The sequence below is a fragment of the Streptomyces hesseae genome (assembly GCF_031845785.1).
Lineage (GTDB): Bacteria > Actinomycetota > Actinomycetes > Streptomycetales > Streptomycetaceae > Streptomyces > Streptomyces hesseae.
The window spans coordinates 1-57,671 of the sequence record NZ_JAVRFI010000017.1 but is presented as its reverse complement, the minus strand read 5'-3'; the positions used below and the strand labels follow the sequence as shown (position 1 = coordinate 57,671).

Sequence of the window (57,671 nt, the reverse complement as noted above, 5' to 3'; positions counted from 1 at the left end):
GCCAGACCCTGCGCATGGTGGTGCACACGAGCGTCGCCGGCAGCACTGCCCGCATACAGCTGAGCAACACCTTCAGCCAGGAACCGGTGACGATCGGGCACGCCTCCCTCGCCCGCCAGTCGAGCGGCTCGTCCGCCACGGCCAAGCCGGTGGCACTCACCTTCGGGGGCAACCGGCAAGTGGTCCTGGCGCCCGGACAGAGCATCTACAGCGACGCGGCGTCCTTCCCGGTGAAGGCCGACGAGAACCTCCTCGTCAGCATCCACCTGCCGAACCCCGTGAAGTCGGCGCCGTACCACCCCGACTCCTGGACCACCTCCTATCTGTCCGCCCCGGGGGACGCGACGGACCGCACCGACGAGGCGGGCGGCGAGAACTTCCGCAAGGAGTACACGCACTGGGCGTTCCTCAGCGGTCTCGACGTGACGGCCGACAGCGGCGTCGGAACGGTCGTCGCGATCGGCGACTCCCAGACGGACGTGGCGGCGACGACACCGTCCTCGAACCGCCGCTGGACAGACGCCTACGCCCGCGCCCTGCGCGCCCAGAACCGCCCGATGGGCGTGGCGAACGCGGGCATTTCGGCGAACCGGATCCTCACGCGCGGCGCCCGTGCCGCATACGGCGAGAGCGCCGTGGAGCGCTTCGACCGTGACGTCCTCTCCGTGCCGAACGTCAAGTCCGTCGTCTTCTACGAGGGCATCAACGACATAGTCAACGGCGCGAAGGCCACCGACCTCATCTCCGGCATCCGCAAACTCGCCGACCGCTCCCACGCGGCCGGCCTCCCCTTCACAGCGGCCACGATCCCGGCCTTCAAGGGAAACTGGAGCTTCAACGCGGAAAAGGAAGCGGAGCGCCAACAGGTCAACGACTACCTCCGCACCACGCACGACATCGACTCGTACGTCGACTTCGACACGGCCACCCGGGACCCACTCGACCCGGCCCGCCTCTTCACGGCCTACCGCACCGACGCTGACAAGCTCCACTTCACCGACAACGGCACCCAGGTCCTCGCCGACACCCTCTCGGGCCCGGTCCCGCCGACCCCGTTCACCCCGAACTTCTCGCAGATGGCGGCGGCGGACTTCACGGGCGACGGCACAGCCGACTTCATCGCCCGCGACAGAAACGCCAACCTCTACATGTGGAAAGGCCTGGGCGACGGCACTTTCACCCGCCCCGATCTGGACCACCCCATGACCGACGACTGGCACTTCACGGAGACGAAAGCGGCTGATTTCACAGGCGACGGAAAATCCGACCTGGTCGCCAAGGGCACCGACGGCAACCTCTACCTGTGGCCCGGCCGAGGAAACGGCACCTTCGAACCCCGCCGGGTGCTCCGCACCGACTGGAACTACATCCAAACGACGGCAGGCGACTTCAACGGCGACGGCACAGCCGACCTCATCGCCCGCGACGCCAAGGGCAACCTCTACCGCTGGACGGGCCAACAAGGCGGCACCCTCAGCGAGCCGGCCCACCTGTCGGGCGACTGGAACTACACCCAGACCACGGCAGGCGACTTCACCGGCGACGGCAAACCGGACCTGGTGGCGAAGGACGCCACCGGCAACCTCCACCTCTGGCAGGGCGACGGCGACGGCACCTTCACCCGCCCGGACATGAACAAGCCCCTGACGGGCGGCTGGCACTACTCGGAAACGACTGCCGGCGCCTTCTACGGGGGTGGTACGGCCCACCTCCTGGCCCGGGACGACGAGTCGGGCGTGCTGCGGGAGTGGGTGAACAGGGGGAACGCGGACTTCAGCAGGCCGATGAGGCTGACGGACGGGTGGTAGAACGACGAGGCCCAGCGCAAAGGCGCCGGGCTGGGCTGTTGCCCGGCCCGGCGCCCGAACGATGTCCCGGTGTACGTCAACACAGCCTGAGCCGGTGGCGCACAGATTGATCACCCGGCGCAGAGCCAGATCATGAGAAGAGTCATCGCTACCACTGCCAGGACTACCTGTACGCGCATTCCCCACGACATGTGGAAATCGCCACTTGTCGCATTCTCCGGGGCAAGGGACCACTGCCGAATGACGGGTCGGCGCCCCACACCGGAAATAATAGCCGCCAGCATCATGCAGCAGTACATGGGCAGTGCGACCCTCGCCTCCGTCCAATGAATGACGGTGGAGGCCGCGAAGAGCATCGCCATCAGTACCGGTCCGGAGCATACGCGCAGCTTCTTTCGCACATCCGGCATGAGCGGCACGAAGAAGGCGACGAAAGCTACAGTGACGACTGCGGATACAAGCCACCACGCAGAATATGACACAGAAGGCGGCTGCATTTGAGACTCCTTAATCCTGCGGGGCCCGCACAGCGGGCCCCGCAGGAATCTATCATTTGGTGAAATTTACCAGTCGAAGAGTCTCCGGACGCCCTTCTTGACACCATCGACGGCACTGTTCGTCACCTTGACAATGGTGTGAACCGCCCGGCCCGCCGGCGACGTGATGTGCCCAGTGATGTTCTGTGTGATGGCGCTACCGGCTTCTTGAAGCGCATGGTCCAGGCGGCCCGAGGCATAGAACTTGAGCCCTCCGCTGGCAGCGTTCAGCACCAGGCCCACTCCTCTCAGAATGCCGGCGGCCTCAATCGCCGGAGGGAACCGGGAGGCTATGAAAGCCAGCCCGTTCGCGGCCATACCTGCCCACTTGAGGTACTTGGCCCACTGCTTCGCAGTCTCGTGCTGGTTGCCGGATCCCCCCTGGTCCATATTGGCCATGGTGCTCAGAACGTTGACGTCGTTCTTGGCATTGTCAGCCGGATCGACACCGTTCTTGGCGTTCTCACGGGCTTCCTGAGCGGCCTGAGCCGCGGCTGCGATCTGCTCCGCTTGGTATTTCTGGATCGCGATGCCCTTGGCCTCGACCGCGGCCTCGGCGGCTGCCGCCGCGTCCTTGCCCGCGCTGGCGGCCGACTGGCTGGCGCTGGCGGCCGATGCCTGTGCGCTGTTCGCCGACGCCATCGCCTGCTCGGCCGACGCGGCAGCCTGGTTGGCGGAGTAGTTGGCCTGGCGGCTGGCACGCTGGGCGGTTGCCGCCGCGTCCTTGGCCTTACTGGCGGATTCAGCAGCAGCGGCGGCCGAACGGTCCGCCTCGCGAGCCTTGTTCTGCGCCTCGGCCGCGAATCCCTTCGCGTCATTGGCCGATGCCCTGGCCTTGTCGGCCCACTCGCCCGCTTCCTTGGCCCGGTCCCGCGCATTGGCAGCGACGGAGTAGGCCAGCGAGGCGTTCTCATTGGCGGTGGCCGCCGCGCGAGCGGCGTCGGCGATCATCGAGCGGACGTGTGCCACATGAACTGCGGTGTCCTGATCCAGCTGAGCAGCCTTGTACTGGACCTTGGTCACGAAGTCGTGCTGCATGTAGGCGGGCCCGGCCATCGCGATCTGAGCAGCCGCCTTCACATTGGCGCCGCCGTTGTTCATGATGGTGAGCGTCGCGACCTTGTCGTCCTGCTCTTGGGCCTTCTGGTAACCGCCGATCAGGAACTCGTTCAGAGCCTTGACACTACCGTCACGCAGAGCCGCGGTACCGGATTCCTTGACGGCGCTGCCAGCACCGTTCATCAGCTTGAGCACCTGGACCTTGTAGTCCTCGGCCTGAACGTCGTACGAGCCTTCGGTGAGGAATTTCTCCACCTGACCCGGGTCATTGCTCTGCAGCGTCTTCTGGGCCGCCTCCGCGAGAGTGGGGCCACCGAGCTTGGCCAGGTAGACGACCTTCTCGCGCCTGTCCTGCTGCTGCGCCCGCTGGTATTCCGTCTTGACCCAGCTGAAGACATCGCTGTCGGTCCCGGACAGCGCGCTCTCGGCTGCCGCACGGGTCCAGGCTTCGGTGCTGGACAACAGATTGACAGCGGCCTTGCGCCCGAGGTCGGTCACCGTCTTGGTGTCCGTGCCGGGTGCGGTGGCCTTGCTCAGCAGCTGCTTCGTCGAGTCGTCGGTGTCGTCCGCCTGCCTCTGCAGACCCGTCACCCAGCCACGCGCGTTCTCTTCGGCCTTCTTGAGGGACTTGGCGTCCTCGATACCGGCCTTCATGTCCGCGTCGATGGTGGCCTTCTCGGCCTCGCGGGCAAGCTGTTCGGTCTTCTGAGCCTGCGCCACGGCGTCGGACGCCGTCTTCGCCGCCTCGATCGCGGCGTTGGCATGCAGGGTCGCTTTGTTCGCCCAGTCCTGGGCCTTTCCCGCCTGCGCCGCGGCCTCGTCGGCGGCCTTGGCCGCCTTGTCGGCGTGGTCTGCGGCACTGTTGGCGTATCGGTGCGCCTCACGGGCTGCGGACGCGGCCTGGCCGGCGAGCGATTGGGCCCGGTTGGCCGCGGCGGTGGCCGTAGCCGCCGCGCCCCGCGCGACATCCGCTGCTTCACGTGCGCGCTGCGCCTGGGCACTGGCCTCGCCGGCGGAGCTGCTGGCATCCGCAGCGGCGTCGGCAGCGGCCGCGGCGTTCTGCGCGGCACGCGCGGCGGCGGCGCCGGAGGCGCCGGCTTCCGCACTCGCGTCTGCCGCGTACTCAGCGGCAGACGCGGCGGTACGGGCGCCGGCAGCCGCGTCACGGGCGGCCTGCGCCGCCGCGCGCGCAGCGGCCGCCTGGCTCGCGTCGCCCGCAGCCGCCGAGGCAGCCGAATAGGCACGGGCGGCGGCCTGGCCTGCGGCGGCGGCCGCGGCAGCGGCGGCCTGCGCCGCGTTCGCCGCCGTACGCGCGGCCGAGATGGCCGTGTTCGCCGCCTCGACCGCGGTAGAGGCAGCAGCGGCAGCGCCACGGGCGGCGGCAGCCGCCTTGTTCGCCGCCTCGCCCGTCTTACGCAGGTCATCCTTGGTTGCCGCGGCCTCCCGGGCGGCCTCCAGCGCGGATTCCTTGGCCTTGGTCGCTGCTTCGTCGGCGCGCTTTCCGGCATCCTTCGCCGCGTCGGTCTCCGCCTTGGCCCGCTTGCCGGCGTCTTCCGCCACCTTGGCGAGCTGAGCGACAGTAAGGCTCTCCTGGTCACGCGCCCGAGCCAGGTGCTGGCCCGTCTCCAGGAAGTCCTGACGGTCCTGGGCCGATCCGCGCAGCGCACGGTCGCCGAGCTTCTTCACCTCGGGCCCGGCGCCGTTCATGATCTTCAGGACCTGGACGCGGTCGTCCTGCTCCTGAGCTGCGGCCTGCCCCTTGTCGAGGAACTCGTCCAGCGCCTTGGCGGAACCGTCCTTCAGCGCCGCGTCGCCCGCCGCCCGGACGGAATCGCCGGCATTGTTCATCACCATCAGCACCGCGACCTTTCGGTCGCTGTCCAACGGTGTCTTGTAGCCCGACTGCAGGAACTCGTGAATGTCGGCGTCAGAGCCGCTCAGGGCCTTCGAAGCGGCCGCGCGGACGTTGTCCCCCGACGTGCTGAGCAGTTTGAGGACCGCGAAGCGCTCGTCCTCGGCCTTGGCGTGGTCGAGGCCGGACTTCAGGAATGCGCTGATGTCCTCGTCCGAGCCGGTCAGCGCCCTGGCGGCGGCATCCTTGGTGGCCGATCCGCCAAGGTTCCACGCCTCGACGACCTGGGCCCGGGCACCGGTCGGCAATGGCGGGTCGCCGGCTTGGGCGGGCAGGGCCGCCGCCACCGTGGTGCCGAAGACTGCCGCGGCCACGGTCATGGCCGAGACAGCGATGAGCTTCGCGCGCAGTCCCCCGGCGCGCGAAGAGCTCACTATTGGTCTCTTTTTTCTCATATCCCCTCAAAAAATCGCAGGCCTTGAAGGCCCGTCGTGCGGTGGCGTCGACCACGGCACAGCGCATGATCGTATAGCGAATCCGGCAACGGGGTATGTTTCAGGTGCATGACCTGTAGCTACGGATGACGGCCATCACGCCCACCCCGACCGCATCCGGAAGGATGGGGATCCAGGCGCCGAACCACACCTGCCGGACAGACGGCACGAGAGGGACTCAGGCGCATGAGAGCCCGTCAACCCCGCTTTCAGGACAAGCGCCACGGGTGATATCAATAGATCACCAGTCCGAGTTCAGGGGGACGGCCGGCGCGCACTCACGTGCCGCACAGGACTGCCGGGGGTCTGACCAACTCACCGGTTCCTTGCCGGACAGGTCCGTTCGTCTGCGCACTTCCACCCGCAGGCCAACCTGACATTCTGCTCACACGAGGCAAGGAACCATACCGTGCGTCTGTTTTCCCGCGCGCTGACCGCAGGTGCCGTTGCGGCCACAATCACCCTGACTGGCACTGCCGTCGCTGTTGCCGACGACCTGCCGCCCACCGGTGTCGAGGACTTCGAGTACCCGCAGGCCGACAAGATCTTCCAGGATCGCGGCATCAAGCTGAAGCGGGGAGACGGGCACATCACCCTCGCCACCTGCGACAGCCGGCCCGGGCTCATCGAGATCATGACCGAGCAGAACCCGACGAAGCCCGCCGACAAGGTCGGCGGCGGCCGGTACTGCTTCCGTGTCACCGGCAAGTCCGGCTACCTGAGCGTGGAGCTGCCCCGCGTCATCGGAGGCATCGGCAACGACTACAACGTGAACGTCAACATGGTCACCAGCAACGAGGAGAAGTCCTTCAAGCTGGACAACAACCTGTGGACGTCGATCGGCAAGACGGCGGATCCGCAGAGCCGCGACTTCACCCTGCTCGAGATCACAGCCAAGAAGTAGTCGCCGACATCACCCGATGGCAGGGGCACGCGTAGGCCCTTGTCGAGCCCATCTCCATTCGAGGAATTCCATGTCTGGCAAGACCCCGCGCGTCGCGTGGATAGCAGGTGTTCTCGCGAGCTCGGTCGCCGCGAGCATTCTCACCGGCACCCAGGCTCACGCCGTCGTCGGCGACGAGGCCAAGGACGGCCAGTACGCCTTCACCGCGAAGCTCGACATCGGCGACGGCAAGCGCAGCTGCACCGGCGCGCTGGTGGAGAGCCAGTGGGTGCTCACCGCCGCCAGCTGCTTCGCGGACGATCCCTCGCAGGGCTTCCGCATCACCGGTGGCGCACCCAAGATGCCGACCAAGGTGACCGTCGGCCGCACCGACCTCACCCGTGAGACCGGCACCACCGTAGACGCCGTCGAGCTCGTCCCCCGCGGCGACCGCGACCTCGTCATGGTCAAGCTGAAGAGCTCGGTCGCCGACGTCATGCCGGTCTCCGTGGCGAACTACGCCCCGAAGCAGGGTGACGAGTTCCGCGTCGCCGGTTACGGCCGCACCAAGGACGAGTGGGCGCCCGAGCGCCTGCACCACGGCGCCTTCGGCGTGAGCGGCGTCTCGGCCACGGGTGTTCAGCTCAACGGCACCTCCGCCGATGGCGCCCTGTGCAAGGGCGACACCGGCAGCCCCGCGTTCCGCGAGGTCAACGGCAAGCCCGAACTGGCCGCGATCAACACCAACTTCTGGCAGGGCGGCTGCTTCGGCACCGACGAGGCCGAGAAGCGCAAGGGTGTCGCGGGCTCCCGCGTCGACGACGTCGCCGACTGGGTCCAGCAGACCTACGCCCGTACGCTGCTGTCCCGCTCCAACTGGAAGAACGCCGTCCACCTGGCGTCCGGCCACTTCACCGACGGCGGCGCGACGAACAGCAAGCGTCGTATGGACCTGTTCGTCGTGTGGGCCGACGGCTCCGCCTCCCTCTTCCAGGGCTCGGACAGCAGCACCCCTGAGGTCCCCTTCGTCGCCGAGTACAAGCTGGCCGGTGCGGGCAGCTACTGGAAGGGCGCCAAGGCCATCACCGGCACCCGCGTCGCCGAGAGCGGCAGCGACGGCCTCACCGTCCGCTGGGAGAACGGCAAGCTGTCGACGTACACCCACGTCGACGCCCAGGGCTTCCACGACGAGAAGACCCTCGCCGCCGTCGGCTCCTGGTACAAGCACGCCAAGATGATCACGGCCGGCCGCTTCACGGGCAACGCGCTGCGTGACGACCTGCTCGTCCTGTGGGACGACGGCTCGACTTCGATGTACTCGGACACCGGCGTCAATGGTGTCGAGAAGCAGACCCAGCTCACCAAGGCCGACGCCGGCTGGGGCAACGCGCAGCAGATCGCCGCGGGCGAGTTCGCCGGCAAGAAGACCGCTGACCTGATGGTCCAGTGGAACGACGGCCAGAACCAGGTCCTCCCGGGTGTCGACACCGCCGGCTACCACGGCCGGACCGAGGTCCGCTCCGAGAAGTCCGCCTGGAAGAACATCGCGCAGATGACGGTGGGCAACTTCACCTCCGCCAACGGCGGTCCGAGCGACCTCCTCATCCGCTGGAACGACGGCAACCTCAGCTACTACCCGGGTGTGACCGGTACCGGTACCCCGAACAAGGAAGTCCAGCTCGTCGGCTGAGCCACCAGCACGCGTGCAGGGCCGCCCCTTCGACCCATGGGGCGGCCCTCCCATTTCGTAGAGTTCCGCAGAATCCCAGGAGCAATCCCTTCATGTTTGACAAGCGTTCGCGCGTCGCATGGGCCACCGGCCTCATCGCGTCCGCCGTCGGCGCCGTCGCACTGAGCGCCGTGCCCGCCTCCGCCGTGGTCGGTGACGAGGCCAAGGACGGCCAGTACGCCTTCACCGCCAGGCTCGACATCGGCGACGGCAAGCGCAGCTGCACCGGTGCGCTCGTCGACGAGCAGTGGGTGCTCACCGCCGCCAGCTGCTTCGCCGACGACCCCTCGCAGGGGTTCCGCATCACCGGCGGCGCGCCGAAGATGAAGACCGTCGTGACCGTCGGCCGCACCGACCTCAGCCGTGACGGTGGCGTCACCGTCGAGGGTGTCGAGCTGACGCCGCGCGGCGACCGTGACGTGGTCATGGTCCGGCTGGCCAAACCCGTCACCGGCATCGCCCCGGTGAACGTCGCCACGTACGAGCCCAAGGCGGGCGACGAGCTGCGCGTCACCGGCTACGGCCGGACCAAGGACGAGTGGGCCCCCGACCTGCTGCACACCGCCGCCTTCGGGGTCGGTGCCGTTTCCGGTACCACCGTCGACCTGACCGCCAAGTCCGCCGGTGCCGCCCTCTGCAAGGGTGACACCGGCGGTCCCGCCTTCCGCGAGAAGGACGGCAAGCCCGAGCTCGCCGCCGTCAACAGCGTCTCCTGGCAGGGTGGTTGCTTCGGCACTCCCGACAGCGAGACCCGGACCGGCGCCGTCTCCTCCCGTGTCGACGACGTCAACACCTGGATCCAGCAGCTCCGTCTGACCGGCAAGTCCGACCAGGTCACCAATGTCATCACCACCGCCGACTTCAACGGCGACGGCCGCACCGACGTGGCCGCCGTCATGAAGGACGGCTCGCTCCAGGCCTTCTACGCCGGCCCGGACGGCACCCTCGGTTACGGCCGCGCCCTGTGGAACGACAACACCTGGGACGGCAAGAAGAAGATCATCGGCGGTGACTTCAACGGCGACGGCCTGGCCGACATCCTCGCCGTGGGCGCCGACGGCAGCATGTACCTCTACGCCGGCACCGCGAGCGGCAAGCTCGCCCCGGCCAAGAAGGCCTGGTACGACACCTCTTGGGGCAAGATCCCGGTCGTGGCCCGTTACAAGGGCGACGGCTGGAAGCGCGACGGTCTGATCGCCCAGTGGGACGACGGCACTCTGATGGCCTACTCGACCGCCGCCGACGGCACGCTCACCGACGGCTCCCGCCGCGAGATGTGGCGCGACAAGACCTGGTCCAAGAAGTACATCGCCACCGGTGACTTCAACGGCGACGGTCGCGACGACATCGCCGCGGTCGCCTCCAATGGCGCGCTGCACCTCTACACGGGCAACGGCAAGGGCTCGTTCGACAACGGCCGCGAGATGTGGCGCGACCAGACCTGGGACACCATGCAGTACGTCCTCGGCGGCGACTTCGACGGTGACGGCAAGGGCGACCTCTTCACCCGCTGGGGCCGCGGCAACCTGCGCTGGTACGCCGGTGACGGCAAGGGTGCCCTCGCCGACGGCCGCGTTTTCTGGCTCGGCGCCTGACGCCCAACGCGGCAAATAAAAAGGGGCGGCCCCCACTTCACTACGAAGTGGGGGCCGCCCCTCTGCGCGTCACTTCACCCGCGCGCTGTGCAGCTTCCCGTCCGGGCCGATCCAGCCCAGCAGCGGCTTGTCGCCGGAGCCCGAGCCCATCGCCAGCGCCGCCGTGCCCACGACCGCGCCCGGCACCGTCGACCAGCGCGGGGCCCTATTACCGCCCGGGGCGCCGCCCCCGATCGTGGCGAGGCTCGTCGAGCCGTCGTTGTTACGGGCCGCGATCAGGGTGCCGTCGCCCGAGGGAGCGGCCAGCAGGCTCACGGCGCCGAAGCCGCGGCCGGCCAGGTCGACCTTCTCGTCCTGCCATGCGCCGCCGCCCGCAGGGAGGCGGTAGGCCACGAGGTTGGTGGTCTTCGCCTCGCGGAAGACAAGCTGCACCGAGCCGTCGCGCTTGGCGAGCGCGGCCGGGGGGTCGACGGAGGCGGGCAGGCCGGAGCGGTCGAGGGAGAAGGGGCCGCCGGGGGTCTGCTGTTCCCAGTGGTAGAGGGTGTCGTGGCCCGCGCCGAAGAGGTGGATGCGGCCCTTGGCGTCGGTGACCGCGGACAGGCCCTCCTGGACCTCCGCCTCGGGCAGGTCGGTCCACGGGGACCAGGAGCCGTCGGGCTGCTGCTGCCGGGTGGCGACGCCCTTGGCCCAGTTGCGGGCGAAGAGCTGGAGGGAGCCGTCGGCGTTGCGGGCGACGACGGGGCCTCCGACGCGGCGGCCGCGGGTCGGATCCTGCTCGGGGTTGCCGAGGGAGGTCCAGGCACCGAACGAGCCGCCCTTGGCGTCCTGTTCGGCCGTGACGATCTCCCGGCGGTTCTCCTCGGGCTTCACGCCGAGGCCGGCGATGCGCTCGGCGAAGAGCTGCCAGCGGCCGTCCTTGGTGAGGCTCGCCGTGAGCGTGGGCAGCAGCTGGCCGCCGCCGAGGAGCTTCGGGCCGTCCCAGGTGCCGCTGCCCGGGGCGGTCTCCTGCCACATGGCGGCCTGCTGGTCGAGGACGCCGAAGGCGGTGAGACGGCCGTCGGGGCCGGGCAGCATCCAGGTGGCGTTGCCGGGGTAGCGGGGGGTGGTGCGCTGCATCCAGCCCGTGCCGTACGAGCGGTCCTGGCCGACGTCGTAGTCGCCGCAGCCCGCGGCGAAGCCGCACGAACCGGGCTCGCCGCCGTAGACGTTGAGGACGTCGGCCTTGCGGCGCACCACGGAGACGGGCAGATTCCGCTGCCAGCGCTCGTTGTAGTAGCCGCGGTAGGCGGCGACGACGTAGTGCTGTCCGTTGCCGGGGCCCTTGTAGCGCTGGAGCGCGGCGTAGGTGAACTGGGCGACGGCCGTGTGGTCGGGGTGGTCGGAGTAGCCGCGCTGGTCGTGGTGGATCCGGTGTCCGTCGTCGTGGACCTGCATGTCGGGGTCCAGGTCCATGGTGCGCACGAGCGTGGGCTTGAAACGGTCCAGGACACCGGTGAGGGCGTCGGTGACCTGGGCCTTGGTGAGCGGGTGGGACTCGGTCACGGTGGAGCCGCCGGCGAGCCGGTTGACGCTCTTGGCCTTGGGGTTCGCCCACAGGGTGGGTACGCGGATGTCGGGCTGGCCCGGCCGGTCCTGGGTGTGCTGGGCGACGCCGAGGAAGACCAGGGTCACGGCGGGGTTGTCGGCCAGGCTGTCGGTCTCGGCCTTCAGGCCGCCCGGCAGGTCCAGGGTGCCGCGCTTCCACTCGGCGTGGGCGTTGCCCGTGGCCATGAACGCGTACGCCTGGCGCAGGCCCTGCTGGCGGGCGCCCGCGTAGCCGGCGTAGTCCTTGCGCGGCTGGTCCTTCGAGCCGGGCACCTTGTTGATGCCGTTGGCCTCGCCGCTGGTGAAGTAGACGCTGACGACGCGGTGCCGGCCGCCTATCGACTGGTTGACGTCCGGGTTCATGAAGTACAGGTCGTCGTCCGGGTGGGCGACGATCTGGAGCGTGGTGACCGCGCCGTTCGCCCGGTCGGTCGCGAGGTCCCCCTGGGCGGTGGGGGACGAGTGCGGCGTACCGGACGAGCAGCCGGCCACGGTCAGGGCGAGGAGCCCGGTCAGGACCGTCCTACGGCGGAGATCGCGACGGAATTCGCGGCGTAGGTCGCGGCGGAATTCACGGAATTCCATGGCCGTCACTCTCCACCGTGGACAAGGCGGCGGTTGCGCTCGGAGCCCTTCTCGAACTGCGAGGCGACGGGGAAGTAGCTCCCGAGGAACACCGCGAGCGCGTCCGCCTGCTCGTCCTCGGGGACGTCGCCGTCGTGGTAGTCGTTGATGCAGAACACGTCGTGGGAGCGGGTCGCCAGGATCCGGTGGAGCCGGATGTGGTGTTCGCGCAGGCCGACGTTCACAAACGCGGAGCTGATGGCTCCGGGCATGCTGCGGCCGGTGAAGAGCCCGTACCAGTGGTGCAGCGAGGAGGCGATCGCGAGGTCGGTGCGGGCGCGGAACTGCGCGGACGCGGTGAGCCCGACCTCCTCGGCGAAGCGCTCCTCCATCTCCGCGAGGACGCTGCGGCGCAGCGGGTGCGGGGTGTGGAGGAAGGTGTTGGCGATGGTCTTGCCGAACTCCTTCTCGATCAGGGCGCGGTTGTTCTTGGCCGCGGCGAAGACGAGGTCGGTGTCGAGCGAGGGGTCGCCGGCCGGGATCGCGGTGGGCGACATGAAGCACTTGGCCGCGCCGGTCCCGTGGAAGAAGGACTCGGGCTTCATCGGGCGGCCGAGGAAGACGTCGTCGTTGAAGTAGAGGATGTGCTCGGCGATGCCCTCGATGCGGTGGATGCGGCTCTCGATGGCGTGCGAGTTGAAGGAGGGCAGCTTGCCGGTGTCGCCGAAGGCCTCCTTGTGGCTGACGACGCGCACCCGGGGGTGGTCGGTGTCGAGCCAGTCGGGGGTCTGGTCGTCGGTGAGCAGGTAGATGGTGCGCACCCACGGGGCGTGGAGGTCGAGGGAGCGCAGGGAGTAGCGGAGCTCGTCGCGGCTGCGGAAGCGGGCGGAGGCGCCGGCGGACTCGGCGGCGAGGATGCCGTGCTCGGCCTGGGTCTTCTCCTTGCGGGCCAGCCACGCGGGGTCGGTGCCGTCGACCCAGGTGTAGACGACGTCGATGGGGAAGTCGACGCCGTCGACGAAGGTCTTGGCGAAGGCGTCGAGGGTGCGGTAGTCGCGCTCCCCGATGCGGGTGACGGCGGGCTTGGCCAGCTCGGTACGGGGCAGGGTGGCGCCGTAGCGGGTGTTGCCGGGGACGGTGACGGTGGTCTCGTCGTCCTCGGTGTCCTGCCAGAAGACGACGTCGCAGCCGTAGACGCCGCTGACGCGCAGCTGGCCGCCGCCGGTGAGGACGGGGCGGAAGACGCGGATGCGGGTGCAGTTGGCCGGGATGACGTCGGGGGTGAGGAAGGAGGCGAGGACGGTGCGGAGCACCGAGCCGCGGTCGTTGAGCAGGCCGGCGTAGACGGGCTCGTCGCGGTAGCGCTCGGCGAAGTCGGCGACGAAGGCGTCGCGGTCGGCCCCGTCGACGACGATGGTGTGCCGCAGCATGGCGGTGGGGGTGAGCGCGTAGGACAGGCCGAGCGTGTCGAGGACGTCGACGGCGAGGTCGAGGTTGTCCTGCATCACCTCGAAGGGAGTGGTGTTCTCCTGGACGAGGCAGATCTGGCCGCCGGCCCGCTTGACGTCGGGGCGCGCAGCTTCGATGCGCACTTCCTGGGCCTTGTGGGCCACGTCGGAGAACGGCCGGTCGACGCCCTTGGGGACGGCCGCGCCGGCGATGCCGCCCTCGGCGTCGGCGGCGGCCTGGAGGGCGCGGCGGCGGGCCTTGGCGGCGTCGCGGTCGCCGCTGTCGCGGTCCTTGGCGAGCTCCTCCAGGAGGCTGTTCCACTCCTGGGTGACCTGGCCACCGGTGTGGCGGCCGGAGTTCTTGAGGGCTTCGGCGCCCATCTCGCGGCGGAGGTCGTCGTCGTCCATCAGCCGGGCGAGGGCGTCGGCGAGCTCGCCCTCCTCGCCGAGCGGGACGAGCAGGCCGTCGCGGCCGTCGGTGAGGATCTCGCCGGGGCCGTTGGGGCAGTCGTAGGCGACGACGGGCACGCCGGCGGCCTGGGCCTCGACGAGCACGAGGCCGAACGCCTCGACGCGGGAGGTGAGCATGGCGATGGACGCCTTGGCCCACTCCTCGGCCATGTTGGCGGTGGAGCCCACGAGCTGGACCTGGTCGGCGACGCCGAGGTGGGCGGCGAGGCTCTTCAGCGCGCGCATGCGCGGGCCGCCGCCGAGGACGCGCAGGGTCCAGCGGGGGCGGTCGGCGGCGACGGTGGCGAAGGAGCGGATGGCGTGCTCGACCTGCTTCTCGCCGGCCAGACGGGCGCCGAGGACGACGGTGCGGGTCTCCAGGGTGGAGCGGGGGCGGAAGCCGTCGGGCAGGGAGTTGCCGATGGTGGCCAGGCGGGGGGCGCAGCCGCCGAGGGTCTCGGCGAACCAGTCACGGGTGCGGCTGGTGAGGGAGACCAGGGCGTCGATGTGCGAGGTGTACATGCGCAGCGGCTCGCCGGTGACGCCGCGGAGCTCGGAGACGCGGTGGTCGAGGTGGACCGTGAGCACCCGGCGGGGGGCGAGCTGGGCCATGTACGCCATCAGGGACGGGGTGGTGGAGACCAGCACGTCCGTGTCGATGGAGTGGAGCGCCTCGGCGAGCTCGAGGTCGGCGAGGCGGTTGAAGGCGGCTTCCCACTCGGTGCGGACCAGCTCGCTGGGGGTGGCGGCCAGGCGCCGGTAGGCGGCGGCCATGTCGGAGCCGGAGGTCGCGTCGCTCCGCACGGGGCGCTGCTGATCGCCGCGGGCGTCGACGAGGTGGCGGACGCGCACGGCACCGCTGTCGAAGAACGCCTCGTCCTCCGTGCGGAAGACGCTGAGGATCTCCACGTCGTGCTGCCTGGCCAGCAGCTCGGCGAGGGTCATGGTGGCGCGTTCGGTCCCGCCCATCGTGTCGGCGGAGGTCAGCAGAAAGGTGATTTTCACGTGCGGCCTTCGTGGTGTGCGGCGGTCCGGTGGCGGTTTCCCGGTGTCCCTAGCGGGGTCCGGTTGCGCCGGCGGCGGGGGTGCGCGGGGTGCAGACGAGCTGGAGCGCGCCGCGGCGGGTGTACTGGGGCTTGACCTGGACGAAGGTGCTGTCCGCGGCCCGTACGGTGAATTTGGGCGGTGTGACGACCTGGCGCGGGGAGCGCAGGTCGTGCTCGTGGCGGCCGATCTCCAGCGGCTTGGTGCCGCGGGCGCCGCGGGGCAGGCGCAGGGTGAGCGTCTGCTTGCGGGAGGTGTCGATCAGCTTGGCCAGGGGGACGGTCAGCCGCCAGGCGGTGGCGTCGCCGGGCAGCGGCTCGGCGGGCCGGCGGTCAAGGGCGTGCTTGCGGTCCAGCTCGGCGACCTCGACGACGGGGCGCTCCCCGTCGGCGATGGCCGTGCCGGAGCCGTAGATCGCGAAGAGGACGCCGACGCCGCTGAAGGAGCGCTCGACGCGCAGTACCTCGGCGCGGGCCCGGGCCGGGGCGACGGTCAGGCGCAGCTGGCCGGCGGGGGTGATGCCGAGCCGGTGGCGGCGGCCCGTGACGGCGCAGGTGGCCAGGGCGCGGGTGGGTCCGGTGTAGAGGGGGGCGCCGTCGCCGAGGAGGCGCAGGCGCAGGGCTGCCCGGCCCTCGTGCCGGGCGGGCTCCAGCTCCAGGGAGAGGTGCCAGCGGCCGGGGGTGACGGGGACGCCGCCGAGGGTGTCGCCGAGGAGGGTGGTGGCGGTCACGGAGATCTCGCCGTTCTCCTCGCGTCCCAGGACGGCCTCGGCGCGCAGGCGGGTGGTGCCGCTGACGAGGACGACGTGGGCCGTGGTGCCGGTGTCGCCCTCGGGGAGGGTGCCGGCGGGCAGCGTCGCGTGCAGGTTCAGGGTGTGGCCGTCGAGCACGGCGGCGTACTGGACGCGGGCCGCGGAGCCCTGGGAGGCGGGCATCAGGACGGAGTCGACGTAGGTGTCGCGTCCGGTCGCGATCCCCGTGTTCACCCTGCGGCGGACGGTCTGGCCGACCTTCCAGGCAGGGCTGCGGGTCAGCGCGATCCGGGCCGACTTCTTGATCACGCGCAGGGCGTGGCGGGGCGCGGTCACGGGCGCACCCCGCGGCCGCTGGGGGTCATGATCTGAGCGTGCACCCATTCAGGGTAAACGGCGGCGGGGGCCGGACCGGAGGGCGGAATCGGATAATTCCCCTACCACCCCGGTTCTACGGGCACGTTACCGGGTGGTGAAATACCCCACAGGGCGATGAGGCAACCAAGTGTGGCCGGTGGGCGTGGATCCCTTGAGGGGCACGGCCGGGAGCGGTGCGCGCGGGCAGCTTCCGGGCGCCCCCCGGCGGCTCCGGAGGGGCATCGGGGCGGTGGCCTGCGATTGCCTCTCCATTGAACGCTCTGGTAATTACTTGAGTCTCTGTCTTTTTCCGGGCCGGTCGTCACGGGACGTACTGGTTGTTTTACGCGTTGTGCCGCATCGGCGAGATGCGGCGCCGAGGGGTTGAAGCGATCTTGACTATCGACCATTCGACCTCGGTCCCGTCCGCCGCGGGCACGGGCGGCTCCGTCCCGGCCCAGCGCACGACCGACGCCGCGCCCGCCCCCTCCGCCGCTGCCGCGCCCGCTACCGCTCCTGCGAAGCGCGGTGCCAACCCCGAGAAGTCCGGCCTGGTCAAGGCCTACCGCCGGCTGCTGCCGGAGAGCGCCCGCCGCGCGATCGCCCAGCGGGTCTCCGTCGAGACCCGCGGCGCCCTGATGCAGCACATGGCCGACTCCCTCGACCTGGAGCAGCGCCGCCAGAAGCTGCGCGGCAAGCGGCTCCAGCGCCGCTTCGCCGACACGTCCGGCGCGTCCGACGCCTCCGGCACGACCGCCGCGCAGCCGCGCGTGGTCCTCGTCGACGGCAAGGCCCACATCGCGCTCGTCGACCCCGGCCTGACCCCGCACGGCTCCCGCGCCGCCGCCCTGGACCTGGTCTGCACCGCGCTGGAGCAGGCAGGGATCGACTACTTCTGCGTCCGGGCCGCGACCACCGACTCCGCCCCGGTCGTCGCGGTCGCCGCCGCCGACCGCCGCCGGGTCCAGCAGCAGCTGGCCGGGCTGTGCGCCCGAATACCGGGCTATGTGGCTCCGGTGAACCGGGAGAACGTGCCCGGTCAGGCGCTGCCCGGCTTCGTCCCGGGCAGCTGGCGCCAGGTGGAGAAGAGCCCGGCCACCCGTGTGACCTGGTTCCGCACCACCGCCGACGGCACGCTCGTCCTGGGGCAGGAGCACGGCTGCGACATCCAGTTCTGGACGCTCGAGGACGGCCCGCACGGGCCGCTGCTCGTCGCGCCGCGCCGCAACGGCGTGGTCGAGGAGGTCCCGGCGGACGGGGCCGACGCGTCCGTCGACGCCCCCGTCGAGCTGTTCACCGGCCCGCTGGGGCACGCGCCGCGCCCGGAGCGGACCACGGTCCGTACCCGGCCGCAGTTCACGATCCGGCTGCCGCAGGACATCACCTTCCCCATCGACGTCGTCTACACCTGGGTGGACGGCAGCGACCCCGTCTGGGCCGCGCGCCGCGCCAAGGCCCAGGGCGCCGACACCGGCGTCGAGGAGCTCCACGAGGAGGCGGCGAACGACGCGCGCTACCTCAGCCGCGACGAGCTGAAGTACTCGCTGCGCTCGCTGCACCAGTACGCGCCCTGGGTGCGCAACGTCTACCTGGTCACCGACGACCAGACGCCGTCCTGGCTGGACACCTCGCACCCCGGCATCCACGTGGTGAGCCACAAGGAGATCTTCTCCGACCCGAACGTCCTGCCGACGTTCAACTCGCACGCCATCGAGAGCCAGCTGCACCACATCGAGGGCCTGTCGGAGCACTTCCTCTACTTCAACGACGACGTCTTCCTCGGCGCTCCGCTGACCCCCCAGACGTTCTTCCTCTCCAACGGCCTGACGAAGTTCTTCCCCTCCCCCGCGCTGGTCCCCCTCGGCGAGCACCGCCCCGAGGACCCGCCGGTGGCGGCTGCCGCGAAGAACAACCGGGCGCTGGTGGAGGAGGGCTTCGACACCACCTTCACCCAGAAGATGCGGCATGTGCCGCACGCGCTGAGCCGCGCCGTCCTCAACGAGCTGGAGGAGCGCTACGCCGAGGCCCACGCGGCCACCGCCGCCGCGCGCTTCCGCAGCCCCGAGGACCTCTCGCTGGCCTCCTCGCTCCACCACTACTACGCGTACCACCAGGCCCGGGCGATACCGTCCGACCTCCGCTATATCTATGTGGACCTGGCGCACCAGAACACCTCGCGCCGCCTCAACCGCCTGCTGGCGCACCGCGACCTGGACGTGTTCTGCATCAACGACACGGTGTCCACGGCGGACGACCTGGCGCGTACGGACGCGCTGATAGCACCGTTCCTGGAGGGCTACTTCCCGGTGCCGAGCCCGTACGAGCTCTAGTCACGAGCTCTAGTCGAAGGGCACGTTGACGCAGGCGAGCCGTGCCCCGGCCGTTCCGGCCTTGCCGGGCGCGGTCTCGGTGGCGTGCTCGTGGATGACGACGGAACGGGCCTCACCGGCGCGGAAGCGCCACTTCACGGTGTCGGCGGAGCGGCCGTTCCCGCGCTTGTCCGTGGTGAAGTCCAGCCACACCTCGTTCTGCGCGTTGGCGTACTTCGGGTCCACGGACGGGGACTTGGGGTCCTTGACGTTCTGGTAGTGCGCCCCGGAGTCGTCGGGCGCGTTGCCGCACGGCTTCTGGTGGACGTGGGCCCCGTACGTCCGGCTCCCCTGGAGCCCCCGCACCCTCAGCCCCACCCGCGTCCCGTCCTTCCCCTTCCGCTCCACCACGGCGACCCGGCTCTTCTCGGGCACCGCCTTCTTGTCGAACGTCACCGCCCGGTGGGTACCGGTGCCGGCGGCCTCGAACTGCCCGTGCACGCCGGGGCCGTGGCGGGGCGTCGTGCTCGTCGAGCTCGTCGAGCTCGTCGTGCTCAGGGGTGCGACGACGGCCAGGGACGCGGCGACGGCTGACACTAGGAAGGGCATATTCCGCCCCTTTCAGGCGCGGTTCCGGGCAGGATCCTCGTCCACGCTAGCCGTGCGCCACGCGGGGCGCGCGGTCCCGATGGACCAATGGGGTTAACCCGGCGGCATCACGTCGGCCCGGCCGCCCCGGTTCGGCGATATTCACCGCTATGGCCGGGAACCGACACCATCAGCGCCGCTTCGAGAAGGGCACGTGGGAGCTCCGCGAAGGAGCCCGCTCACGCATCGGCGAACTCCGGGCGCGCGTCCGGATCGCGAAGGACAGGGCGCTCGCGGACCTCGACCCCGAGGTACGGGCCGCCGCCCCGGCACTGGCCGACGAGGCGTTCGCGGAGCTCCAGGCGGCGGAGAAGACCCTCTGCCACGGCGACCACCCCGGCCGCCGGCCGAACAAGCACCTCGCCGTCGCGAACGTCCACATCGACGCGGCGTACGGCCTGATGCTGCGCATGGCCCCGCTGCCCGACGTCCAGGCGCTGATGCCCGGCCTGGTGGCCCTCGTACGGGAGCAGCTGCCGGTCACCGACGAACGGCGGAAGCGGGCCGAGGAGATCGCACGGGAGACCTGCGACGCCCCGCTGACCCCCGCCCAGCGCGCGGCCCTCGTCGGCGCGGTCGTCACCGCCCAGCAGGCCCTGCAACGCGAGAAGCTCCGCGCCCTCGGCTTCGTCCGCATCGTGGTGATCGTCGCTCTGGGGCTGGCGGCGATGGCGCTCGCGGTCGCCCTGCTCGGCGCCTGGGCGCCGGACGTGGTGCCGCTGTGCTTCCGGCCGGAGGGGATCGGCATCGTCTGCCCGACGGGCATGGAGCCGCCGTCCGACGTGAAGGACCTCGACGAGGCGTTCGGCAAGGCCGCGTCGCAGTGGGACTACCCCGTGGTCGAGATGACCGGGACCGTGGCCGCGTCGGTGGCCGCCGCGCTGTCCCTGCGCCACATCAGGGGCACGTCCGCCTCCTACAGCGTGCCGGTGGCGCTGGCGCTGCTGAAGCTGCCGATGGGGGCGCTGACCGCCCTCCTGGGCCTGCTGCTGATGCGCGGCGACTTCCTCCCCGGCCTCAGCGCCCTGGACTCCTCCGCGCAGATCATCGCCTGGGCCCTGATCTTCGGCTACGCCCAGCAGGTGTTCACCAAGTTCGTCGACGACCAGGGCCTGGCCGTGATGAACGCCATCGGCGGCCCGCACGCCCACCCGTACGCGGGGGCGGGGTACGAGCCGCACGAGGCGGTGTAGGCCCTCGGGACATCACCGGTATCGCCTTCCCGGTAGCGAAGGCGCTGCCCGTCGTCGGCATCACGCCTCGGACCGGCGTTCATTCGATGAGATGACCATGCGCATCCCATTCAGAACAGACTCGTTGGGTCTGCTGAGCAAGACTCATTGGTTTTACTGGGCGCCCGCCCGACGGCAATCAGGCGGGCGCCCACGGGAGCGAGACCTACCGGAGGTCTCACCCGCGAGCCGCTTACTGCCCGGAGCGCTCAAAGCCACGGCAGTAGGCGGAGACTGGGAGGGCGCTATGGATATTGCCGGACACGGGCGGGATCAGGATGACGCGCAGACGCCCCCGGGCGACGCATCACCCACATGGGTGCTGCTGGCCTTTTGGCTCGCCTTCGGGATCGTGGCCGTCGGGGTCATCGTGTTCCTCATCCTCGTGACCACAAGGACGGTTCGCGCGGGCGAAGGAGTGGTGATCACCTTCAAGCTCATGGGAGGGCTTTGCGTCATCGGCGCGACCGCGTCGACGCTGCTCAAAACAGGGGGTAGCCGAGAGGTCCGTGAGTGGCTGAAGAGCAAGCTCTAGACACCTCCAGGCCGCGATAGACGGTTCTCCCGAGAGCCCCTCACCATGGCGGCGAGGGGCTCTCGACAGTGCGTATACACGAGAAACGACGGGAATCGAAGCGTGTCACGCGCGGCACCACCGTGATTCACATCTCCACTCTTACGGGTGACGACGGCGGAAACGACGGGCTCCCGGCACCGATCGGTGCCGGGAGCCCGTTCTGCCGGGTTGACGCCCTGATCACGGCGGCGTCAACCCGTACGCGTCAGCCGCAGTTGCCCGCCGGGCGGGTGCGGGTGACCAGGTCGGCGTAGCCGGTGGAGGAGTCGGTCCACACCACCTGCGTGCCGGAGACCGCCGCGGGCGGGCCCTGCTCGCCGCGGTTGCAGGACATCCGGGCGCGGCGCGAGCCGTCGACGGAGAACTGCCACAGCTTGGGCAGGGTCTCGTTGTGGAGCTGCGTGTCGGGCGTCCTCGACCAGACCGTCACCGCGTCCTCGGAGGCAGTCAGCGTTCCCGGGTACAGGGCGTCCGCTCCCTGTTCCTTGCTGATGTCCAGCACGCCCGTACCGTCGAGGTTCGCGCGCCGGACGGCCCGCTGGCCCTGGTCGTCGACCTCGTCCACCGTCCAGAAGACGTACTTGCTCGTGATGGCGGTCTGGCCGACGTTCCGGGGCGTGCCGAGCTGCGGCATCACGGTCGTCTTGCCGGAGGCGGTGTCCAGGACCTTGATGGCGTACTCGTACTTCCCGCGGCCCTTGTAGACGCGCGTACCGTAGGCGATCTTCCCGTCCTTCAGGGAGAGCTGGCCGATCGCGTTGCGGCGGCCGAGGGCGTCGTCGACCCAGGTCGGCTCCTTGTCGCCCTTGCGCAGGTACGCCATTTGCACGGCGCCGCGCCGGAAGACCTGGACGAAGACGACGACGTCGCCGTCCACCTTCGCCTGCCCGTGGAACCCGTACCGGCTGTGCGCCAGCGTCTTGACGGGGCCGCCCGCCAGCGGTCGTGACAGCAGGTCGTAGTTGCCGGCCGCCTGCGCCACCCACACCACGGTTTTGCCGTCGGTGACCGGGTCGGTGTGGAATCGGCCGTCGTTGGGGCTGATCAGCTTCTTCTCACCGGTGCCGTCCACTCGCCCGGCCCAGACCGAGTAGGGCTCGCTGCCGCTCTCGTTCGACTTGGACGCGACCCACCAGCCGCCGCCCGCGCCGGGACGCGAGTCCCGGAGACCGGTGTTGAGCCGGCCCAGCAGCTGGTCGGTGTCCACGCCGATGGCCAGTTCCCAGTCGGGGACGATGCCATGGGCGTTGAACGCGCGCGTGACGGCGTTCAGGTCCTTCGCGGAGACCTTGAGGTCCTTGGCGGCCGCGATCACGGCGTTGCGGCCCTCGGTGAAGCCGTCCAGCGGGGTCATGTACTCCGTGAGCGCCCGGTAGACGATCTTGTCGGCGAGGGTGCGGTTCAGGTCCTTGCGGATGTCCCACAACGCGCCGGAGAAGATGGTGGAGTTGAGGTGGACGCCGCCGTTGTCGGTGGCGAAGTCGACGCCGAGGAAGGACTTGGCGGTCGTCCTGCCGTCGTTCATGTCCCGGGTGGCGCACTCGCGCGGGGACTTGGTCCGGCACAGCCCCTCGCCGAGCAGCCCCGCTTCGGGGCTGTCCATGGCGGTCCCGTGCGCGTCGGTGTCGATGGCGTTGCCGAAGTAGTCTGCGATCGCCTCGTTGAGCGCGCCGGACTGGCCCGCGTAGACGAGGTTGGCGCTGTTCTCGACGACGCCGTGCGTCATCTCGTGCCCGACGACGTCCAGACTCGCGGAGAACGGGCGGTGCTCCTGGTCACCGCTGCCGTACACCATCTTGGCGCCGTCCCAGAAGGCGTTGGCGTACGGGGTTCCGTAGTAGGTGACGCCGACCATGGAGTCGATGGCCATGCCCCGGCCGTCGAGGCTGTCCCGGCCGTGGACGGACTTGTAGTAGTCGTAGACCTTCCCGGCCGCCCAGTGCGCGTCGACGGCGCCGGACTCGGTGGCCTCCTTGTCGAAGGCGGGGTTCGGCGACCTGAACTCCAGGACGTCGGCGGGCCACTGCTTCGACACCTCGTCCACGCTCTTCTTGCGGACGTCCCAGGTCGAGATCGAGGCCTTGCTGCCGTCGCGCATGCGGGCGCCGTCGCGCATGACGTACTGGTTGTTGGAGGTGTCGTGGGTCAGGTCGAGCTCGACGGTCTGCCCATCGAACTTGACGCCGGAGCCCTTGACGGCGGAGCCGTCGGCGGCGGCCCGCTGCCCGGCCGGTGCCGCGGCCATGGATCCGGACGCGGCCATGGATCCGGACGCGGACCCGCCGCCTCCGGCGGTGCCGAATGTCTTGATACCGCTGTACTGAAGGACGGGATAACCGGCCTTGGCGTCGATGTACACCTCCCGCAGCACGGGCTGCCGGGTGGCGGGGTCGGTGCCGCGGACGGTCACGTGGTGGGTGAGCACCCCGGGCCCCTTGGGCAGCACGACCAGGCCACGCGCCGTGCCGGTCAGCGGCGGCGCGTCCCCCTCGTCGCCGGGGTCGGCGGCGAAGCCCTCGCCGTCGAGCTGGGCGAGCGTCGCGTCGACGGCCCGTTCGACAGCGAGTTCCTCACTCACCTCGGGCGTGATACCGGTGGTCAGCGCTGTGAAGTACTTTCCCGACGCGCCGGTCACCACACGCTTACCGCTCTGACGCTGCATGCGGACGACGTACTGCCCACCGAGGACGTCGACGCCGTGGTGCTTCTGCTGAAGCCGTACGGTCTCGGAAGCCCCGTTCGTGACGGCCTGGACAGGGGCGAGGTCGCGGTCGGGACGGTCGATGCGGTAGCGGCTCTTCTTCTCCGCGAGATGCCGCTTCGCCGCGTCGGCGGCGCTGCCGGCCGCCCCGGCGTCCTCCCGGATGCCGCCGACCAGGGACGGGGTGGAGGTCCCTTTCCCCGGCACCACCTCGGCGGGCCCCGGGGTGGGCGGCGGCACGGCGACGGCCTGGGCGGGCACCGCCGACACGACAAGGGCGGCCACGCCGATCAGCGCAGCCGCCCCTGCTATGCCGCTTCTCGCGGCCGGTCTTCCACCTGGTCTTCTACCTGAACGCGCTCTGGACGTGCGCACGATTCCCCCTCGTACGTACCGGAACGTTCACCGGAACCGGAACGGCTTCGGTCGGCGCATATGCAACCGGTGGGGGGTGGGCCGCACAATGGGGCGGTCGCGGGGTGGGGTGGCTTTTCGGCCCGAATGGGGCCGGGGACCGCGCCGCCGAAGCCGGTGACAACGCAGAGGCCCGCGCCCTTCTCGAACAGGCCGCGCACCTGCGGCGGGAAGCCGGACACGCGGAGCCCGGCCAGTGACCGACGACGGGTTCATGGGCCCGCTTCGTCTTCATCCGCCGCACCGCGGACCCGCAAATCGTGATCGAGGAACTCTTCTGGCAGTGACCATCCCGTCGCAGCCTGCTTTCGCAGGTCAGAGGGGGTAAGGGGCGGACGAGTCGGCCTGTACGCCGGGTTCTGTGCGCGCGGTCCCTTGCGGGAGCCGCGGCGGCGGCCATCCATCTAGGCCTGCCGTTGCCGACAGGCTCGTGCGGTCTACCCGCGGACTCGGGCAGGCTGCCCTCGATCGTCCGCGCAGGGCTGTCGCCGTGAAGCGACCGCCCCTCTTGACCTTGCTCCGGGTGGGGTTTACCTAGCCGCCTGGGTCACCCCAGGCGCTGGTGGTCTCTTACACCACCGTTTCACCCTTACCGGGAATCCGAAGATCCCCGGCGGTCTGTTTTCTGTGGCACTGTCCCGCGGGTCACCCCGGGTGGGCGTTACCCACCACCCTGCCGTGTGGAGCCCGGACGTTCCTCGGGAGACCCCCTGAAGGGTCCCACGCGGCCGCCCGGCCGGCTCGTCCGCCGTGCTCCCATGCTACCGGCCCGCCACCAGGCCCGTTGACGCCGGGGCGATCACCCGGCCGCGTTAGGGTGCGACACGGATACGCAAACGGATACGCATACGTATGCGCAAGAGGCTCGCCGAAGGAGATCGACCGTGCTCGTGCTGTTGCCGCCGTCCGAGGGGAAGGCCACGGGCGGTACCGGGCCCGCGCTGGACGCCGGGGCGCTGGCGCTTTCCGGCCTCGCGGCCGCCCGGGAGGCCGTGCTCACCGAGCTGGTGGATCTCTGCGCGGGCGACGAGGACAAGGCCGCCGACGTCCTCGGCCTCTCCCCCGGCCTCCGTGGCGAGATCGCCAAGAACGCCGCCCTGCGGACGTCCGGCACCCGCCCCGCCGGGGAGATCTACACCGGCGTCCTCTACGACGCCCTCGGCCTCGCCACCCTCAGCGGCCCCGCCCGCCGCGCGGCCGAACGCTCCCTGCTCGTCTTCTCCGGCCTCTGGGGCGCGGTCCGGATCACCGACCCCATCCCCTCCTACCGCTGCTCCATGGGCGTCAAGCTCCCCGGCCTCGGCGCCCTCGGCGCGTACTGGCGCGGCCCCATGGCCGACGTCCTGCCGGAGGCGGCGGGCGACGGCCTCGTCCTGGACCTGCGGTCCGCCGCCTACGCCACCGCCTGGAAGCCCAAGGGCGAGCTCGCCGAGCGGACGGCGACCGTGCGCGTGCTCCACTCCAAGATCGTGGGTGGCGTGGAGAAGCGGTCGGTCGTCAGCCACTTCAACAAGGCCACGAAGGGCCGTCTCGTCCGCGACCTGCTGACCGCCGGCTTCGACCCGGCCGACCCCGCCGAACTCGCCGGCACCCTGCGGGAGCTGGGCTACGTCGTCGAGGGCGACGACGCCCTCGTCAAGCGCGGCAAGCCGCAGGCGCTCGACGTGATCGTGACCGAGCTCTGACCCTCGCGTTGCACATGCTGCAACGTCCGTTGTGGTGAGCGATCCGTCTCGGCAGGATGACGGGCGTGACCGATCTCCTTGATCTCTCGCCCGTCATCCCCGTCGTCGTCCTCCACGACATCGCCGACGCGATACCGCTCGCGCGGGCGTTGGTGGCGGGAGGACTCCCGGTGATCGAGGTCACCCTACGGACCCACACCGCGCTCGACGCGATACGCGCGATTACCGCTGAGGTACCGGAGGCCATCGTCGGTGCCGGAACGGTCCTGCGCCCCGCGCAGGCCGAGGCCGCCGTCGAGGCGGGAGCCCGCTTCCTGGTCAGCCCCGGCTGGACGGACCGGCTCCTCGACGGCCTCCGGGCGACCGGCATGCCGTTCCTGCCGGGCGTCGCCACGGCGTCGGAGGTGCTGGCGCTACTGGAACGCGGGGTGCGCGAGATGAAGTTCTTCCCGGCGGAGGCGGCGGGTGGGGTGGAGTACCTGAGGTCGCTGTCGGCGCCGTTGCCGACCGCCCGCTTCTGCCCCACGGGCGGGATCGGGCCCGAGTCCGCCCGTGAATACCTGGCCCTGCCCAACGTCGGGTGTGTGGGTGGCACGTGGATGGTGCCCGCCGACGCCGTGCGTACGCATGACTGGGAGCGGGTGCGGGAGCTCGCCGCGCAGGCGGCGGCGCTACGGGGCGCCACCGCCGGTTAGTTGCCGCTTAACGGTCGCCGGGATCAGGACTGCGGCGTGTCCGCGTCCTTCACGGAGTCGATCGCGTCGCCGATGTTGTCCCGGTACAGGCCGAGCTTCGGGTTGAGCACACGGGTGCCGGCTTCGAGGGGGAAGTTGAGCGTGTCGGCGTTGGGCATGTGGTCGCCGTCGGCCAGGACGTTCATCTCGTCGATCCCGGGCACGGTGCCGGTGGTCGCGCCGGTGGGGTTGAGGTCGACGACCGCGTACGCGCTCTGCCCGGCGTGCAGGGCGTAGGCGGGCGGGCCGCCGAGGCCGCCGGGGACGATGGGCCGCACGTTGTGGCTCTGGTCGGCGGAGTGCGAGTTGCCCAGGTGGACCAGCGGGAAGTAGCTCAGACCGCAGGAATTCGCGCCCAGGTTGCGCACCTCGATCAACCGCTGGCTGGGCGCCGCGTTCCAGCCGGATACCTCCACCTTCAGCTGCTCCATGGAGCACGGGTGGGAGTAGGCGTAGCTGTCGCTGTTGTCGGGGTTGGTCGCTGCGGAGGCGGTCGCGGCCGGGAGAACGGTCAGCGCGACGGCGCCGAGGAGGAGGGCGGAAGCGGTCTTCATGGACACGGTGGTCGGCCTTTCACTGTGGTCGGTTGAACAACTCGGTTGAACAACTCGACAGTGCGTCGCGTCCCGTCCCAGGCGCCACGGTCCGGCCGCGGTTAGGGACGCTGGAACGGTTCCATAGTCCCTGACCTGCGGTTATGCCCTCTCCTGGAACGCCGTTCCGGAACGTGCCCTAGACGGCGCCCCGCTTCAGCCCGTCCACGAAGGCCGCCCACGCGGCGGGCCGGAAGACCAGGGCGGGGCCCTGGATTCGCTTACTGTCCCTTACGGGGACGAAGTCGGGGATACCGGGGGCTATTTCTATGCAGTCGCCGGCATTGCCCCCGCTGTGGCTGCTCTTGCGCCATACAGTCATCGTGCGCGTATCCCTCCATCGCATCTCTGATCAGAGCAGCGGAGTCACGAGCGGACAGAGCGTCCGCTCTGAGCACATCATAGGTCTGCGCGTGCCGAGCGATAACGGCTGGATCGCGGTTGAAATGGCCGTTGTCCAACGACTCGGAGTAAACCCAGACCTCTCCGTTCGGCAGCGTGATCAGCGACATCGAGGTGTCCGGCCGGATGATCCTGCCGTCATGGGCAGGCGCCACCTGAATGCACACGTTGGGCCGCTGCCCCATGGCCAGCAGATGCGCGCACTGGTTACGCATCACGGCGTCATCGCTCATCATCGTGCGGATTGAACTCTCATCGAGCACCGCGATGAGAAGAGGACCATCAGGGTCAAGGAAACGCTGCTGACGGCTCATCCGAGCCCGCAAACGCTCCTCGACTTCCTTTTCGTCCCCAGGGACCGAGCGCGAAAACAGCGCTCGGGCGTATTCCTCCGTCTGCAACAGGCCAGGAATTACCTGCCCCTGGTACGTGCGGATGGCAACCGCCTGCGCGTCCATCTCCGCCCGCCGCTTGAACCAGTCCGGATGACTGACCTCCGGGTACCAGTCGATCTTCCGCCACAGCTTGGCGAACATCTCCCCCGTGCCCAGCTCCCGATCGCACGCCAGCACAAACCGCCGTTGCGGAACCCGCGTCCCCGTCTCCACCCTCGCCACCAGCGACCGATCGCACGGGATCTTCACCGCCAGATCCCCCTGCGTCAGCCCCGCGACCTCCCGGTGGTGCCGGAGCACCTCCCCGAACACCGCCGCCGTCGTGGCTCCCGCTCCACCACTCCCGTCGCGCCGCATCGCCGCACCGTCCTCCCCCTGTTCCAGGTTGCCCATGGCACGTGCAAAACGTTGAGAGCGTAGGCAGCGATCCGCAACTCTGTCCTTACAACAAGTAGTTGGTCACCCACACGAGCGTGTTTCAACGGCCGAAATCAAGGAAACCGATGGTTCCTCTCAGCTACTCCACCTCCCCACGCCCCTCCGACGCGGACCTGCGCCGGCTCTCCGCGCAGACCGCGAGTGAGCTACAGACCGTCTGTCGCGATCACGGCTGGGCCCTGCACATCACCGCCGGCGAACCCGCGAGCGGCAGCGCGTATGTACAGTTCCCGCCGATTCGTGTGGATGTGGCACAGCAGATCATCGCCGGGTTGCGGCGGCTGCTCACCAACCGTTGTGCCGAATGCCTGGCGATCAAGAAGCGACGCGCCCAGGCGATCAGGGACAAGGACATGACCACGGCGGCCGCCGCTGCCGCGGCCATGGGGAGACACCAACGGGCGGTTCACTGACAACATATGGCCTACACATGACCGGCGGCGCGCTAACCTGCTGCCGCCATGAACGATTTCGTTGACGAAGCACGCTCGCGAGTCGCACATCTGCTCCGGATGGCCAATACGACCGATGGCCGGATGAGGGCCCAGATCATCGAGTACGCCGATACGACGCCCGAGCCCCCGGTGATAAGCAGGGGGGCCGGGATCGTCACGACCGGCTGTTCCCGGTGTCTGCGGACGGCCTGGCGGCAGCACGACTCCGAGGGGCCGCTGTGGGTGTGCGGCACGTGCGGGCACGTGGAGCCGATCACCATGCGGTGCCCGGAGTGCGATGTCGACATGACGCCGCCACGTATGGGCGCGCCCGACCGCTGGGAGTGCCCCACTTGCGACCGGGTGGGATCGACTCTCGCCTCGTCATAGTCGTAAAAAGGCCGCGCCCCGCGAAACCGATCGTGAGAGGAGGGGTGGCTGTAGGACGCCACCCCTCCTGCCGCGGATGCGACTACCGCAGGTGCGACGTGTCGTTCAGCAGTCGCAGCGACGCGTTGCCGTCGCCGTAGTACGCCACCGCCGACAGCGACGCCGCCGAGAGTTCCATGCGGAACAGGGACTCCGGCGGGGCGCCCAGGGCGAGCCGTACCAGGGTCTTGATCGGCGTCACGTGCGTGACCAGCAGCACCGTGCGGCCCGCGTAGCGGGTGATGAGCTTGTCGCGGGAGAGGGAGACGCGGCGGGCGACCGTCGCGAAGCTCTCGCCCCCGCCCGTCGGGGCGACCTTGGTCGAGGCGAGCCAGGCGTCGAGGTCCTCGGGGAAACGCTCGCGGACCTCGGCGAAGGTCAGGCCCTCCCAGCTGCCGAAGTCGGCCTCGCGGAGGCCCTCCTCGACGCGGACGTCCAGGCCGAGCCGGTCGGCGATGGCACCCGCCGTTTCCCGGCACCGGCGCATGGGCGAGCTGACGATCGCCTGGATGGTGCCGCGCGCGGCGAGCGCGGCGGCGGCCGCTTCCGCCTGGCGGCGGCCTGCGGCGGACAGCTCCGGGTCGGTGCCGCTGCTGCCGGAGAAACGCTTCTCCGGGGTGAGGGCGGTCTCGCCGTGGCGGAGGAGGACAAACGTCGTGGGCGCGCCGAGGTCGGCGGGGGCGGCCCAGCCGATGGGGGCGGCCTTGGGCTCGGCGAGCGGTTCGGCGGCGGGGATCTCCAGCGCGGCCGCGACACCGGACGCGCCCCGGTCGCCCCGGTCCGCCGACGAGAGGCCCGGCTCCCACTGGCGGCCCGCCTTGCCCGCGTCCATGGCCTCATTCGCCAGCCGGTCCGCGTGCTTGTTCTTCTCGCGCGGGATCCACTGGTAGGAGACCTGGCCCGCCGGGTAGACCCGCTGGGCCCGGGCGGCGAGCGGCTTCATGTCCGGGTGCTTGATCTTCCAGCGGCCGGACATCTGCTCGACGACGAGCTTGGAGTCCATACGGACCTGGATCTCGGCGTCGGGGTCGAGGGCGCGGGCGGCCTCCAGGCCGGCGATCAGGCCCTTGTACTCGGCGACGTTGTTCGTGGCCGTGCCGATGTACTCGGCGGCCTCGGCGAGCGCCTCGCCGGTGACGGCGTCGAGGACGACCGCGCCGTAGCCGGCGGGGCCCGGGTTGCCCCGGGAGCCGCCGTCGGCCTCGACGATGAAGCGGTTGGGCATGGCCGGCTTACAGGCCCGAGTCGGACGTGCGGACCAGGATGCGGCTGCAGTTCTCGCAGCGGACGATCTCGTCGGCGGCGGCCTTACGGACCTCGTTGAGCTCGGTGATGTCGAGCTCCAGGCGGCAGCCCTCGCAACGGCGCTGGTAGAGGCGGGCGGCGCCGACGCCGCCGGACCGGGCGCGGACCTTGTCGTAGAGCTTGATCAGGTCGGCCGGGACGGAGCCGGCGACGACCTCGCGCTCCTTGGTGACGGTGGCGACCTCGGCGTCGATGGTCGCGGTGGCGGCGTCGCGGCGGGCGACGGCGTCGTCGACCTTGGCCTGGACGGAGGCGACGCGGCCGGTCAGCTCGGCGCCCCGCTCGGCGGCGGCCTCACGGCGCTCCATGACCTCGAGGACGACGTCCTCCAGGTCGCCCTGGCGCTTGGCGAGGGAGGCGATCTCGTGCTGGAGCTTCTCCAGGTCCTTGGGGGACATGCCGGCGCCGGAGTCCAGGCGCTGCTGGTCGCGGGCGGCGCGCTGGCGGACCTGGTCGACGTCCTGCTCGGCCTTGGCCTGCTCGCGGGCGCAGTCGCTCTCCTCGGTCTGCGCGGCGACGAGGAGGTCGCGGTGCTGGGCGAGGTCGCCCTCGAGGGCGGTGATCTCGGCGTGCTCGGGGAGGCTCTTGCGCTTGTGGGCGAGCTGGGTGAGGCGGACGTCCAGGGCCTGGAGGTCGAGGAGACGGATCTGGTCGGCGGGCGCGGCGTTGATTTGGGGACTCCTGATTACTGGGGATGGGAGGACGACGCCGCGTGGGCGGTCCAGGGGTCGGTGACCGTACGGGAGACATGGGTGCGCAGGCCCCAGCCGTGGCGGTCGGAGATCTCGTCGAGCTGGGCGGCGGCCTGCTCGGTCCAGGGCCATTCGGTGGCCCAGTGGGCGGCGTCGATCAGGGCGAGCGGGCTCTGCGCCCGCGCGTCGGACGCCGGGTGGTGGCGCAGGTCGGCGGTGACGTAGGCGTCGACGCCGGCGGCCCGCACCTCCTCGAAGAGGGAGTCGCCGGAGCCGCCGCAGACGGCGACCGTGCGGATGAGGTGCTCGGGGTCGCCCGCGGCGCGGATGCCCTGGGCGGTGGCGGGCAGTCGCTTGGCGGCGCGCTCGGCGAAGGCGGCCAGGGTCAGCGGCGGGTCGAGCTCGCAGATCCGGCCGAGGCCGCGGCGGCCGGCGGGGTCGCTCGGGTCGGGCACGAGCGGGGCGACGACGCGCAGGTCGAGGGCGCCGGCGAGGGCGTCGGAGACACCGGGGTCGGCGCGGTCGGCGTTGGTGTGCGCGACGTGCAGCGCGATGTCGTTCTTGATCAGGGTGTGCACGGCGCGGCCCTTGAAGGTGCCGGCCGAGACCGTCGTCGTCCCCCGCAGATAGAGAGGGTGGTGGGCGACGATCAGATCGGCGCCGAGCTCCACGGCCTCGTCGACGACTTCCTGGACGGGGTCGACGGCGAACAGGACCCGGGTGACCTCGGCATCGGGGTCGCCGCAGACCGTACCGACGGCGTCCCACTGCTCGGCTCGCTCCGGGGGCCAGAGGGCTTCGAGGGCGGAGATGACTTCAGACAGTACGGGCACGGAGGAAAGGCTACCTTCCTCCGTGCCCGCCCTTCGCTGACGCGTGGGGCTGCGCCGCTCCGTCCTACTTCTTTCCCTACTTCTTCACCAGGCCCTACTTCTTCACCAGAATGGCGCGGAGATCGTCGAGAACGCTGTTTGCCGCCGTGACACCGAGGCCGAGGTACCAGGTCTCGTCGGAGACGTTCTTGGCCCGACCGTCCTTGACCGCCTTCAGGCTCTTCCAAAGCGGGTTGTCCTCGGCGGTGTCGCGCTTGGTCTTGTCCGGGTCGCCGTAGACGCCGGTGAAGATCCAGTCGGCGTCGGCCTTGTCGATGTTCTCGGGGCTGATCTCCACGGCGAGCTTGTCGGCCTGCTGGTTCTTGGGCCGGGGCAGGCCGGCGTCCTTGAGGACGGTGCCGATGAAGGACTGCTGCGCGTACAGACGGGTGAACTGCGGCAGGTAGCGCAGCATGGTGACCGTCGGCTTCTTGTCGCCGAGGTCGGCGCCGAGCTGCTTCGCCTTGGCCTCGTAGTCCGCCAGCTGCTTCTTGGCCTCGGCGGTCCTGTCGAGCGCGGCGGCGTTGAGGAGGTAGTTCTCCTTCCAGGTGAAGCCCGGGCGGACGGAGAACACGGTCGGGGCGATCTTCGAGAGGTCCTTGTAGTGCTTCTCGGCGCGGAGCTTGCTGCCGAGGATCAGGTCGGGCTTGAGCTCGTTGATCGCTTCGAGGTTGAGGTTGTTGATGGTGCCGACGCTCTTGGGCTCGCCGACGTCCTTCTTGAGGTAGCCGGGGATGTCCATGCTGCCCTCGCTGGGGGCCCAGCCGACGGGCTTGAGGCCGAGCGAGACGACGTTGTCGAGCTCGCCGACGTCGAGGACGACGACGCGCTGGGGGCGCTGCTTGATCTCCGTCTTGCCCAGGGCGTGGGTGATGGTGCGCGGGAACTGGCCGGGGGCGGCGTCCGTGCCCATCTTCGCGGTCTGCTCGGCGGCCTTGCCGAAGTCCTTGCCCTTCTCGGACACCGCCTTCGAACCGGCGCCGCCGTCCTTGCCCGATTCCGAGGAGCCGCCGGACGAGCCGCCGCAGGCGGTGAGGGTGAGCGCGGCGGCTATGGACAGGGCTGCGGCAGCGGTCGCGGTGCCGCGGCGGCGGAGGGACATGGGGGCTCCCGGCTAGGTACTTAGGATCGCCTTACCTTAATCCCACGCCTTCCCGGAAGCACACCCACCCCCCTTTCTCAGGCGAACCGGACAACTAACCACCCATACGGGTGAACCACCCGGGGTCGCAGGCCTCCACGGGAATCCGGATAACTACGTTCTGTGCCGGAGGTGACGTTTCCCATGACGGTCTGTGCTCCCCACGGCCCCCAGAGCACTCCGCAGAGCCTTCCGCGGAGCGCGCCGCCGGAGGACCTGAGACGCCCGGCGTTCACCGTTACGGTGGACGGCTCGTACGCGGCCTGGCTCGCCCTCGGCCGCGGCACGGACGGCTGGTTCCCCGAGCGCTGGACCCTCGACGGTCCCGAGCCCTACGCGGTGTCCCTGCCCGGCACCCAGCCCGAGGAGCCGGACAGCCAGCTGCTCCCCCTGACCGACGGCCGGGTCGTCATCCGCCGCCGCGTCGCCGAGCGGTACGCGCTGTCGCTCCTCTACCCCACCGGGCCCGGCACCGGCGAACTGCCGCTCGGCGCCATCGAGTGCCCGTATCTGTGCCTGCTGCCCCCCGCGCCCGACGGCACGTCCGCCTACGCGCTCGTCCACGGCGAGGAACAGACCACCCTCTGGCGGGTGCACGGCGGCAGCGGCGGCCCCCAGTTGCTGGCCACGGTGCCGGGGCGGTGCGAGGGCGGCGCCTGGCTCGACCGCTCCGGACGGCTGCTCGCCCTGGACCGGGAGCTGGACGGCCTGACCAAGGCCGTCGTCGTCGACCTGGGCCGGGGCGGCGAGACCAGCCCGCTGCTCCAGATCACCGAGAAGAGCAACGACCGCCTGCTGCTCGCCGAGCCCGACAGCGGCCTGCTGCTCGTACGCTCCGACGCGCCCGGCGTCGACCGGCTGGGCTGGGGCGTGCTGGGCTCGGCACGGCCCGTGCGCTTCCCCGAGTGCCTGCTGCCGGCGGACGCCGAGCTGACCCCCTTCGCCGCGCGACCGGGCCAGGGCCTGGCCCCCGAGGAGTGCGCGGTGGCGTTCCGCGTCGACCAGGGGACGGGCGGCGACGACTGGGTGGGCGTGTGGAGCGCGGCCACCAAGCGGCTGCGGCGCTTCCCCGGCCCGACGGGCTGGCTCGCGGGGGCCGGGCTCTGGACGGCGAGCGGGGAGCTGCGGCTGCCGTTCGTGACGGCGAGTGTGCCGTGCGGGCTGGCGCGGGTGCCGGTGCCGGTGTCCATGCCGGAGTCGGCATCCGTGCCGGTGTCGGTGTCCATGCCGGTGCCGGACGAGCCCGACGACTTCTCCGAACCGTCGGCGGCGTCGGCCATGTCCATGGTGCCGGTGCCCGTGCCACGGCCGCCCCGGCCGGTGCCGCTCCAGCAGGCGCCGCTCTAACGGGTGCCGCTCTAGCGGGTGCCGCTCTAGCCGGTGCCGCTCCAGCAGGCGCCGCTCTAGCAGATGCCCTGCGCACGTACTCCGTAACGGGGCACAAGGCGGACACACCGAAGGGGACGGGTGGCCCGGTGATCAAGGCCCCGTTAAACTTCGGGTGGGGGTCGCGCGGCCGTAGCCGGTCTTTACAACGACCGTAGCTGGGCGGCGTGTTGGCGGTTGCGTCTGACGTGGTGTTACGTCGTGTGAGGCGATGCCGTGGCCCCCGTGCGTACGCTTCCCCATCCGACGGAGTGACTTTTCCTCATGCCCGATGCCCGAACCGACACGACCGAGGCGCGCCCGCTCATCAATGCGTCCGCCGCACAGGCCGCTGCCGCCGGCACCGGCAGGCACCGTGGTCCGGTGTCCCCGGACGACAACGCGGCGGCCGCGGCGGCTGCCGCGCATGGCAAGCACCGGCGCGAGGCCGACTGACGTCGGGTTCGCCCGACTGGCCCGTACGGCCGTTGTCCGGCTCGCATCGCGCGAGCCGGGCGACGGCCGTTTTGCGTACGGGTGCGGGCCGGTTCGGCACCGGGTGGAGCGTGCCCCGGTCCCGCCCTTTCGCCGTTTCCCGGAGGCTCCGCCCCCCGGACCCCCGCTCCTCAAACGCCGGAGGGGCTGGTTTCAGCCCGTCAGGGGAGAACCGCCGCGAAGCCCTCGCCTCCGTCACGCGTCGCGTAATAAGGCGTCAGCACCCGGTCCAGCTCCTCGATCGTGAAAACGTCCCCCTTCGTGTCGAAGCGCGCCGCGACCCTCGGCCGCTCCATTACCGCCACCATCCCCCCGTGGACCACGAAGACCTGCCCCGTGATGCCCGCCGCGGGCGGCGACGCCAGGTAGGAGACCAGGGGGGCGACGTGCTCCGGAGCGAGCGGGTCGACGCCACCCTCCGCCGAGGGGGTGACCGCCGCGAAGACGTCCTCCGTCATACGGGTCCGCGCGCGCGGACAGATCGCGTTCACGGTGACGCCGTACTTCCGCAGGGCGGAGGCCGTCGAGAGGGTCAGGCCGACGATGCCGCCCTTGGCCGCCGCGTAGTTCGGCTGGCCGGGTGAGCCGGCCAGGAAGGCCTCGGAGGAGGTGGTGACGATCCGGCCGTGGACCGGGGCGCCGCCCGTCGCCTTGGAGCGGTCGCGCCAGTGCGCGGCGGCGAAGCGGATCGTGTTGAAGTGGCCCTTGAGGTGGACGCGAACGACCGCGTCCCATTCGTCCTCGGTCATCGAGAAGACCATGCGGTCCCGGAGGATGCCCGCGTTGTTGACCAGGACGTCCAGCGAGCCGTAGGTGTCGAGCGCCAGCTCCACCAGTTCCCGGGCCTGGCCGAAGTCGGACACGTCGCCGGTGTGGGCGACGGCCTCGCCGCCCGCCGCCCGGATCTCCGCGACGACCGACTCGGCCGGGCCGGCGGACGCCTCGCCGGAGCCGTCGCGGCCGGGACGGCCGTAGTCGTTGACGACGACGCGGGCGCCGTGCCGGGCCAGCTCCAGGGCCTCGGCCCGGCCGAGGCCGCGCCCGGCGCCGGTGACGATCGCCGTCCGGTCGCGGAGGGTACGCAGCGGCCGGCCGGCGCTCACAGTGCCACCCCGTTCTCCCCCAGAGCTGACGCCTGGGAGGGACCCCCATCTCCGCCCGCGCGGCGCAGAGGCGCGGCCATCGAGGTCGTCTGCGGCCCGGCGGCCGCGCGTGCGTCGCTCACAGCATCACCCAGGTGCGCAGGGCCTCGCCCGTGCGCATCTGCTCGATGGCGTCGTTGACGCGGGCGAGCGGCACCCGGTGGGTGATCAGGCCTTCGAGGTCCACGCGGCCCGCGCGCCAGAGGGCGATCGCGCGGTCGTAGGAGCGGCGGACGTCGCCGCCGCCGTACAGGGAGGGCAGGATCCGCTTCTCGTCGAAGAACAGCTCGAACATGCTGACGCGGAAGTGGTCGTCGAGGGCGCCCGCGCCGACGACGCAGAGGGTGCCGCCGCGCCGGGTGGCCTCGTAGGCGGTGCGGGCGGTGGCGGAGGTGCCGACGACCTCGAAGACGTAGTCGAAGCCCTCGCCGGAGGTGACGCGTGACGAGGCGTCGGTCAGGCCCTCGGGGGCGACGGCCTCGGTGGCGCCGAAGCGCAGGGCCGCCTCGCGGCGGGAGGCCACCGGGTCGACGGCCACGATCCGGGCCGCGCCGCAGACCTTCGCGCCCTGGATCGCGGAGATGCCCACGCCGCCGCAGCCGATGACGGCGACGGACGCGCCGGGCTCCACCTTGGCGGTGTTGAGGACCGCGCCGAGCCCGGTGGTGACGCCGCAGCCGAGGAGGGCGCCTATCTCGTAGGGCACGTCGTCGGGGATGGGCACGGCACAGCCCGCGCCGACGACGACCTCCTCGGCGAAGGTGCCGGTGCCGGCGAAGCCGTAGAGGTCCTCGGAGCGGTGCCGGAAGTTGGGGGCTGCGGCGTTGGCGAGGCCCGCGAGGCAGAGGTGGGTCTGGCCGCGGGCGCAGGAGGCGCAGTCGCCGCAGGGGGGCAGCCAGCAGATCAGGACGCGGTCGCCCGGCCGGACGTGGGTGACGCCCTCCCCCACCTCGACGACGTCGCCGGCGCCCTCGTGGCCGGGGACGAGGGGGGCGCGCTGGGGCAGGACCCCGGACATCGCGGAGAGGTCGGAGTGGCACAGTCCGGCGGCCCTGACGCGGATTCTGACCTTGCCGGGGCCGAAGCCGACGGTCTGGACGCCGTCGAGGACGTCGAGGGTCTCCTGCCCGGTCTTGTGCTGTACGGCGGCGCGCATGGCGGTGCTCCCTTCACGGGTGAGGGTGCGGGTGCGGGTGCGCTTGCTGGGCGTTGGCGGTTGCGCGTACTCGTGGTTACGCGTACTCGACGAGCGTGTCGGTCAGCACGGGCGCGTCGTCGCGCTCGACGACTCCGGCGGTCACCTGGACGTGGCCGGGTCCCGGGGTGTCGCGCCAGATCCTTACGCGCAGGGTCTCGCCGGGGTGGACGACGCCGGCGAAGCGGGTGGCGTAGGAGCGCACCCGGGTCACGTCGCCGCCGAGCACGGTGTCCACGACGGCCTTGAGGACGATGCCGTAGGAGCACAGTCCGTGCAGGATCGGCCTGTCGAAACCGGCGAGCCGGGCGAACTCGGGGTCGGCGTGGAGGGGGTTCCAGTCGCCGGAGAGGCGGTAGAGGAGGGCCTGGTCCTCGCGGACGTACCGGTCGACGGTGATGCCGGGCTCGGCGTCGGGGGCGGGGAGGCGTTCGGTGACGCCGCGTTCGCCGCCGAAGCCGCCCTCGCCCTTGACGAAGATCTCGCTGACGCCGGTCCACAGCGGTCCGTCGTCGTCCTCGGTGTCCGAGCGCAGCACGATGACGGCCGCCTTGCCCTTGTCGTAAACGGCGGCGACGCGCGAGGTCTGGGTGACGCCGGTGGCCCGGATGGGCAGGGGGCGGTGGAGGGTGACGGTCTGCCCGCCGTGGAGGACGGCGGCGAGGTCGACGTCGATGCCGGGCATGGAGAGGGCGCCGGCCACGGCGCGGCCGCCGCCGGCGACGGTGGCGAAGCTCGGGAGGACGTGGAGCCGGCTCTCCAGGGTGTAGCGCAGTTCGCCGGGGTCGGTGGCGAGGCTCCGCCCGCCCTGGCGCGAGCCCGCGCCGATGCCGAGGTGGTAGAGCAGGACGTCCTTGTGGTCCCAGGCGAGCGAGGCGGTCCGGGGTGCGGCGGTGGTCGCCTTGACCGGGTCGATGGGCATGGAGGTGTGCGCTCCTTCGCCGTCCGGAATGCGTGAGCCCGTTGACTAGAACGCGTTCTACTCAACGGGCCCTCATGTATAGCCGATTCCGGTTGACGCCGGAAGACACCCGACGGCAGAGGGACGACAAGGGGAGGACAAATGTCATGGGCGGGTGGGGACATCCGCATCTGACCGTGCGTCATGCCCTTCCCTAGGATTCCGGTCATGAGAAAGACCACGGGGGCCCCGCTCGACGACAACATGGAGCGGCACAAACCGCCGGGCAAGTTCGCCTTTCTGCCCTGGCTGCTGATGATTTCCGGTGATGTGCAGGACCTCGCCAAGGGGGCGTTCCCCCATCCCTGGCTGGGCGGCCTGGGCGTCGCCGCGTTCGCCGTCCTGTACACGGCCACGGTGATGCTCGGCCTGGACCGGGCGCGGCTGGGCACCCGGACGCCCCGGCTGCTGCTCCTGGGCGTGGCCGTGGTCGCCTACGCGCTGTCGCTGGGGTACGGCGGCGAATGGCTGATGTGCTTCCCCGTGCTGTCCCTGGCCGCCGGCATCGTGCTGCGCGGCAACCGGGCGCTGGCCTTCGCGGTGCTGGGCATCGCCGCGTCGGCGGGGGTGATCGCCGGCTGGCACAGCGGCGCCGAGAACGCGATGATCACCGGCTACGGCTCCGTCATGTCCGGCATGGTGACCGCGTCGGTCCTGCGGCTCTTCGAGACCGTCGCCGAACTCCGCGAGACCCGCGAGGAGCTGGCCCGCTCCGCCGTGGAGCGCGAGCGGCTGCGTTTTTCCCGCGATCTGCACGACCTGCTGGGCCACACCATGTCCGTGATCGTGGTCAAGGCGGAGGCGGTGCGCCGGCTGGCACCCCGGAACCTGGACGCCGCCCTGGGCCAGGCCGCCGACATCGAGGCGGTGGGCCGGCAGGCCCTCACCGAGATCCGCGAGGCGGTGACCGGCTACCGCGAGGGCAGTCTCACCACCGAGCTCGACCGCGCCCGTTCGGTGCTCGACGCCTCCGGCATCACGGCCGACATACGCCAGTCGGGCCCGCCGCTGCCGCCGCAGACGGCGGCGCTGCTGGGCTGGGTCGTCCGGGAGGGGGTCACCAATGTCGTCCGGCACAGCAGGGCGCAGCGGTGTGTGATCGAGGTCCGGGGAGCGGAGGACCGGGTTCATCTAGAGATCAGCGACGACGGGCGCGGCGTAGGGTCGTCGGAGCCGGGGTCGGGGTCAGGGTCGGGCTCGGGGTCGGGCGGCAACGGTCTGAAGGGCCTGGCCGAGCGGCTTGCCGCCGGTGGTGGCTCCCTGGCGTCGGGCCCCGACGGGAAGCGTGGCTTCCGCCTGACGGCGGAGCTTCCGGTGGACGAGAGCGACGGAGACGGAGAGGAGCGGGCCGCGTGAGCAGCGAGCTGATCAAGGTGCTTCTGGCGGAGGACCAGGGGATGATGCGCGGCGCGCTGGCGCTGCTGCTCGGTCTGGAGGACGACATCGAGATCGTCGCCCAGGTCGGCAACGGTGACGACATCGTCCCCAAGGCCCTTGAGGCGCGCCCCGACATCGCGCTGCTGGACATCGAACTCCCCGGCCGCAGCGGCCTCGACGCCGCCGCCGACCTGCGCACCCGGCTCCCGGGGTGCCGGGTGCTGATACTCACCACGTTCGGCCGCCCCGGCTATCTGCGACGGGCGATGGAGGCGGGCGCGTCCGGTTTCCTGGTCAAGGACGGCCCGGTGGAGGACCTGGCGGCCGCGATCCGCCGCGTGCTGGCGGGCGAGCGCGTCATCGACCCGGCCCTGGCCGCGGCCGCGCTCAGCGCGGGGCCGAATCCGCTGACGCAGCGGGAGCGGGACGTTCTGTCGGCGGCCGTGGACGGGGCGACCGTCGCGGACATCGCGGCGAAGGTGCACTTGTCGCCGGCGACGGTGCGGAATTATCTGTCGGCGGCGATCGGGAAGACGCAGACGCGGAACCGGATGGAGGCGGTGCGGGCGGCGCGCCAGAACGGGTGGTTGTGACCGGGGCCCCGCCCCCGGCCCCCCTCCGGCGGCGCGCACCGCGCCGTGCGGCAGCATGGGGCACCGTTCGACCGCCCCGCACAGTGAGGACCCGCCATGCCGCCCACGCCCGACATACTCGCCGCCTTCGAGGCCGCGAAGGGATTCATGCCGGTGGACGAGGGCCTCGCCCTGTACGCCGCCGCGCGGGACGCGGCGCGGCTCGGGCTGCCGCTGCTGGAAGTGGGGACGTACTGCGGTCGTTCGACGATCCTCCTCGCCGACGCGGCCCGCGAAGGCGGCACCGTCGCGGTGACCGTCGACCACCACCGCGGCAGCGAGGAGCAGCAGCCCGGCTGGGAGTACCACGACGCGTCCGTCGTGGACCACGAGCCGGGCGTGGGGCGGATGGACACCCTGCCGACGTTCCGCAGGACGCTCTACAAGGCGGGCCTGGAGGACCACGTCATCGCCGTCGTCGGGCGGTCGCCGCAGGTGGCGAAGGTGTGGCAGGCGCCGGTCGGGCTGGTGTTCATCGACGGCGGGCACACGGACGAGCACGCCAACGCCGACTACGAGGGGTGGGCGCCGCACGTCGCACCCGAGGGGCTGCTCGTCATCCACGACGTGTTCCCCGACCCCGCCGACGGCGGTCAGGCCCCGTACCGCGTGTATCTCCGGGCGCTCGCGTCCGGCGCGTTCACCGAGGTCTCCGTGACGCGCTCGCTGCGCGTACTGCGGCGTACAGGTCTCGGAAACTGAGCGGCGGCGCTAGCATCGCCCGCGTGTCCCACGGCAGCGTTTCCCCCATAGCCCGGCGTATCGTCGCCGGGCCGGCAGTGGTGTTCCTGGCGGCCGGCCTGGCCGGGTGCGGCGGCGGTACGGTCGGCATGGGCGGCGGTGACGACGGGAAGAAGCCCGTGGCCGCCGCTTCGTCGTCCTCGCCCTCCTCGTCCTCGCCGTCGTCCTTGCCATCGTCCGCGAGCGCCGCGCCACGGACCCCGCAGAGCGCGTCGCCCGCCGGGCCCAAGAGCTCCGCGCCCGCCCCCGTCGACGCGCCTTCCGACGCCCCCGCCGCCGACGGGCCGCTGCGGGGCAAGGTCGTCGTGGTCGACCCCGGCCACAACATCCACAACGCCGAGCACTCCGCCGAGATCAACCGTCAGGTCGACATCGGTACCGGCAGCAAGGAGTGCGACACCACCGGCACCGAGACCAACTCCGGCTACGCGGAAGCCACCTTCAGCCTCGACGTCGCGCACCGGCTGCGCGCGATCCTCCAGTCGCGGGGCGCCAAGGTCGTGCTGACGCACGACGGCGACCGGCCGTACGGGCCGTGCGTCACCGAGCGCGCCGAGATCGGCAACAAGGCGCACGGCGATGCGGCCATCTCCATCCACGCGGACGGCGCGGAACCCGGCCAGCGCGGCTTCCATGTGATCCTGCCCGCGAAGGTGCGCGGCGGCGCGGCGGACACCGCGCCCATCGTGGAGCCGTCGAAGGAGCTGGGGGCGCGCGTCGCGGGGAACTTCGTCAAGGTCACCGGCAGCGCGCCGTCCAATTACATCGGCCACGGCACCGGTCTCGACACCCGGGGGGATCTGGGCGGTCTCAATCTGTCGACAATTCCCAAGGTGTTCATCGAGTGCGGCAATATGCGCGACGCGCAGGACGCCGCTCTGCTCACCGACGGGGACTGGCGCGAAAAGGCGGCGCAGGGGATCGCGAACGGCATTACGGACTTCCTCCACGGGTAAAGAGGACGAGGGGCGCGCGCCGCGCGCGCCCGGTCGGTACGGACCGGTACGGGGTTCGTACGAGCAGGCCACGGGCGTGTCACGACGGTGATACGAAGAGGACGCCCGGGCCGTCCAGGCGATAGGTTCCCCTTACGATGGGTGGCCGCCACCCCCGCGCCCTCACGCTCCCGGCTGCTCACGTACCGGCGACAGCGAACAATTTCCGACAGCACCGACAAGCACTGACAAAGGATTTTAGGTGAACATCCGCTCCCTCACTCGAGGCGACGGCGTGGTGATCGGAGCAGCGGTGTTGCTGTTCATCGCCTCGTTCCTCAGCTTCCGTTCGTACGACTGCGGGCAGGCGACGGTCGGCTGCCCCAAGGAGCCGATCGGCTGGAAGCCTGAACTCTTCCCCGTACTGCCGTCGATCTTCCTCGCCGGAATCATCGCCGCCGCTCTGATCGTCGCCGCCCGCTTCCAGCCGGAGGGGCGCAAGCTCATCGGCCTCAGCCTCGACCAGTGGGGCACCGCGTTCGCCGTGTTCGCCGCCTGGTCCTCGCTGTGGACGATCTTCGGTGGCCCGGACGTGGAGCAGATCTCGCCCGGTGTCGGCCAGATCCTGGCGCTGATCGCCAACATCCTGCTCGCGGCCGTCGCGGTGCTGACGCCGCGCACCCCCGCCCTCAAGGCGCCGCTGATGCCCGCCCCGCAGGCCGCGGCGCCCGCCCCGTACGGCGCGCAGCCGCCGCACGCGGGCTATGGCTACCCCGGCCCGGCGGCCGGTGCGCCGCAGCAGGGGGCTCCGTCCCCGTACGGCGCGCAGGCCACCATGCCGTTCGGCGGCCAGGCCGCCCAGCCGCAGCAGGCGCAGCCCGCGCAGGGCCAGCCGCAGCAGGCGCAGCAGCAGGCCCAGCCGGCCGCCGCGCAGCCCGCCGCCGGTCAGCCGGCGGCGCCCGCCGCCGACTTCGCCCCGTTCTGGTTCGCCGTCCCGGTGAACCGTCCGCTGTTCGCGGAGGACGGCTCCTCGAACCAGGTCGGCGAGCTCGCGCCCGGCACCTGGTACCTCGCGGTCGACCAGCGCGGTCCCGCGCTCGTCGCGCAGACGCAGGACGGCCGTCGCGGCCTGCTCCAGGACACGACGGGCATTCAGCGCGGCTGATTCCCGGAGTCCTGAGTTCCATGTGTACGGCCCGCCGGGTTCCTCCCGGCGGGCCGTCGTGCGTCCCGGACGGGCCGACCGGCTGGCCCGTCCGGCGCTTGAGGACATGTGGCGCGGCCGCGACCGGGCCCCGGGCGGAGCCCCGGGAGCGTGGCCTTGCCAGGGGGGCCGGCCGGGCCTAGAGTCCCACCGTCGCCAACTGACGTTCCGTCAGGAGATTCGCATGCGGCTCGGTCTCGCCCTCGGCTACTGGGGCCGCCGCCCCGACCCCCGGCACGTGGAGCTCGCCCGGCACGCCGAGCGGCTCGGCTACCACTCCGTCTGGACCGCCGAGTCCTGGGGCTCCGACGCCTTCACCCCGCTGACGTGGATCGCCGCCCACACCCGGCGCATCCGGCTCGGCACCGCCGTCGCCCAGATGGCCGCCCGCTCCCCCGCCGCCACCGCGATGCACGCCCTGACCCTCGACCACCTCTCCGGCGGCCGGCTGCTCCTCGGGCTGGGGCTGTCGGGGCCACAGGTGGTGGAGGGCTGGTACGGGCGCCCGTTCCCGGACAGTCCGCTGACCGCGACGCGGGAGTACGTGGAGGTCGTCCGGCGGGTGCTGCGCCGTGAGGCGCCGGTGGTCCTCGACGGGCGCTACCACCCCCTCCCCTACCAGGGCCCGGGCGCGACCGGGATCGGCAAGCCGCTGCGGTCCATCACCCACCCCCTCCGCCCGGACCTGCCGGTCCTGCTGGGCGCCGAGGGCCCCCGCAACGTCGCCCAGACAGCGCGCATCGCGGACGGCTGGCTCCCCCTGTACTGGTCACCGGCCCGGGCCGGGATGTACGCCGACGCCCTCGCCGAGGCGCCGAAGGGCTTCATGGTCGCCCCCATGGCCCAGGTGCGCGTCTGCGCGGCGGGCGAGCTCGCGGAGGGGCTGCGGCCGGTGAAGACCATGCTCGCCTTCTACATCGGCGGCATGGGCCACGCCTCCCACAACTTCCACGCCGCCCTGATGGGCCGGATGGGGTACGCGGAGGCGGCGCGCCGGATCCAGCGGCTGTTCCTCGCCGGGCGGCGGGAGGAGGCGGTCGGGGCCGTACCCGACGCCTTCGCCGACGAGATCTCGCTGGTCGGCCCGCGCGAACGCATCGCGGAGCGGCTGGCGCTGTGGCGTACGGGCCCGGTCACCGACCTGCTGGTCATGGCCCCGGACCCGGACGCCCTCACCCTGCTCGCCGAGCTGAACTCCTGAGCCCGGCGGCCTCGGCCTCCCCGGCGGTGGGCGCGGGCTTGCCCTTCTGATGCAGCCAGGTGTCGAAGAGGCCGCTCAGGTCCTTGCCCGTCCTGCTCTCGCAGAGCCGGACGAAGGCCTTCGTGTCGGCGTTCCCGTAGCGGTGCTCCCGGACCCAGGCGCGGAGGATGCCGAAGAATTCGCGGTCCCCGACCGCCTCCCGGAGCTTCTGGAGCGCCATCGCGCCCCGGCCGTAGACGGGCGGGTCGGTGAGGTGCCGCGGGGTGGGCGCGTCCGGCGGGAAGTCCCAGATGGTCCTGCCGCCGGGCCCCTTGCTGTTGGGGTCCTCGCCGTCGTAGTAGTCGGTGAAGATCTCCTGTGTCGTACGGCCGCCCCGTTTCTCCTCCCACAGCCACTCGGCGTAGGTGGCGAAGCCCTCGTTGAGCCAGATGTCCCGCCAGGTGCTCGGGGTGACCGCGTCGCCGAACCACTGGTGGGCCAGCTCGTGCACGACCGTGGTGTCGCTCGGGGCGCCCTGGTAGTACGGCTTGGTCTGGGTCTCCAGGGCGTAGCCCACCCGGGCGTTGTGGTCGACGATCCCGCCCGTCGAGGAGAAGGGGAACGGGCCGAACAGCCCGCTCTCCCACTCGACGACCTCGGGCAGCAGCTTCACCATGTCCGGCACGGCTGCGGCCTCCTCGGGGGCGGCGGCGATGTAGTAGGGCAGCCCGCCCGGCGTCCTGCCGGTCGTCACCTTGAACCGGCCGACGGCGACGGTCGCCAGATAGCTCGCCAGGGGCTCCGCGCTGTGCCAGACGAAGGCGTTCCGGCCGCCCGGCCTGCGCTCCGTGCGGGTGAGCTCGCCGTTGGCGACGGCGGCGTAGCCGTCGGGGACGGTGACGGTGATGTCGTAGGCGGCCTTGTCGGAAGGGTGGTGGTTGCCGGGGAACCAGGCCGTCGAGCCCGCCGGCTCGCCGAGGCCGGCCACGCCGTCGTCCGACTCCGAACGGACCCAGCCCTCGATCGAGCCGTCCGCGTCCGTGATCTCCTCCGGCCGGCCGTCGTACTCGACGACCGTCTCGAAGGCGGCGTCCTTGCGCAGCGGCGCGGACGGGCGCACCGTCAGCTCGGTGCCGGAGCGCCGCGTCCGGGCCGGCTTTCCGTCGACGCGGGCGGCGCGGACGGTCAGGCCCGTGAGGTCGAGGTTGAAGGAGCCGAGGTCCTGTGTGGCGCGGGCGCTGATGACGGCGGTGGCCGCGAGGCGGTGGGCGGCGGGGTCGTAGTCGAGGGTGAGTCCGTAGTGACGGACGTGGTAGCCGCCGTTGCCGAGGCGGGGGAAGAGCGGGTCGCCCACGCCCGGCGCGCCGGGGTGGGGGCCCTGCCCGCCGCCACCGCCGCCGACGCACGCGGTGGCGGCCAGCAGTGCCAGCAGCGCGGACACGACTGGCCGCCGCACGGCAAGCGCCGACGCGAACGGGCGCCGTGCCGCGCGGGGCAGCGCCCGGCGGCGCCATGGCTGCCTCGGACTCATCGACAGGGCCCCATCAGAAGGCGGTCCGCTCCAGCCAGTACTCCAGCGCCGCGCGGTCGCCGACGACCTCCACCAGGTCGCTGTCGGCCGGGATCCGCCGGTAGAAGACGCGCAGGATCTCGGTCATCGGGCCCCGCACGGCGACGTCCGCCTTCTCGTGCGCCCGGCGCCACTCGATGCTCTCGCCGCCGGCCTCGACGAACCACTCGGCGTTCAGCTCGGGCGGGGTGTCCGTGGCGTGCAGATGCAGCGTACGGCCCTGCCCCAGCAGCTCCTTGAGCTGCGGCTTGAATGCCTGCGCGAGCGGCGACGTGATGATGCCCAGCCACTCGTCGAGGGTGTCGGCCGCGACGTCCTGGGCGACCGTGAACGGGGCTCCGGCGGCGGAGGCGGCGTCGGCCCGGTGCACCACCGTCTCGTGTGTCATGCGGCGGGCCCAGAACGACGCCTTCTGCTCCGCCCCGAACGTCCACACCGGCGTCTCGGGCCCGGCCTCCCGCAGCGTCGCGGCCAGCTCCTCGGCGCCTTCCGCCAGCCAGGCGTCCAGCCCGGCGGCGTCGAAGGTCTCGGCACCGGCCGTGGAGTCGGTGGAGAGGTCCGGCTTGTAGTCGACGATCCGCTCCCGCACCAGTCTCGTCGCGTGGCGGTGGGCGTTCCCGAGGTGCCGCCCGAGCTGGGCCACGGTCCAGTCGGGGCACGTCGGCACGACGGTGTCGAGGGCGACGCCGCGCAGGGTGGCGCGCAGCTGCTCGGTCTGGGCGAGGATCTCGGAGCAGTAACGGTCATGGCTCAGAAGGGTCATGACGTCACCTTAGAGCGGGGGTACGACAACGCACAGGGCGCGACGGTCCGTTCGGGCGCCGCGCGCGCTCCCTGGGCGTCAGCCCTTCTGGACGTCGGAGAACGACGGCACCTTGTCGGTGACCGGGGCGTCCGCGCTCTTGCCCGCGTCCTTGACGCTCTTGATGACGTTGTCGAAGTCGTTGATGTCGGCGTCCCCGGCCTCGCCCTTGCGGAGCTTGGTCCCCATCCCCTTGAGGGACTCGATGCCGGCGGTCACCGGGGCCAGGGCCTTGGTGAGCGTCGGATCGCCCTTGGCGTTGTTGACGGCGGCCTTGAGGCGGTTGTACGCGAAGGTACCGGCCAGGCCCGCCTTGACCAGCGAGCCGGTGCGACCGTCGGCGCCCTTCTTGAAGGAGCCGTTCCGGAAGGGTTTGACGATCCACTGGTAGGTGGCGCCGGCGGCGAGTCCCGCGTTGGCGACGAAGCGGGTCTTGGCGAACTTCTGGCGTTCCGCCGAGCTGGTGGCGGTGGGGGTGGCCTCCTCGGTGGCCTTCTTCCCGCTCTTCTCGCTCTTGCCGCCGCCGCAGGCCGTGCCGGTGAGGAGCAGACCGCAGGCCAGAAGCAGGGCGACGGCCGCCCGTCGGGCGCGCTGTGACACGGGTACCTCCCGGGGGTAGTGCCCCCAGGTTCGCCCGGCGCGTGCGGTTCCGCCACCGGTCGACGGGAGACGGGTGACCGGTGGGAGACGGGTGGTCAGCCGGCGGGGGTGTGGAGGATGCCGTTGATGAGGACCTGGAGGCCCCAGGTGTCGCGGTCGCCGTGGGAGAACAGGGCCCGGCGCAGCGAGGTGATCATCGGGTAGCGGTCGGCGGGCAGGGCGGCGTACTGGCCCTCGACGGTGGCGATGACGTCCTCCTCGACCGCGTCCTTGGTGTTGTAGGTGCTCTGCTCGGCGGCGGTCGCGGCGATGTGGAGGTAGATCAGGTCGAGGGCCCAGGCGGCGGTGGTGTCGTCGAGACCGCCCTGCTTGAGCAGGACGAGCATCCGGTCGAGGACGAGCAGGGCGTTGGCCCCGGTGGGGATCGCGCCGAGGGCGACGTGGGCGAGGCCCTCGTGGCGGCTCATGGCCTCGACGGTGGCGGCGGCCAGCGCGTGAAGGCGTTCCTGCCAGTCGCCGCCCCCGGCCTCCAGGGGGACCCGGCCGAGGGCTTCGTCGAGCATCGCGGCCATGAGGTCGTCGCGGTTGGCGACATAGACGTAGAGCGAGGCCGGTCCGGTGTCGAGTTCCTTGGCGACACGGCGCATGGTCAGGGCGTCCAGGCCGTCGCGGTCGAGGATCTCCAGCCCCGTGCGCACGATGACGTCGCGGCCGAGGGGGGCCTTGGCGGGCCGCGTGCGGCGGCTTACCGGGTGCGTGCTCATGGGGAAAGCGTAGCCGTGGACGAACACCGTTTGACACGAACAGCGTTCGTTACCTACCGTCGCAACGAACGTTGTTCGCGACGAACCCTGTTCGCCCGCCTGAAAGTGCCCCCATGACCAGTACCACCGCCGTCTCCCCTCCGGCGGGCGCCCTCCCCTCCTCCCGGCGATGGGCGATCCTCGCCGTGATCCTGGCAGCCGAGGTCCTCGACCTGATCGACGCCACGGTCACCAACCTCGCCGCCCCGGCCATCACCGCCGACCTCCACGGAGGCCCGGCCCTCGTCCAGTGGCTCGGCGCCTCCTACGCCCTCGCCCTGGGCGTGCTCCTGGTCGTCGGCGGCCGGCTCGGCGACAAGTACGGACGCCGCCGCGTCTTCCTGACCGGCCTGACCGGCTTCACCGCCGCTTCCGTCGTCTGCGGACTGGCCACCGGCCCCGAGACGCTCATCGCCGCCCGTCTGGTGCAGGGAGCCTTCGGCGCCCTGCTGATCCCGCAAGGCTTCGGCATCCTCGGCGCCGCCTTCCCCCGCGACCAGATCGGCAAGGCGTTCAGCGCCTTCGGCCCCGTCCTCGGGCTGTCCGCCGTCGGCGGCCCGATCCTGGCCGCCACCCTGATCGACACCGACCCCTTCGGGCTCGGCTGGCGCTCCATGTTCCTGATCAACATCGTCCTCGGCGGCGCCGCCCTCGCCGCCGCCCACCGCCTCCTGCCCCGCGACACCGGGGAGCGCACCACCGTGATCGACACGCTCGGTTCCGCGCTGCTGGCGGGTGCGATGTCCGGTCTGCTGTTCGGGCTGATCGACGGCTCCGCCCACCACTGGCGCCCGGCCTCCTGGACCGCGCTCGCCGCCGGGGCGGCGTTCTTCGCCCTCTTCGCCCGCCGCCAGACCACCGCCGCAAGCCCGCTGATCCAGCCCTCGCTGTTCCGCAACCGCGGATTCGTCTCCGGCCTGGTCCTGGGCATCGCCTTCTTCGCCGCCGTCTCCGGCCTGCTCTACGTGGTCTCCCTCTTCCTCCAGGGCGGCCTGGGCTACTCGCCGCTGCGCACAGCCCTGACCGGCAGCGCCCCCATGGCCGCCGGCATCGTGATCGCCTCGATCGCCTGCCACCAGCTGATCGGCAGGCTCGGCCGCACCCTGATCCTCATCGGACTGCTCACCACCCTGACGGGCACCCTCGCCCTATGGGCCGCCGTCCACACCTGGGGCACCACCACCGGCGCGGCCGCGATCGCGCCCGCCGCCCTGGCGATCGGGCTGGGCATGGGCACCTGCTTCGGCACCGTCTACGACATCACCCTCGGCGACGTCACCCCCGACGAGGCGGGCTCGGGCTCCGGCGCCCTGACCGCGGTGCAGCAACTCGCCAACGCCCTCGGCGCGGCGGCCGTCACCACCGTCTACCTCCACAGCCCCGCCCGGCCCGCCCACGCCATGGCCACCAGCCTTCTGCTCGTGGCCGGTATCGCCCTCGTGTGCTGCTGCCTGGTCCGCCTGCTCCCGCGCGCCGCCCAGCCGCAGCACCACTGACTCCTCCAACTCCTCCGACTCCTCCGACTCCTCTGAAAGAAGGAAAGGAAGCATCATGATCCTGATCACCGGAGGCCGCGGCGCGGTCGCCACCCACCTGACCGTCCTGCTCCACGAGGCCGGCCTGCCCGTACGCGTCGGTTCCGCCGACCCCGACGCCCTCACCCCGCCGGCGGGCGTGGCCACCGTCCGCCTCGACCTCACCGACCCGGCGGCCTTCCCCGCCGCGCTGACCGGCGTCACCACCGTCTTCCTCTACGCCAGGCCCGACCGCATCACCGACTTCACCGACCACGCCCAGCGGGCCGGAGTCCGGCACATCGTGCTGCTGTCCTCGACCGGCGTGCTCGGCCCCGACCCCGACAACGACCCGCTCGCCAAGTCCCACCTCGACGTGGAGCGGGCGCTGCTCGCCTCGCCGATCACCACCACGATCCTGCGGCCGGGCTCCTTCGCCTCCAACGCCGGAGGCTGGGCCTGGTCCGTCAAGGCCGGCCGGCCCGTCAGCGTGCCCTGCCCCGGAGCCCACAACGACCCCATCCACGAGCAGGACATCGCCGAGGCGGCCTTCGCCGTCCTCACCGAACCCCGCCACCACGGCGGGCAGTTCACCCTCACCGGCCCCGAGTCGCTGACCTTCACCCAGCAGATCGAACGGCTCGCCGCCGTCATCGGCCGCCCCGTCGAGGTACATCACGTCACCCGCGAGGAATGGAAGCGGGAGACCGCCGACCACATCCCCGCCGCCTACGCGGACGCGCTCCTGAACTGGTGGGAATCCCACGACGGCAAGCCCGTCCCCCTCACCGCCACCGTGGAGGACCTCACCGGCCACCCCGCCCGTTCCTTCACCACCTGGGCGACCGACCACTCCGCCGACTTCACCGCTTCCTGACCCCCACCGGCGGAGACCGGTCGAGGCCGAGGCCTGGGCATCCGGTCCGCCGCCGGGGCATCGGGCGGCTGCCGCGCCGCCGACCGTCACCCCTCGCAGCAGTCGGGCTCCAGCCCCGAAGGCAGTCGCTCGCCGCCGAAGACCGCCGTCGTCGCCTCGTCGCCGCCGAGCGCGGCCACGGCGAGCAGCAGGGAGCCGGCCGTCCACGTCGTGCGTTCCTCCGGCCAGACCGCCTTGTCCTCGAAGACGTAGCCCGTCCAGTACATGCCGTCCTCGGCGCGGAGGTGCTGGATCCACTGGAGGATGTCGACAGCGCGGTCGGACTCGCCCATCGCCCAGAGGGCCAGCGCCAGTTCGCAGCTCTCGCCGCCGGTGACCCAGGGGTTGGGGACGACGCAGCGGACGCCCAGGCCGGGGACGACGAATTCGTCCCAGCGCTCCTCGATGCGCTCCTTGGCCGCCGGGCCGGTCAGGGCGCCGCCGAGGACCGGGTAGTACCAGTCCATGGAGTAGCGGCTCTTGTCGAGGAAGCGCTCCGGGTGGTGGCGTACGGCGTGGGCCAGGAGGCCCGCGGCCAGCTCCCAGTCCGGCTGCGGCTCCTCGCGGTGCTCGGCGATGGCGAGCGCGCAGCGCAGCGCCTGGTGGATGGAGGAGCTGCCGGTGAGCAGGGCGTCGGCGACGGGCGTGCCGTCGTCCTCGGCCTTCCAGCCGATCTGGCCGCCCGGCTGCTGGAGCCGGAGGACGAACTCGACGGCGGCGAAGACGGTCGGCCACATGCGGTCGAGGAAGGCGTCGTCGCCGGTGGAGAGGTAGTGGTGCCAGACGCCGACGGCGACGTAGGCGACGAAGTTCGTCTCGCGGGAGCGGTCGGCGGGCCGTGCGGCGTCGCCGTCGGCGTAGGCGGCGTACCAGGAGCCGTCGGGGTTCTGGTGGTCGGCGAGCCAGCGGTAGGCGGCCTCGGCGCGGGAGCGCTCGCCCGCGGCGTCCAGGGCCATGGCGGCCTCGACGTGGTCCCAGGGGTCGAGGTGGTGGCCGGTGAACCAGGGTATGGCGCCGTCCGGGCGCTGGACGGCGGCGATGCCGGCGACGGTGCGGGCCGCCTCCTCGGCGGTGAGGACGCCGGGCAGGACGAGGCGTTCGGTGCGGCCGGGGCCGCTGAAGGCGGTCACTTGGCGGCGTCCTCGGGCAGGTGCGGCTTGGTCGCGTAGGCGACGAAGCTCTTGCCGATGACGGGGTTGAGGAGCTGCTCGGTGACGCGCGTGGCGGCGGGCTTCTTCATGATGTCCCAGACCAGCAGCTTGTGGTACGCGCGGACGGGCAGCGCCCTGTCGTTGTCGACGCCGAAGGCGCACTTGAGCCACCAGTACGGGCTGTGGAGGCCGTGGGCGTGGTGGGTGCCGTAGGGCTTGAGGCCGGCCTCCGTCATCTTGCGGAGGAGTTCATCGGCCTTGTAGATGCGGATGTGGCCGCCCTCGACCTCGTGGTACGCGTCGCTGAGCGCCCAGCAGATCTTCTCCGGGCCGTAGCGGGGCACGGTGACGGCTATCCGGCCGCCGGGCTTGAGGACGCGCACCATCTCGGCGAGCACGCCCTTGTCGTCCGGGATGTGCTCCATGACCTCGGAGATGATGACGACGTCGAAGCTCGCGTCGGGGAAGGGCAGGGCGAGGGCGTCGCCCTCCATGGCGGTGGCGGTGGCGCCCGCCGGGGCCTCCCCGGCCTCCTTCATGGCGGCGAACCACTTGTTGACCTCGCGGATCTCGTCCCCGTTGCGGTCGAGGGCGACGACCCGGGCACCGCGCCGGTAGCACTCGAAGGCGTGGCGGCCGGCGCCGCAGCCGAGGTCCAGGACGCGGTCGCCTGCGGCGAGCGGAAAGCGGGAGAAATCGACGGTCAGCACGTTTTTGCTTTCGTCCGGCGGGGTGGGTGGCTGGGGTCGGGGCGCGTGATCCGGACCCCGGGGGTCCGGGGGCCTGCCCCCGGGAAACGGAGAAAGGGCGGGACCGGGGCCCCCTTCCCGCCGCAACGGTGATCAGGCGGCACCGGCGTGACCGGCGGTGCCCGACCGGCCCGGGCCGCCGGAACGCGCCGCGCTCCCGCGCTGTCGCGCGATCGCCTCCCGGTAGTGCTCGGCCGTGCCGATCGCCGCCTGGCGCCAGGTGAACCTGGCCAGGACGCGCTCCCGCCCCGCCGTCCCCAGGCGCCGCCGCAGGTCCGCGTCGCCGAGGAGCCGGGAGAGGCCGGCGGCCAGGGCGCCCGCGTCGCCGGGCGGCACCGCGAGGCAGGTCTCGCCGTCGGGGCCGGCGACCTCGGGGATCGCTCCCCCGGTCGTGGCCACCAGCGGGGTGCCGGTGGCCATGGCCTCGGCGGCCGGCAGCGAGAACCCCTCGTACAGGGAGGGCACGCACGCGACCTGCGCGGAGCGGACGAGGTCGACGAGCTCCTCGTCCGTGATGCCCTTGACGAACTCGACGGCGCCCTCCAGGCCGTGGCGCCGGATCGCCGCCGCCACGGGCCCGTCCTCGGCGCGCTTGCCGACGACGACCAGATGGGCGTCCGGCTGCCGGGTACGGACCGAGGCGAGCGCCTCGATCAGGTGGATCAGGCCCTTGAGCGGGACGTCCGCGCTGGAGGTGGTGACGATCCGGCCGGGCACCTCGGCGACGGCGGGGTCCGGCGAGAAGAGGTCGGTGTCGGCGCCGATATGGACGACGTGGACCCGCCCCGGGCGCACCCCGAGGTGGTCGACGATCTCCTGACGGGAGGAACCGGAGACGGTCAGCACGGACGGCAGCCGCCTGGCGACACGTTTCTGCATGCGGGTGAACGCGTACCAGCGGCGTACGGACGCCCGGCGCTTCCAGTCCTTCGCCGCGTCCAGCTCCAGCTGCCGGTCGACGGTGATGGGGTGGTGGACGGTGGTGACGAGCGGGGCGCCCAGCGCGCCGGGGCCGCCCAGGAGCCCGTAGCCGAGGGTCTGGTTGTCGTGGACGACGTCGAAGTCGCCGCGGCGGGCGGCGAGATGGCGACGGGCGCGCAGCGAGAAGGTCAGCGGCTCGGGGAAGCGCCCGGCCCACATGGTGCCGACCTCCAGGAGGTCGATCCAGTCGCGGTACTCCTCGCGGCGCGGGGTGCGGAAGGGGTCCGGCTGCCGGTAGAGGTCGAGGCTGGGGAGCTCGGTGAGCGGCACGCCCTCGTCGAGGACGGGGAAGGGCTGGGCGCCGATGACCTCGACGGAATGGCCGAGGCGGGCGAGCTCGCGGGAGAGGTGGCGGACGTAGACGCCCTGACCGCCGCAGAAGGGGTTGCCCTTGTAGGTGAGCATCGCGATGCGCAACGGCGAATCGCCGCGCGCGGGGTCGCCCCCGGCCGGGAGGCTGCTGCGGTCTCGCGTGACCGATGCCTCCGTGGCCTCAGCGGTCACTCCGGCCTCCTTCTCGCTGGCTGTTCCGCCGGAGCGTAACGGGTCGCGCTAATCTAGAACAAGTTTCAGACTGGGTCGTCAGAAGCTTGAATCTACCGGGATGTCAGGGGTCCGAAAGAGCACCGCCGGGTGATTCGCGCCACGACCCGACCCCTGTCATGCTGTGCCGTCCAAGGCCCCCCGGGCGCCGCCGGACGGAGTGTTGCACGACACGATGAAACGGGACATATGACTACGGGATCCAGGACGACGGAATCCATGTCGGCCGTGCCGCCCCTCGTGTCCCCGGCGGCCCCCGCCACCGCCACCGCACCTGTCTTGACGGCCCGTCAGGCGGCCCGGCGCCGCCGGATCCTCCAGGCCACCACCCACCTGGCGAGCCGCGGCGGCTTCGACGCCGTCCAGATGCGGGAGGTCGCCGAGTCCTCGGGCGTCGCCCTCGGCACGCTCTACCGCTACTTCCCCTCCAAGGTCCATCTGCTGGTCGCCCTCATGCGGGACCAGCTGGAGCAGCTCCACGCCGCGCTGCGCGAACGCCCCCCGACGGAGGAGGACCCGGCCGCGCGCGTCGCCCAGACCCTGATGCGGGCGTTCCGCGCGATGCAGCGCGAACCGCATCTGGCCGACGCCATGGTGCGCGCCCTGACCTTCGCCGACCGGTCGGTGAGCGCCGAGGTGGACACAGTCTCCCGGCTGACCACCACGATCATCCTGGACGCCATGGGCCCGGCGGCCCCGCCCACCCCGGCCCAGCTGTCGGCCGTCCGCGTCATCGAGCACACCTGGCATTCGGCGCTGATCACCTGGCTGTCGGGGCGGGCGTCCATCGCGCAGGTGAAGATCGACATCGAGACGGTCTGCCGGCTCATCGCCCGGTAGCCGACGCCCCTGGCCATCGCGCCAGGCGTATGGCGCTCGCAGTTGAGGCGGGTCCGGTAGGCCTCCTACGCCCTTACGCCCCCCGGGTAGCGGGTAACTGCACCCGGAGCGGCGGCTCGCGCCGGTATGAATTTACCGACGCGTCCGAGGCGTTTCGCCAAACGGAGCGGGAGAGGCAGACCGTGATACGGGTCCTTCTGATACACGACACCTATCTACTGCGCATGGCCCTGGCGGCACTCCTCGGCAGAGAGCCGGACCTCGAGGTGTCCTCGACCTCCTGGCGGGGCGCCGCCACGGCGGCCCGGACGACACGGCCCGACGTGTGCGTGGCCGACATGGACAGCCCGGACGCGGGCGAGTGCGTGAACCTCCGGGCGGCGGACGTCCGGGCGGGAGGTGCCCGGGTGGGAGGCTTCCGGGCCGGGGACGGACGGGCGGGAGAAGGACGATGTCCGGAAGGCGGCGGCGAACGGGCCGCCGGGCGGACGAACGGAGTCGCGGGCGCCCGGCCCGGCGACGGCCGGCCCGCGCTGCTGGCGCTGACGACCGCCGGGCTCCCCGGCCCACTGCGTCGCGCCTATGAGGCGGGCGCCCTGGGCTACCTCAGCAAAAACGCTTCTCCTGACCGGCTCGTCGAGGGCATACGGCATGTCGCGAAGGGCGAGCGCTACATCGACGAGACCCTCGGCTTCGGCTTCCTCCAGGCGGCCGAGATCCCCCTGACCCGGCGGGAGCTGAGCGTGCTCTCACTCGCCGCCGAGGGCGCCTCCGTCGGCGAGATCGCGCGCAGCCTGCACCTGTCGAACGGAACCGTGCGCAACTACATGGCCGCCATCACCCGGAAGACCGGGGCCCGCAACCGGGTGGACGCGATCCGCATCTCGCGCGGCGCCGGCTGGGTGTGAGGAACGCTGTCCACCGCCCATCAGCTCCCGGTACAGCGCCGAACGCGCCATGAGCTCCCGGTGCGTACCGGCGACCGTGCCGGGACCGTCCATGACCAGCACACGATCCGCGCGCCGGGCCGAGCCCGCGCGGTGGGCCACGACCACGAGGGTGCCGCCGGGGCGCGCCGCGAAGGCGCCCTCGGCGCGCGCCTCGGCGGCGGGGTCCAGATGGCAGGCCGCCTCGTCCAGCAGCGCCACGGGGGCCGGCGAGAGGTACGCGCGGACCAGCGCGATCAGTTGCCGCTCCCCCGCCGAGAGTTCGTCCGGCGTCACCGGGGCGTCCAGCCCGCCCAGCCTCCGCACGAGCGCGTCCGCGCCGACGGCCTCGGCGGCGGCCAGCACCTCGCGCTCGCTCACGGGGTCGTCGCGCAGATAGCGCAGGTTGTCGCCGACGGTGCCGGAGAAGACGTACGCCTCCTGCGGGATGAGCACGCGCCGCGCCGCCGCCCCCTCGGCGCGCGCCGCGGCGCCGCCCACCCGTACCTCGCCGGACGACGGCTCCAGCAGCCCCGCGATCAGTCCCGCCAGCGTGGACTTGCCCACGCCGCTCGGCCCGACGACGACCAGCCGCGCGCCGGGCGGGAGGGTGAGGTCGAGGTCGCGGACGACGGGCTCGGCGTGGGGGCCGTAGCCGAAGGTGACGCGGCGCAGCTCGACGGCGGGGCCGCTGTCCGGGGAGGGTGCCGGGACCGAGGCTGGTGCCGGAGCCGGGCCCGGGCCCGCCGTCAGCCTGCGGACGACCACGGCCAGCCGTGAACCGCTCGCGCCCAGCCCGTGGATGAGGCTCTGGAGCGCGGGCAGCAGCGACTGCGTCAGATACGTCAGCGCGCCGACGAGCGCGCCCGGCGTCACCCCCCGGTCCAGCAGCCAGGGCGCCGCGACGAGCAGCGGCACGACGGGGAAGCGGCCCGCGAGGGCCAGGGCCGCCGCCCTCGCCACGGACCAGCGGGCGAGATCGGTCGAGGCGCGCAGCTCGGCGTCGACGAGCACGCCCGTATCCGTCCGTACGCGCGCCTCGCCGCCCCCCGCGGCGATGTCGCGCAGGGCGGCGGCTGCCTCGCCGTACGACTGCGCCAGCGCCTCGTCCGCGACCAGGAACGCCTCCTGGCGGCGGGCCAGCGGCCGCAGCGTCGCGAGGAACAGCCCGAGGCCGAGGAGGAGCGGCGGTAGGACGACGGCGAGGAGGACGGGCGCCAGCAGGAACAGGCCCGCCAGGGCGCCGGCGGCCGTGAAGACGAACGAGCGCGTCACCATCACGAGTCCGGCGAACGTGTCGCGGGCGATCTCCACTTGGTGGGTGAGCCGCGAGACGGCGGCGGCGTCGCCGTCGCCCAGCGCGCGGGTCACGACGCGGCGGACGAGCGCGTCCCGGAAGGGCTCCACGAGCGCGGCCACACCCCGGAAGGTGCGCCCGGTGCCGTAGGCGCCGACGACGACGGCGACCGCGGCGGCCGCGAGCCAGGCCAGGCCGGTGGCCGGACGGCCGGCCAGGAAGCCGGTGTCGAGGGCGCGGGCGAGGGCGTAGCCGGTGGTGAGGGTGTGGGCGGCCTCGACGGCGGACCAGGCGGCGAGGGTGAGGAGGGTGTGGCGGTGGCGGGACAGGTGGGTCAGGAGTGGGTGGTTCGGCACCGCCGGGTACCTCCGATTCGGTTGCGCGTCGTGGGGGTGGGGGTGGGGTGGGGTGCCCCGGTCCCGCCCTTTCGCCGTTTCCTGGGGGCAGGCCCCCAGCCCCCCTGGAGGGCGAGGGGCTGCCGCCCCGGCCCCCGCCCGGGGGCCGGGGCGGCCGCCCCCGGAAACGGTGAAACGGCGGGACCGGGGCCCCCACCCCCCCCGACGGCGCCCAGCCCCCCCGAACGTACCCGGCGGGGCC

At 71.6% G+C, this 57,671-nt stretch carries 46 protein-coding genes, 1 other RNA gene and 1 pseudogene (1 of these 48 running past the window's edge); 22 read left to right on the top strand and 26 right to left on the bottom strand.

What is annotated here, in order from left to right:
- Positions 1-1,808, top strand: partial view of an FG-GAP-like repeat-containing protein gene (locus tag RM609_RS23595; RefSeq protein ID WP_311613524.1) — the 3' portion only. Its footprint begins 103 nt before the window's first position; the window shows 1,808 of its 1,911 coding nt (coding positions 104-1,911); its start codon lies beyond the left edge, outside the window; the stop codon is at positions 1,806-1,808.
- Between the two features lie 110 nt (positions 1,809-1,918).
- On the opposite strand, the gene RM609_RS23590 is transcribed toward RM609_RS23595, so the two are convergent.
- Together RM609_RS23590 and RM609_RS23585 are read right to left on the bottom strand one after the other, a co-directional pair.
- Positions 1,919-2,305, bottom strand: coding sequence for a hypothetical protein (locus RM609_RS23590; RefSeq protein WP_311613523.1), 387 nt, complete (start codon positions 2,303-2,305; stop codon positions 1,919-1,921).
- A gap of 66 nt (positions 2,306-2,371) precedes the next feature.
- Positions 2,372-5,689: an ALF repeat-containing protein gene (locus RM609_RS23585; protein WP_311613522.1), complete on the bottom strand. Its 3,318-nt coding sequence runs from the start codon at positions 5,687-5,689 to the stop codon at positions 2,372-2,374.
- Between the two features lie 469 nt (positions 5,690-6,158).
- On the opposite strand from RM609_RS23585, the gene RM609_RS23580 reads away from it, so the two are divergent.
- From RM609_RS23580 to RM609_RS23570, 3 genes are all read left to right on the top strand, one after another.
- Positions 6,159-6,653 carry a hypothetical protein gene (locus tag RM609_RS23580; RefSeq protein WP_311613521.1) on the top strand — a complete coding sequence of 165 codons (495 nt, stop codon included), beginning with the start codon at positions 6,159-6,161 and terminating at the stop codon, positions 6,651-6,653.
- 70 nt (positions 6,654-6,723) lie between these two features.
- The gene (locus RM609_RS23575; protein ID WP_311613520.1) at positions 6,724-8,322 is read left to right on the top strand and encodes a S1 family peptidase; all 1,599 of its coding nucleotides are present in this window, start codon (positions 6,724-6,726) and stop codon (positions 8,320-8,322) included.
- Between the two features lie 92 nt (positions 8,323-8,414).
- Entirely contained in the window at positions 8,415-9,956 is a 1,542-nt protein-coding gene (locus RM609_RS23570; RefSeq protein ID WP_311613519.1) for a trypsin-like serine protease, read from the top strand.
- 69 nt (positions 9,957-10,025) lie between these two features.
- Here RM609_RS23570 and RM609_RS23565 read toward each other — a convergent pair whose 3' ends face one another.
- From RM609_RS23565 to RM609_RS23555, 3 genes are read right to left on the bottom strand one after another with little or no spacing between them, the layout of a single operon-like run.
- A complete protein-coding gene (locus RM609_RS23565) occupies positions 10,026-12,125 on the bottom strand; it encodes a PIG-L family deacetylase (protein ID WP_311613518.1) in 2,100 nt (699 codons plus the stop codon).
- A gap of 5 nt (positions 12,126-12,130) precedes the next feature.
- Entirely contained in the window at positions 12,131-15,007 is a 2,877-nt protein-coding gene (locus tag RM609_RS23560) for a stealth family protein (protein ID WP_311613517.1), read from the bottom strand.
- 49 nt (positions 15,008-15,056) lie between these two features.
- Complete coding sequence (locus RM609_RS23555) at positions 15,057-16,133, bottom strand: hypothetical protein (protein WP_311613516.1); 1,077 nt, start codon at positions 16,131-16,133, stop codon at positions 15,057-15,059.
- A 572-nt stretch (positions 16,134-16,705) separates the two neighbouring features.
- Here RM609_RS23555 and RM609_RS23550 point away from each other — a divergent pair.
- Positions 16,706-18,484, top strand: coding sequence for a stealth family protein (locus RM609_RS23550; RefSeq protein ID WP_311613611.1), 1,779 nt, complete (start codon positions 16,706-16,708; stop codon positions 18,482-18,484).
- A 9-nt stretch (positions 18,485-18,493) separates the two neighbouring features.
- Here the strand turns inward: RM609_RS23550 and RM609_RS23545 are convergent, their stop codons facing one another.
- On the bottom strand, positions 18,494-19,072 hold the full coding sequence (locus RM609_RS23545) for a superoxide dismutase family protein (protein ID WP_311613515.1): 579 nt from the start codon (positions 19,070-19,072) through the stop codon (positions 18,494-18,496).
- A gap of 149 nt (positions 19,073-19,221) precedes the next feature.
- On the opposite strand from RM609_RS23545, the gene RM609_RS23540 reads away from it, so the two are divergent.
- Positions 19,222-20,304, top strand: a complete 1,083-nt coding sequence (locus tag RM609_RS23540) for a hypothetical protein (protein ID WP_311613514.1) — start codon at positions 19,222-19,224, stop codon at positions 20,302-20,304.
- Between the two features lie 286 nt (positions 20,305-20,590).
- Entirely contained in the window at positions 20,591-20,878 is a 288-nt protein-coding gene (locus RM609_RS23535; RefSeq protein WP_311613513.1) for a hypothetical protein, read from the top strand.
- 247 nt (positions 20,879-21,125) lie between these two features.
- Here RM609_RS23535 and RM609_RS23530 read toward each other — a convergent pair whose 3' ends face one another.
- Positions 21,126-23,906, bottom strand: coding sequence for a M4 family metallopeptidase (locus RM609_RS23530; protein ID WP_311613512.1), 2,781 nt, complete (start codon positions 23,904-23,906; stop codon positions 21,126-21,128).
- 461 nt (positions 23,907-24,367) lie between these two features.
- Positions 24,368-24,779: RNase P RNA component class A (rnpB, locus tag RM609_RS23525), an RNA gene on the bottom strand.
- Positions 24,780-24,919: 140 nt separating this feature from the next.
- Between rnpB and yaaA the strand changes: the two genes are divergently transcribed.
- Complete coding sequence (gene yaaA / locus RM609_RS23520) at positions 24,920-25,720, top strand: peroxide stress protein YaaA (RefSeq protein WP_311613511.1); 801 nt, start codon at positions 24,920-24,922, stop codon at positions 25,718-25,720.
- Positions 25,721-25,776: 56 nt separating this feature from the next.
- Positions 25,777-26,415 carry a bifunctional 4-hydroxy-2-oxoglutarate aldolase/2-dehydro-3-deoxy-phosphogluconate aldolase gene (locus RM609_RS23515; RefSeq protein WP_311613510.1) on the top strand — a complete coding sequence of 213 codons (639 nt, stop codon included), beginning with the start codon at positions 25,777-25,779 and terminating at the stop codon, positions 26,413-26,415.
- 23 nt (positions 26,416-26,438) lie between these two features.
- Here RM609_RS23515 and RM609_RS23510 read toward each other — a convergent pair whose 3' ends face one another.
- The 3 genes from RM609_RS23510 to RM609_RS23500 all read right to left on the bottom strand — a co-directional run bounded on the left by RM609_RS23510 (position 26,439) and on the right by RM609_RS23500 (position 28,237).
- Positions 26,439-27,008 carry a DUF4232 domain-containing protein gene (locus tag RM609_RS23510; RefSeq protein WP_311613509.1) on the bottom strand — a complete coding sequence of 190 codons (570 nt, stop codon included), beginning with the start codon at positions 27,006-27,008 and terminating at the stop codon, positions 26,439-26,441.
- 178 nt (positions 27,009-27,186) lie between these two features.
- Positions 27,187-27,312, bottom strand: coding sequence for a DUF397 domain-containing protein (locus RM609_RS23505; RefSeq protein WP_311613610.1), 126 nt, complete (start codon positions 27,310-27,312; stop codon positions 27,187-27,189).
- Positions 27,269-28,237 carry a helix-turn-helix domain-containing protein gene (locus RM609_RS23500; RefSeq protein WP_438828511.1) on the bottom strand — a complete coding sequence of 323 codons (969 nt, stop codon included), beginning with the start codon at positions 28,235-28,237 and terminating at the stop codon, positions 27,269-27,271. The genes RM609_RS23505 and RM609_RS23500 overlap by 44 nt, the downstream gene beginning before the upstream one ends.
- Before the next feature lie 110 nt (positions 28,238-28,347).
- Here RM609_RS23500 and RM609_RS23495 point away from each other — a divergent pair, with 110 nt between their 5' ends.
- The gene (locus RM609_RS23495) at positions 28,348-28,695 is read left to right on the top strand and encodes a hypothetical protein (protein ID WP_311613508.1); all 348 of its coding nucleotides are present in this window, start codon (positions 28,348-28,350) and stop codon (positions 28,693-28,695) included.
- A 493-nt stretch (positions 28,696-29,188) separates the two neighbouring features.
- Here RM609_RS23495 and RM609_RS23490 read toward each other — a convergent pair whose 3' ends face one another.
- The 4 genes from RM609_RS23490 to RM609_RS23475 all read right to left on the bottom strand — a co-directional run bounded on the left by RM609_RS23490 (position 29,189) and on the right by RM609_RS23475 (position 33,116).
- The gene (locus RM609_RS23490) at positions 29,189-30,370 is read right to left on the bottom strand and encodes a bifunctional RNase H/acid phosphatase (protein ID WP_311613507.1); all 1,182 of its coding nucleotides are present in this window, start codon (positions 30,368-30,370) and stop codon (positions 29,189-29,191) included.
- 7 nt (positions 30,371-30,377) lie between these two features.
- Positions 30,378-31,121, bottom strand: coding sequence for a zinc ribbon domain-containing protein (locus RM609_RS23485; protein ID WP_311613608.1), 744 nt, complete (start codon positions 31,119-31,121; stop codon positions 30,378-30,380).
- Positions 31,122-31,135: 14 nt separating this feature from the next.
- On the bottom strand, positions 31,136-31,975 hold the full coding sequence (locus RM609_RS23480; RefSeq protein ID WP_311613506.1) for a Nif3-like dinuclear metal center hexameric protein: 840 nt from the start codon (positions 31,973-31,975) through the stop codon (positions 31,136-31,138).
- 94 nt (positions 31,976-32,069) lie between these two features.
- Positions 32,070-33,116, bottom strand: a complete 1,047-nt coding sequence (locus RM609_RS23475) for an ABC transporter substrate-binding protein (RefSeq protein ID WP_311613505.1) — start codon at positions 33,114-33,116, stop codon at positions 32,070-32,072.
- Positions 33,117-33,299: 183 nt separating this feature from the next.
- On the opposite strand from RM609_RS23475, the gene RM609_RS23470 reads away from it, so the two are divergent.
- Both RM609_RS23470 and RM609_RS23465 read left to right on the top strand, forming a co-directional pair.
- On the top strand, positions 33,300-34,502 hold the full coding sequence (locus tag RM609_RS23470; protein WP_311613504.1) for a hypothetical protein: 1,203 nt from the start codon (positions 33,300-33,302) through the stop codon (positions 34,500-34,502).
- A 303-nt stretch (positions 34,503-34,805) separates the two neighbouring features.
- Positions 34,806-34,976 (top strand): hypothetical protein, encoded by a 171-nt coding sequence (locus RM609_RS23465; RefSeq protein ID WP_311613503.1) that lies wholly within the window; start codon positions 34,806-34,808, stop codon positions 34,974-34,976.
- Positions 34,977-35,176: 200 nt separating this feature from the next.
- On the opposite strand, the gene RM609_RS23460 is transcribed toward RM609_RS23465, so the two are convergent.
- The 3 genes from RM609_RS23460 to RM609_RS23450 form a co-directional block, all read right to left on the bottom strand.
- Positions 35,177-36,118, bottom strand: coding sequence for a 3-oxoacyl-ACP reductase (locus RM609_RS23460; RefSeq protein ID WP_311613502.1), 942 nt, complete (start codon positions 36,116-36,118; stop codon positions 35,177-35,179).
- 118 nt (positions 36,119-36,236) lie between these two features.
- Positions 36,237-37,313, bottom strand: a complete 1,077-nt coding sequence (locus RM609_RS23455; RefSeq protein WP_311613501.1) for a Zn-dependent alcohol dehydrogenase — start codon at positions 37,311-37,313, stop codon at positions 36,237-36,239.
- Between the two features lie 76 nt (positions 37,314-37,389).
- On the bottom strand, positions 37,390-38,274 hold the full coding sequence (locus RM609_RS23450) for a MaoC/PaaZ C-terminal domain-containing protein (protein ID WP_311613500.1): 885 nt from the start codon (positions 38,272-38,274) through the stop codon (positions 37,390-37,392).
- A 207-nt stretch (positions 38,275-38,481) separates the two neighbouring features.
- Here RM609_RS23450 and RM609_RS23445 point away from each other — a divergent pair, with 207 nt between their 5' ends.
- The 6 genes from RM609_RS23445 to RM609_RS23420 all read left to right on the top strand — a co-directional run bounded on the left by RM609_RS23445 (position 38,482) and on the right by RM609_RS23420 (position 44,403).
- Positions 38,482-39,669: a sensor histidine kinase gene (locus tag RM609_RS23445; RefSeq protein WP_311613499.1), complete on the top strand. Its 1,188-nt coding sequence runs from the start codon at positions 38,482-38,484 to the stop codon at positions 39,667-39,669.
- A gap of 8 nt (positions 39,670-39,677) precedes the next feature.
- Positions 39,678-40,283: a response regulator transcription factor gene (locus tag RM609_RS23440; RefSeq protein ID WP_311613607.1), complete on the top strand. Its 606-nt coding sequence runs from the start codon at positions 39,678-39,680 to the stop codon at positions 40,281-40,283.
- Between the two features lie 96 nt (positions 40,284-40,379).
- The gene (locus RM609_RS23435) at positions 40,380-41,024 is read left to right on the top strand and encodes a class I SAM-dependent methyltransferase (protein ID WP_311613498.1); all 645 of its coding nucleotides are present in this window, start codon (positions 40,380-40,382) and stop codon (positions 41,022-41,024) included.
- A gap of 14 nt (positions 41,025-41,038) precedes the next feature.
- Positions 41,039-42,019, top strand: a complete 981-nt coding sequence (locus tag RM609_RS23430) for an N-acetylmuramoyl-L-alanine amidase (RefSeq protein WP_438828515.1) — start codon at positions 41,039-41,041, stop codon at positions 42,017-42,019.
- A gap of 241 nt (positions 42,020-42,260) precedes the next feature.
- Positions 42,261-43,163, top strand: coding sequence for a DUF5336 domain-containing protein (locus RM609_RS23425; protein ID WP_311613496.1), 903 nt, complete (start codon positions 42,261-42,263; stop codon positions 43,161-43,163).
- Positions 43,164-43,386: 223 nt separating this feature from the next.
- Positions 43,387-44,403, top strand: a complete 1,017-nt coding sequence (locus tag RM609_RS23420) for an LLM class F420-dependent oxidoreductase (RefSeq protein WP_311613495.1) — start codon at positions 43,387-43,389, stop codon at positions 44,401-44,403.
- Here the strand turns inward: RM609_RS23420 and RM609_RS23415 are convergent.
- From RM609_RS23415 to RM609_RS23400, 4 genes are all read right to left on the bottom strand, one after another.
- Positions 44,375-45,913, bottom strand: a complete 1,539-nt coding sequence (locus tag RM609_RS23415) for a M1 family metallopeptidase (protein ID WP_311613494.1) — start codon at positions 45,911-45,913, stop codon at positions 44,375-44,377. The two genes, RM609_RS23420 and RM609_RS23415, sit on opposite strands and share 29 nt — an antisense overlap.
- Before the next feature lie 13 nt (positions 45,914-45,926).
- Complete coding sequence (locus RM609_RS23410; protein WP_311613493.1) at positions 45,927-46,715, bottom strand: maleylpyruvate isomerase family mycothiol-dependent enzyme; 789 nt, start codon at positions 46,713-46,715, stop codon at positions 45,927-45,929.
- Positions 46,716-46,793: 78 nt separating this feature from the next.
- A complete protein-coding gene (locus tag RM609_RS23405) occupies positions 46,794-47,354 on the bottom strand; it encodes a hypothetical protein (protein WP_311613491.1) in 561 nt (186 codons plus the stop codon).
- A 95-nt stretch (positions 47,355-47,449) separates the two neighbouring features.
- Complete coding sequence (locus tag RM609_RS23400) at positions 47,450-48,118, bottom strand: TetR/AcrR family transcriptional regulator (RefSeq protein WP_311613490.1); 669 nt, start codon at positions 48,116-48,118, stop codon at positions 47,450-47,452.
- Positions 48,119-48,231: 113 nt separating this feature from the next.
- On the opposite strand from RM609_RS23400, the gene RM609_RS23395 reads away from it, so the two are divergent.
- Both RM609_RS23395 and RM609_RS23390 read left to right on the top strand, forming a co-directional pair.
- The gene (locus tag RM609_RS23395; RefSeq protein ID WP_311613489.1) at positions 48,232-49,653 is read left to right on the top strand and encodes an MFS transporter; all 1,422 of its coding nucleotides are present in this window, start codon (positions 48,232-48,234) and stop codon (positions 49,651-49,653) included.
- A gap of 55 nt (positions 49,654-49,708) precedes the next feature.
- On the top strand, positions 49,709-50,548 hold the full coding sequence (locus tag RM609_RS23390; RefSeq protein ID WP_311613488.1) for an SDR family oxidoreductase: 840 nt from the start codon (positions 49,709-49,711) through the stop codon (positions 50,546-50,548).
- An 86-nt stretch (positions 50,549-50,634) separates the two neighbouring features.
- On the opposite strand, the gene RM609_RS23385 is transcribed toward RM609_RS23390, so the two are convergent.
- The 3 genes from RM609_RS23385 to RM609_RS23375 form a co-directional block, all read right to left on the bottom strand.
- Positions 50,635-51,717: a prenyltransferase/squalene oxidase repeat-containing protein gene (locus RM609_RS23385; RefSeq protein ID WP_311613487.1), complete on the bottom strand. Its 1,083-nt coding sequence runs from the start codon at positions 51,715-51,717 to the stop codon at positions 50,635-50,637.
- Positions 51,714-52,448: a class I SAM-dependent methyltransferase gene (locus RM609_RS23380; RefSeq protein WP_311613486.1), complete on the bottom strand. Its 735-nt coding sequence runs from the start codon at positions 52,446-52,448 to the stop codon at positions 51,714-51,716. The genes RM609_RS23385 and RM609_RS23380 overlap by 4 nt, the downstream gene beginning before the upstream one ends.
- Before the next feature lie 132 nt (positions 52,449-52,580).
- On the bottom strand, positions 52,581-53,972 hold the full coding sequence (locus tag RM609_RS23375; protein WP_438828509.1) for a glycosyltransferase family 4 protein: 1,392 nt from the start codon (positions 53,970-53,972) through the stop codon (positions 52,581-52,583).
- A gap of 258 nt (positions 53,973-54,230) precedes the next feature.
- Here RM609_RS23375 and RM609_RS23370 point away from each other — a divergent pair, with 258 nt between their 5' ends.
- A complete protein-coding gene (locus RM609_RS23370) occupies positions 54,231-54,851 on the top strand; it encodes a TetR family transcriptional regulator (protein WP_311613485.1) in 621 nt (206 codons plus the stop codon).
- Positions 54,852-55,033: 182 nt separating this feature from the next.
- Positions 55,034-55,759: a helix-turn-helix transcriptional regulator gene (locus tag RM609_RS23365; RefSeq protein ID WP_311613484.1), complete on the top strand. Its 726-nt coding sequence runs from the start codon at positions 55,034-55,036 to the stop codon at positions 55,757-55,759.
- 231 nt (positions 55,760-55,990) lie between these two features.
- Here RM609_RS23365 and RM609_RS23360 read toward each other — a convergent pair.
- Positions 55,991-57,055 (bottom strand): annotated as a pseudogene (locus RM609_RS23360) (ATP-binding cassette domain-containing protein); the annotation flags it as partial.
- Between the last annotated feature and the right edge of the window lie 616 nt (positions 57,056-57,671).

Excerpts from the sequence above, each read along its gene's own strand:
- RM609_RS23590 (WP_311613523.1), bottom strand. The coding sequence starts at position 2,305 with ATGCAGCCGCCTTCTGTGTCATATTCTGCGTGGTGGCTTGTATCCGCA.
- RM609_RS23575 (WP_311613520.1), top strand. The coding sequence starts at position 6,724 with ATGTCTGGCAAGACCCCGCGCGTCGCGTGGATAGCAGGTGTTCTCGCG.
- RM609_RS23570 (WP_311613519.1), top strand. The coding sequence starts at position 8,415 with ATGTTTGACAAGCGTTCGCGCGTCGCATGGGCCACCGGCCTCATCGCG.
- RM609_RS23565 (WP_311613518.1), bottom strand. The coding sequence starts at position 12,125 with ATGGAATTCCGTGAATTCCGCCGCGACCTACGCCGCGAATTCCGTCGC.
- RM609_RS23545 (WP_311613515.1), bottom strand. The coding sequence starts at position 19,072 with ATGCCCTTCCTAGTGTCAGCCGTCGCCGCGTCCCTGGCCGTCGTCGCA.
- RM609_RS23540 (WP_311613514.1), top strand. The coding sequence starts at position 19,222 with ATGGCCGGGAACCGACACCATCAGCGCCGCTTCGAGAAGGGCACGTGG.
- RM609_RS23535 (WP_311613513.1), top strand. The coding sequence starts at position 20,591 with ATGGATATTGCCGGACACGGGCGGGATCAGGATGACGCGCAGACGCCC.
- RM609_RS23515 (WP_311613510.1), top strand. The coding sequence starts at position 25,777 with ATGACGGGCGTGACCGATCTCCTTGATCTCTCGCCCGTCATCCCCGTC.
- RM609_RS23510 (WP_311613509.1), bottom strand. The coding sequence starts at position 27,008 with ATGAAGACCGCTTCCGCCCTCCTCCTCGGCGCCGTCGCGCTGACCGTT.
- RM609_RS23500 (WP_438828511.1), bottom strand. The coding sequence starts at position 28,237 with ATGGGCAACCTGGAACAGGGGGAGGACGGTGCGGCGATGCGGCGCGAC.
- RM609_RS23495 (WP_311613508.1), top strand. The coding sequence starts at position 28,348 with ATGGTTCCTCTCAGCTACTCCACCTCCCCACGCCCCTCCGACGCGGAC.
- RM609_RS23490 (WP_311613507.1), bottom strand. The coding sequence starts at position 30,370 with ATGCCCAACCGCTTCATCGTCGAGGCCGACGGCGGCTCCCGGGGCAAC.
- RM609_RS23475 (WP_311613505.1), bottom strand. The coding sequence starts at position 33,116 with ATGTCCCTCCGCCGCCGCGGCACCGCGACCGCTGCCGCAGCCCTGTCC.
- RM609_RS23470 (WP_311613504.1), top strand. The coding sequence starts at position 33,300 with ATGACGGTCTGTGCTCCCCACGGCCCCCAGAGCACTCCGCAGAGCCTT.
- RM609_RS23465 (WP_311613503.1), top strand. The coding sequence starts at position 34,806 with ATGCCCGATGCCCGAACCGACACGACCGAGGCGCGCCCGCTCATCAAT.
- RM609_RS23455 (WP_311613501.1), bottom strand. The coding sequence starts at position 37,313 with ATGCGCGCCGCCGTACAGCACAAGACCGGGCAGGAGACCCTCGACGTC.
- RM609_RS23450 (WP_311613500.1), bottom strand. The coding sequence starts at position 38,274 with ATGCCCATCGACCCGGTCAAGGCGACCACCGCCGCACCCCGGACCGCC.
- RM609_RS23445 (WP_311613499.1), top strand. The coding sequence starts at position 38,482 with ATGAGAAAGACCACGGGGGCCCCGCTCGACGACAACATGGAGCGGCAC.
- RM609_RS23435 (WP_311613498.1), top strand. The coding sequence starts at position 40,380 with ATGCCGCCCACGCCCGACATACTCGCCGCCTTCGAGGCCGCGAAGGGA.
- RM609_RS23420 (WP_311613495.1), top strand. The coding sequence starts at position 43,387 with ATGCGGCTCGGTCTCGCCCTCGGCTACTGGGGCCGCCGCCCCGACCCC.
- RM609_RS23415 (WP_311613494.1), bottom strand. The coding sequence starts at position 45,913 with ATGAGTCCGAGGCAGCCATGGCGCCGCCGGGCGCTGCCCCGCGCGGCA.
- RM609_RS23410 (WP_311613493.1), bottom strand. The coding sequence starts at position 46,715 with ATGACCCTTCTGAGCCATGACCGTTACTGCTCCGAGATCCTCGCCCAG.
- RM609_RS23400 (WP_311613490.1), bottom strand. The coding sequence starts at position 48,118 with ATGAGCACGCACCCGGTAAGCCGCCGCACGCGGCCCGCCAAGGCCCCC.
- RM609_RS23395 (WP_311613489.1), top strand. The coding sequence starts at position 48,232 with ATGACCAGTACCACCGCCGTCTCCCCTCCGGCGGGCGCCCTCCCCTCC.
- RM609_RS23390 (WP_311613488.1), top strand. The coding sequence starts at position 49,709 with ATGATCCTGATCACCGGAGGCCGCGGCGCGGTCGCCACCCACCTGACC.
- RM609_RS23370 (WP_311613485.1), top strand. The coding sequence starts at position 54,231 with ATGTCGGCCGTGCCGCCCCTCGTGTCCCCGGCGGCCCCCGCCACCGCC.